General features: G+C 66.6%; 55 protein-coding genes, 1 tRNA gene, 1 other RNA gene and 2 pseudogenes (1 of these 59 only partly in view). 26 read left to right on the top strand and 33 right to left on the bottom strand.

All coding sequences use genetic code 11. The features are described 5' to 3' along the window. Positions 1 to 187, top strand: the end of a protein-coding gene (locus B4U45_RS12950; protein ID WP_075546839.1) for an NUDIX hydrolase. The gene continues 299 nt to the left of window position 1, outside the view; the window shows 187 of its 486 coding nt (coding positions 300-486); its start codon lies off the left edge, out of view; the stop codon is at positions 185 to 187. 17 nt (positions 188 to 204) lie between these two features. Next, positions 205 to 1,110, top strand: coding sequence for a haloalkane dehalogenase (locus B4U45_RS12945; RefSeq protein ID WP_075546886.1), 906 nt, complete (start codon positions 205 to 207; stop codon positions 1,108 to 1,110). A gap of 79 nt (positions 1,111 to 1,189) precedes the next feature. On the opposite strand, the gene B4U45_RS12940 is transcribed toward B4U45_RS12945, so the two are convergent. Then, positions 1,190 to 1,456, bottom strand: a complete 267-nt coding sequence (locus B4U45_RS12940) for a hypothetical protein (RefSeq protein ID WP_075546840.1) — start codon at positions 1,454 to 1,456, stop codon at positions 1,190 to 1,192. 201 nt (positions 1,457 to 1,657) lie between these two features. Between B4U45_RS12940 and B4U45_RS12935 the strand changes: the two genes are divergently transcribed. Then, entirely contained in the window at positions 1,658 to 2,902 is a 1,245-nt protein-coding gene (locus B4U45_RS12935) for a cytochrome P450 (RefSeq protein ID WP_075546841.1), read from the top strand. A gap of 321 nt (positions 2,903 to 3,223) precedes the next feature. Here the strand turns inward: B4U45_RS12935 and B4U45_RS12930 are convergent, their stop codons facing one another. The 3 genes from B4U45_RS12930 to B4U45_RS12920 all read right to left on the bottom strand — a co-directional run bounded on the left by B4U45_RS12930 (position 3,224) and on the right by B4U45_RS12920 (position 6,827). Continuing rightward, the gene (locus tag B4U45_RS12930; protein WP_240316529.1) at positions 3,224 to 3,679 is read right to left on the bottom strand and encodes a hypothetical protein; all 456 of its coding nucleotides are present in this window, start codon (positions 3,677 to 3,679) and stop codon (positions 3,224 to 3,226) included. A gap of 469 nt (positions 3,680 to 4,148) precedes the next feature. Continuing rightward, a complete protein-coding gene (locus tag B4U45_RS12925) occupies positions 4,149 to 5,720 on the bottom strand; it encodes an FAD-dependent monooxygenase (RefSeq protein ID WP_082275376.1) in 1,572 nt (523 codons plus the stop codon). Between the two features lie 12 nt (positions 5,721 to 5,732). After that, the gene (locus B4U45_RS12920) at positions 5,733 to 6,827 is read right to left on the bottom strand and encodes an ATP-dependent DNA ligase (protein WP_075546842.1); all 1,095 of its coding nucleotides are present in this window, start codon (positions 6,825 to 6,827) and stop codon (positions 5,733 to 5,735) included. A gap of 37 nt (positions 6,828 to 6,864) precedes the next feature. Here B4U45_RS12920 and ligD point away from each other — a divergent pair, with 37 nt between their 5' ends. Then, on the top strand, positions 6,865 to 7,905 hold the full coding sequence (gene ligD, locus B4U45_RS12915; protein WP_075546843.1) for a non-homologous end-joining DNA ligase: 1,041 nt from the start codon (positions 6,865 to 6,867) through the stop codon (positions 7,903 to 7,905). A 19-nt stretch (positions 7,906 to 7,924) separates the two neighbouring features. Here ligD and B4U45_RS12910 read toward each other — a convergent pair whose 3' ends face one another. Both B4U45_RS12910 and B4U45_RS12905 read right to left on the bottom strand, forming a co-directional pair. Next, the gene (locus B4U45_RS12910; protein WP_075546844.1) at positions 7,925 to 9,109 is read right to left on the bottom strand and encodes a zinc-binding dehydrogenase; all 1,185 of its coding nucleotides are present in this window, start codon (positions 9,107 to 9,109) and stop codon (positions 7,925 to 7,927) included. Between the two features lie 102 nt (positions 9,110 to 9,211). Beyond that, positions 9,212 to 11,608: a radical SAM protein gene (locus B4U45_RS12905; RefSeq protein ID WP_241780238.1), complete on the bottom strand. Its 2,397-nt coding sequence runs from the start codon at positions 11,606 to 11,608 to the stop codon at positions 9,212 to 9,214. Between the two features lie 78 nt (positions 11,609 to 11,686). On the opposite strand from B4U45_RS12905, the pseudogene B4U45_RS12900 reads away from it, so the two are divergent. After that, positions 11,687 to 11,977 (top strand): annotated as a pseudogene (locus tag B4U45_RS12900) (DUF427 domain-containing protein); the annotation flags it as partial. Beyond that, positions 11,954 to 12,346, top strand: coding sequence for a hypothetical protein (locus B4U45_RS12895; RefSeq protein ID WP_371687274.1), 393 nt, complete (start codon positions 11,954 to 11,956; stop codon positions 12,344 to 12,346). The pseudogene B4U45_RS12900 and the gene B4U45_RS12895, both read left to right, overlap by 24 nt. A gap of 476 nt (positions 12,347 to 12,822) precedes the next feature. Here B4U45_RS12895 and B4U45_RS30415 read toward each other — a convergent pair. Both B4U45_RS30415 and B4U45_RS12885 read right to left on the bottom strand, forming a co-directional pair. Continuing rightward, positions 12,823 to 13,095, bottom strand: a pseudogene (locus B4U45_RS30415) (cytochrome c biogenesis protein CcdA); the annotation flags it as partial. Continuing rightward, the gene (locus B4U45_RS12885) at positions 13,092 to 13,604 is read right to left on the bottom strand and encodes a protein disulfide oxidoreductase (protein ID WP_240316717.1); all 513 of its coding nucleotides are present in this window, start codon (positions 13,602 to 13,604) and stop codon (positions 13,092 to 13,094) included. The gene B4U45_RS12885 and the pseudogene B4U45_RS30415, both read right to left, overlap by 4 nt. A 320-nt stretch (positions 13,605 to 13,924) precedes the next feature. On the opposite strand from B4U45_RS12885, the gene B4U45_RS12880 reads away from it, so the two are divergent. Next, positions 13,925 to 14,770, top strand: coding sequence for a patatin-like phospholipase family protein (locus B4U45_RS12880; RefSeq protein WP_075546847.1), 846 nt, complete (start codon positions 13,925 to 13,927; stop codon positions 14,768 to 14,770). A gap of 69 nt (positions 14,771 to 14,839) precedes the next feature. On the opposite strand, the gene B4U45_RS12875 is transcribed toward B4U45_RS12880, so the two are convergent. After that, positions 14,840 to 15,424: a hypothetical protein gene (locus tag B4U45_RS12875; RefSeq protein WP_075546848.1), complete on the bottom strand. Its 585-nt coding sequence runs from the start codon at positions 15,422 to 15,424 to the stop codon at positions 14,840 to 14,842. A 265-nt stretch (positions 15,425 to 15,689) separates the two neighbouring features. Between B4U45_RS12875 and B4U45_RS12870 the strand changes: the two genes are divergently transcribed. Together B4U45_RS12870 and B4U45_RS12865 are read left to right on the top strand one after the other, a co-directional pair. Continuing rightward, complete coding sequence (locus B4U45_RS12870) at positions 15,690 to 17,357, top strand: multicopper oxidase family protein (RefSeq protein WP_241780240.1); 1,668 nt, start codon at positions 15,690 to 15,692, stop codon at positions 17,355 to 17,357. 86 nt (positions 17,358 to 17,443) lie between these two features. Beyond that, positions 17,444 to 18,088: a hypothetical protein gene (locus B4U45_RS12865; RefSeq protein ID WP_241780241.1), complete on the top strand. Its 645-nt coding sequence runs from the start codon at positions 17,444 to 17,446 to the stop codon at positions 18,086 to 18,088. A gap of 1 nt (position 18,089) precedes the next feature. On the opposite strand, the gene B4U45_RS12860 is transcribed toward B4U45_RS12865, so the two are convergent. From B4U45_RS12860 to B4U45_RS12840, 5 genes are all read right to left on the bottom strand, one after another. Beyond that, positions 18,090 to 18,569: an MPT63 family protein gene (locus tag B4U45_RS12860; RefSeq protein ID WP_075546851.1), complete on the bottom strand. Its 480-nt coding sequence runs from the start codon at positions 18,567 to 18,569 to the stop codon at positions 18,090 to 18,092. A gap of 164 nt (positions 18,570 to 18,733) precedes the next feature. Continuing rightward, a complete protein-coding gene (locus B4U45_RS12855; RefSeq protein ID WP_075546852.1) occupies positions 18,734 to 19,417 on the bottom strand; it encodes a haloacid dehalogenase type II in 684 nt (227 codons plus the stop codon). A gap of 231 nt (positions 19,418 to 19,648) precedes the next feature. After that, a complete protein-coding gene (locus B4U45_RS12850) occupies positions 19,649 to 20,383 on the bottom strand; it encodes a Crp/Fnr family transcriptional regulator (RefSeq protein ID WP_075546853.1) in 735 nt (244 codons plus the stop codon). Between the two features lie 71 nt (positions 20,384 to 20,454). Then, positions 20,455 to 21,033 carry a carboxymuconolactone decarboxylase family protein gene (locus B4U45_RS12845; protein ID WP_075546854.1) on the bottom strand — a complete coding sequence of 193 codons (579 nt, stop codon included), beginning with the start codon at positions 21,031 to 21,033 and terminating at the stop codon, positions 20,455 to 20,457. Continuing rightward, the gene (locus B4U45_RS12840; RefSeq protein ID WP_075546855.1) at positions 21,030 to 21,332 is read right to left on the bottom strand and encodes a carboxymuconolactone decarboxylase family protein; all 303 of its coding nucleotides are present in this window, start codon (positions 21,330 to 21,332) and stop codon (positions 21,030 to 21,032) included. The genes B4U45_RS12845 and B4U45_RS12840 overlap by 4 nt, the downstream gene beginning before the upstream one ends. A 138-nt stretch (positions 21,333 to 21,470) precedes the next feature. Between B4U45_RS12840 and B4U45_RS12835 the strand changes: the two genes are divergently transcribed. After that, a complete protein-coding gene (locus B4U45_RS12835; protein ID WP_162877232.1) occupies positions 21,471 to 21,620 on the top strand; it encodes a hypothetical protein in 150 nt (49 codons plus the stop codon). Positions 21,621 to 21,696: 76 nt separating this feature from the next. Here B4U45_RS12835 and B4U45_RS12830 read toward each other — a convergent pair whose 3' ends face one another. The 7 genes from B4U45_RS12830 to B4U45_RS12800 all read right to left on the bottom strand — a co-directional run bounded on the left by B4U45_RS12830 (position 21,697) and on the right by B4U45_RS12800 (position 29,247). Beyond that, on the bottom strand, positions 21,697 to 22,674 hold the full coding sequence (locus B4U45_RS12830; protein WP_075546856.1) for an SDR family NAD(P)-dependent oxidoreductase: 978 nt from the start codon (positions 22,672 to 22,674) through the stop codon (positions 21,697 to 21,699). 129 nt (positions 22,675 to 22,803) lie between these two features. Continuing rightward, the gene (locus B4U45_RS12825) at positions 22,804 to 23,529 is read right to left on the bottom strand and encodes a cutinase family protein (protein ID WP_075546890.1); all 726 of its coding nucleotides are present in this window, start codon (positions 23,527 to 23,529) and stop codon (positions 22,804 to 22,806) included. Between the two features lie 12 nt (positions 23,530 to 23,541). Beyond that, positions 23,542 to 23,724, bottom strand: coding sequence for a CsbD family protein (locus B4U45_RS12820; protein WP_075546857.1), 183 nt, complete (start codon positions 23,722 to 23,724; stop codon positions 23,542 to 23,544). A gap of 76 nt (positions 23,725 to 23,800) precedes the next feature. After that, positions 23,801 to 25,603 carry a PPE family protein gene (locus tag B4U45_RS12815; protein WP_083153955.1) on the bottom strand — a complete coding sequence of 601 codons (1,803 nt, stop codon included), beginning with the start codon at positions 25,601 to 25,603 and terminating at the stop codon, positions 23,801 to 23,803. A 70-nt stretch (positions 25,604 to 25,673) separates the two neighbouring features. Continuing rightward, positions 25,674 to 26,738, bottom strand: coding sequence for an NAD(P)H-dependent amine dehydrogenase family protein (locus B4U45_RS12810; protein WP_075546891.1), 1,065 nt, complete (start codon positions 26,736 to 26,738; stop codon positions 25,674 to 25,676). 47 nt (positions 26,739 to 26,785) lie between these two features. Next, complete coding sequence (locus B4U45_RS12805) at positions 26,786 to 27,919, bottom strand: hypothetical protein (RefSeq protein ID WP_075546859.1); 1,134 nt, start codon at positions 27,917 to 27,919, stop codon at positions 26,786 to 26,788. After that, positions 27,916 to 29,247, bottom strand: a complete 1,332-nt coding sequence (locus B4U45_RS12800; protein ID WP_075546860.1) for a hypothetical protein — start codon at positions 29,245 to 29,247, stop codon at positions 27,916 to 27,918. Before B4U45_RS12800 ends, B4U45_RS12805 begins: the two co-directional genes overlap by 4 nt. A 210-nt stretch (positions 29,248 to 29,457) precedes the next feature. Here B4U45_RS12800 and B4U45_RS12795 point away from each other — a divergent pair, with 210 nt between their 5' ends. Beyond that, complete coding sequence (locus B4U45_RS12795) at positions 29,458 to 29,754, top strand: hypothetical protein (RefSeq protein WP_082275379.1); 297 nt, start codon at positions 29,458 to 29,460, stop codon at positions 29,752 to 29,754. Between the two features lie 3 nt (positions 29,755 to 29,757). On the opposite strand, the gene B4U45_RS12790 is transcribed toward B4U45_RS12795, so the two are convergent. The 3 genes from B4U45_RS12790 to B4U45_RS12780 form a co-directional block, all read right to left on the bottom strand. Further along, positions 29,758 to 31,119, bottom strand: a complete 1,362-nt coding sequence (locus B4U45_RS12790; protein WP_075546862.1) for a CHAT domain-containing protein — start codon at positions 31,117 to 31,119, stop codon at positions 29,758 to 29,760. Then, positions 31,116 to 32,861 carry a hypothetical protein gene (locus B4U45_RS12785; protein ID WP_075546892.1) on the bottom strand — a complete coding sequence of 582 codons (1,746 nt, stop codon included), beginning with the start codon at positions 32,859 to 32,861 and terminating at the stop codon, positions 31,116 to 31,118. Before B4U45_RS12785 ends, B4U45_RS12790 begins: the two co-directional genes overlap by 4 nt. Before the next feature lie 62 nt (positions 32,862 to 32,923). After that, positions 32,924 to 33,397, bottom strand: a complete 474-nt coding sequence (locus B4U45_RS12780) for a lipoprotein LpqH (protein ID WP_075546863.1) — start codon at positions 33,395 to 33,397, stop codon at positions 32,924 to 32,926. A 136-nt stretch (positions 33,398 to 33,533) separates the two neighbouring features. Here B4U45_RS12780 and B4U45_RS12775 point away from each other — a divergent pair, with 136 nt between their 5' ends. Further along, positions 33,534 to 34,262 carry an enoyl-CoA hydratase/isomerase family protein gene (locus tag B4U45_RS12775; RefSeq protein ID WP_075546864.1) on the top strand — a complete coding sequence of 243 codons (729 nt, stop codon included), beginning with the start codon at positions 33,534 to 33,536 and terminating at the stop codon, positions 34,260 to 34,262. Between the two features lies 1 nt (position 34,263). Here the strand turns inward: B4U45_RS12775 and lucA are convergent, their stop codons facing one another. Both lucA and B4U45_RS12765 read right to left on the bottom strand, forming a co-directional pair. Beyond that, positions 34,264 to 35,103 carry a lipid uptake coordinator LucA gene (lucA, locus tag B4U45_RS12770; RefSeq protein ID WP_075546865.1) on the bottom strand — a complete coding sequence of 280 codons (840 nt, stop codon included), beginning with the start codon at positions 35,101 to 35,103 and terminating at the stop codon, positions 34,264 to 34,266. 90 nt (positions 35,104 to 35,193) lie between these two features. After that, a tRNA-Ser gene (locus B4U45_RS12765) sits at positions 35,194 to 35,282 on the bottom strand. 79 nt (positions 35,283 to 35,361) lie between these two features. On the opposite strand from B4U45_RS12765, the gene ffs reads away from it, so the two are divergent. The 3 genes from ffs to B4U45_RS12750 all read left to right on the top strand — a co-directional run bounded on the left by ffs (position 35,362) and on the right by B4U45_RS12750 (position 38,748). After that, positions 35,362 to 35,458, top strand: an RNA gene (gene ffs / locus B4U45_RS12760) — signal recognition particle sRNA small type. Positions 35,459 to 35,501: 43 nt separating this feature from the next. Beyond that, positions 35,502 to 36,788, top strand: coding sequence for an aspartate aminotransferase type Ic (locus tag B4U45_RS12755; protein ID WP_089025061.1), 1,287 nt, complete (start codon positions 35,502 to 35,504; stop codon positions 36,786 to 36,788). A 145-nt stretch (positions 36,789 to 36,933) separates the two neighbouring features. Continuing rightward, positions 36,934 to 38,748: a DNA polymerase III subunits gamma/tau gene (locus tag B4U45_RS12750; protein WP_075546867.1), complete on the top strand. Its 1,815-nt coding sequence runs from the start codon at positions 36,934 to 36,936 to the stop codon at positions 38,746 to 38,748. Between the two features lie 5 nt (positions 38,749 to 38,753). Here B4U45_RS12750 and B4U45_RS12745 read toward each other — a convergent pair whose 3' ends face one another. Both B4U45_RS12745 and B4U45_RS12740 read right to left on the bottom strand, forming a co-directional pair. Then, positions 38,754 to 40,067 carry a class I SAM-dependent methyltransferase gene (locus tag B4U45_RS12745; RefSeq protein ID WP_075546868.1) on the bottom strand — a complete coding sequence of 438 codons (1,314 nt, stop codon included), beginning with the start codon at positions 40,065 to 40,067 and terminating at the stop codon, positions 38,754 to 38,756. Further along, positions 40,064 to 41,440, bottom strand: coding sequence for an FAD-binding oxidoreductase (locus tag B4U45_RS12740; protein ID WP_183155062.1), 1,377 nt, complete (start codon positions 41,438 to 41,440; stop codon positions 40,064 to 40,066). Before B4U45_RS12740 ends, B4U45_RS12745 begins: the two co-directional genes overlap by 4 nt. 71 nt (positions 41,441 to 41,511) lie before the next feature. Between B4U45_RS12740 and B4U45_RS12735 the strand changes: the two genes are divergently transcribed. Further along, complete coding sequence (locus B4U45_RS12735; RefSeq protein WP_075546870.1) at positions 41,512 to 41,949, top strand: SRPBCC family protein; 438 nt, start codon at positions 41,512 to 41,514, stop codon at positions 41,947 to 41,949. Here the strand turns inward: B4U45_RS12735 and B4U45_RS12730 are convergent. Beyond that, on the bottom strand, positions 41,946 to 42,728 hold the full coding sequence (locus B4U45_RS12730; RefSeq protein WP_075546871.1) for an Rv3717 family N-acetylmuramoyl-L-alanine amidase: 783 nt from the start codon (positions 42,726 to 42,728) through the stop codon (positions 41,946 to 41,948). The two genes, B4U45_RS12735 and B4U45_RS12730, sit on opposite strands and share 4 nt — an antisense overlap. A gap of 98 nt (positions 42,729 to 42,826) precedes the next feature. Between B4U45_RS12730 and B4U45_RS12725 the strand changes: the two genes are divergently transcribed. The 3 genes from B4U45_RS12725 to B4U45_RS12715 all read left to right on the top strand — a co-directional run bounded on the left by B4U45_RS12725 (position 42,827) and on the right by B4U45_RS12715 (position 44,863). Then, positions 42,827 to 43,249 (top strand): YbaB/EbfC family nucleoid-associated protein, encoded by a 423-nt coding sequence (locus B4U45_RS12725; protein WP_075546872.1) that lies wholly within the window; start codon positions 42,827 to 42,829, stop codon positions 43,247 to 43,249. A gap of 11 nt (positions 43,250 to 43,260) precedes the next feature. Further along, positions 43,261 to 43,872, top strand: a complete 612-nt coding sequence (gene recR, locus B4U45_RS12720; RefSeq protein ID WP_075546873.1) for a recombination mediator RecR — start codon at positions 43,261 to 43,263, stop codon at positions 43,870 to 43,872. A gap of 145 nt (positions 43,873 to 44,017) precedes the next feature. Then, a complete protein-coding gene (locus tag B4U45_RS12715; RefSeq protein ID WP_075546874.1) occupies positions 44,018 to 44,863 on the top strand; it encodes a hypothetical protein in 846 nt (281 codons plus the stop codon). Between the two features lie 8 nt (positions 44,864 to 44,871). Here the strand turns inward: B4U45_RS12715 and B4U45_RS12710 are convergent, their stop codons facing one another. Continuing rightward, entirely contained in the window at positions 44,872 to 45,579 is a 708-nt protein-coding gene (locus tag B4U45_RS12710; protein ID WP_075546875.1) for a type 1 glutamine amidotransferase, read from the bottom strand. Then, positions 45,572 to 46,801, bottom strand: a complete 1,230-nt coding sequence (locus tag B4U45_RS12705) for a Mur ligase family protein (protein ID WP_075546876.1) — start codon at positions 46,799 to 46,801, stop codon at positions 45,572 to 45,574. The genes B4U45_RS12710 and B4U45_RS12705 overlap by 8 nt, the downstream gene beginning before the upstream one ends. A 135-nt stretch (positions 46,802 to 46,936) precedes the next feature. On the opposite strand from B4U45_RS12705, the gene B4U45_RS12700 reads away from it, so the two are divergent. From B4U45_RS12700 to B4U45_RS12690, 3 genes are read left to right on the top strand one after another with little or no spacing between them, the layout of a single operon-like run. Continuing rightward, entirely contained in the window at positions 46,937 to 47,926 is a 990-nt protein-coding gene (locus B4U45_RS12700; RefSeq protein ID WP_075546893.1) for a DEDDh family exonuclease, read from the top strand. Between the two features lie 40 nt (positions 47,927 to 47,966). Then, a complete protein-coding gene (locus B4U45_RS12695; protein WP_075546877.1) occupies positions 47,967 to 48,404 on the top strand; it encodes a hypothetical protein in 438 nt (145 codons plus the stop codon). Further along, the gene (locus tag B4U45_RS12690; RefSeq protein ID WP_075546878.1) at positions 48,404 to 48,970 is read left to right on the top strand and encodes a TetR/AcrR family transcriptional regulator; all 567 of its coding nucleotides are present in this window, start codon (positions 48,404 to 48,406) and stop codon (positions 48,968 to 48,970) included. Before B4U45_RS12695 ends, B4U45_RS12690 begins: the two co-directional genes overlap by 1 nt. An 87-nt stretch (positions 48,971 to 49,057) precedes the next feature. Here B4U45_RS12690 and leuA read toward each other — a convergent pair whose 3' ends face one another. Beyond that, positions 49,058 to 50,875: a 2-isopropylmalate synthase gene (gene leuA, locus B4U45_RS12685; protein ID WP_075546879.1), complete on the bottom strand. Its 1,818-nt coding sequence runs from the start codon at positions 50,873 to 50,875 to the stop codon at positions 49,058 to 49,060. 329 nt (positions 50,876 to 51,204) lie between these two features. Here leuA and B4U45_RS12680 point away from each other — a divergent pair, with 329 nt between their 5' ends. Genes B4U45_RS12680 through B4U45_RS12670 form a run of 3 tightly spaced genes read left to right on the top strand, consistent with a single transcriptional unit; the run spans position 51,205 to position 54,658 of the window. After that, positions 51,205 to 52,470 carry an aspartate kinase gene (locus tag B4U45_RS12680; RefSeq protein WP_075546880.1) on the top strand — a complete coding sequence of 422 codons (1,266 nt, stop codon included), beginning with the start codon at positions 51,205 to 51,207 and terminating at the stop codon, positions 52,468 to 52,470. After that, complete coding sequence (locus B4U45_RS12675; RefSeq protein WP_075546881.1) at positions 52,471 to 53,514, top strand: aspartate-semialdehyde dehydrogenase; 1,044 nt, start codon at positions 52,471 to 52,473, stop codon at positions 53,512 to 53,514. Position 53,515: 1 nt separating this feature from the next. Continuing rightward, positions 53,516 to 54,658 carry a DUF4185 domain-containing protein gene (locus B4U45_RS12670; protein ID WP_082275377.1) on the top strand — a complete coding sequence of 381 codons (1,143 nt, stop codon included), beginning with the start codon at positions 53,516 to 53,518 and terminating at the stop codon, positions 54,656 to 54,658. Here B4U45_RS12670 and B4U45_RS12665 read toward each other — a convergent pair. Then, a complete protein-coding gene (locus tag B4U45_RS12665) occupies positions 54,648 to 54,872 on the bottom strand; it encodes a hypothetical protein (protein ID WP_219859582.1) in 225 nt (74 codons plus the stop codon). The two genes, B4U45_RS12670 and B4U45_RS12665, sit on opposite strands and share 11 nt — an antisense overlap. Here B4U45_RS12665 and B4U45_RS12660 point away from each other — a divergent pair. Next, positions 54,862 to 55,218 carry a hypothetical protein gene (locus tag B4U45_RS12660; protein ID WP_241780242.1) on the top strand — a complete coding sequence of 119 codons (357 nt, stop codon included), beginning with the start codon at positions 54,862 to 54,864 and terminating at the stop codon, positions 55,216 to 55,218. The genes B4U45_RS12665 and B4U45_RS12660 overlap by 11 nt on opposite strands. The last annotated feature ends 137 nt before the right edge of the window (positions 55,219 to 55,355 follow it).

The raw sequence follows: 55,355 nt of genomic DNA, 5'->3' as shown, positions 1-55,355 counted from the left end.
GCGCAGCAACACTTTCGAGCTGGAGTGGCCGAAGGGGTCCGGCACGGTGCGCGCATTCCCCGAGGTCGACCGGGTCGGCTGGTTTCCGGTGGCGCAAGCGCGTACCAAGCTGCTCAAGGGGCAGCGGGAATTCCTTGACCGGCTGATGGCGCAGCCGTCCGTGGCAGGCTTAACCGAGGGTTCGTGACGGCGTATGTTCGCATGATGCAGACATTGCGCACACCCGACGAGCGGTTCCACGACCTCCCTGACTTTCCTTACGCGCCAAGGTATTGCGAGTTGCCCGACGGCGAAGGCGGGACCCTGCGGGTCGCCTGGGTGCAAGACGGGCCGGAGCGCGCCGACCCGGTGCTGATGCTGCACGGCGAGCCGTCGTGGTCCTATCTGTACCGCAAGATGATTCCGGTCCTGGCCGCCGCGGGCCATCGTGTCATCTGCCCGGACCTGGTCGGTTTCGGCCGATCCGATAAGCCGACCCGCCGCGAAGACCACAGCTATGCGGGTCATGTCGAGTGGATGCGCACGCTGGCTTTCGACGTGCTGGACTTGCGCAACGTGACTCTGGTCGGACAGGACTGGGGTGGGTTGATCGGATTGCGGCTGGCCGCCGAGCATCCCGAGCGCTTCGCGCGGCTGGTCGTGGCCAACACCGGCCTGCCCAACGGCGAGCAGCCGATGGCCGAGATCTGGTGGCGCTTCCGGGAAGCGATCCAGACCGCGCCGAAGCTGGACATCGGCTGGTTCGTGCAAGGGGGATGCCGGCGGCAGATGAGTGACGCGGTGCGTGCCGGCTATGACGCCCCTTTTCCCGACGACGCATACTGTGCCGGCCCGCGCGCCATGCCCGGTCTGGTGCCGACCTCCCCCGACGACCCGGCGGCAGCGGCGAACAAGACGGCCTGGACGAAACTGTGTGTGAGTCCGACGCCCATGCTGGTGGCGTTCAGCGACAGTGACCCGATCACCGGGCCGATGGCCGAGATCTTCAAGCGTGAGATGCGCGGAGCGCAGGGCGTCGAGCACCCGGTGGTGCACGGCGCCGGCCACTTTCTGCAAGAGGACGCCGGCGAAGAGCTGGCCGACTATATCGTGACGTTTCTGCGTCGCTGACCCAGTCCGCGTCGCCGGAAGAGGACGAACAAAACCACCGCCGCCACGATGACAGCCATCAGGAGTCCGGCGAACAGGATCACCACGATCGGATGGCGACGTTGTCGTACACGACGACCAGTTGCCGGTAAGCGTCGTCGTTGGGCGCGTTGCCGAACACGAAATCCGAAGAGATTTGCGACGTTTGGTACACGTCGACCTGAGTCTTGGTCAGATGGGACCCGTGGTTGCCGGCCAGTTCCCGCAGCACCGGGTCACGAACCTGGCCGGCGACCGTGCCCGCGAACTGGACCTGGGTGAATTGCCGGGATCTGCGGTCCGAGGCGTAGTACCTGGTTGACGACATCCGGGGCATGGGCTGCAGTGGCTCCCTCGCGCGGCGCGGCGGCTCTCGGAAAGCCCATTCCCAGGACCCAGCGGCGCTGATGCTGGATTTGTGGAGCGGTCAACGCGTCCAACTCGACGAAGGTCGCCTTGCTACGCGCCGCCATGGTCGCGGCCACCCACTTTGACCAGGGCGCACTCGACGTACGGGCACAATGTCAGCATGACGACACGGCCCATGGAGCCCACGGAATATGCCGAACCGCAGGCATTGCTGCTGCAACTGCTGGACCCGGCGATCCGTGCCAACCCGTATCCGGTGTGCGCACAGCTTCGTGAGCACGGGCCGCTGCAGCTGCCGGACGCCAACTTCGTACTTTTCTCGACCTATCACGACTGCGACGAGGTGCTGCGGCACCCGTTGTCGAGCAGCGACCGGTCCAACTCGACGATCGCCCGGCGACGGCTGCAGGATGCACCGGCCGCGGGCACCGAATTCCCGCCCGGCTTTTTGTTTCTCGATCCGCCCGATCACACCCGGCTGCGCAAGCTGGTCAGTAAGGCGTTCGCCCCGAAAGTAGTGAACGCACTGCGACCCGATGTCACCGCGCTGGTTGACGGATTGCTGGACCGGATCGCCGAAAAGGGCCGCTTCGACGTGGTCGGCGACTTCGCCTATCCGTTGCCGGTGGCGGTGATCTGCCGGCTGCTCGGGGTGCCGCTGGAAGACGAGCCACAGTTCAGCCGGGCGTCGGCCTTGCTGGCGCAGTCGCTGGACCCGTTCCTCGCCTTCACCGGCGAGGATCCGGAGGACTTTAACGACGGGCTGGCGGCTGGCAGCTGGCTGCGCGAGTATCTGCGCGGGCTGATCGCGAGGCGCCGGTCGCAGCCCGGCGACGACTTGATGTCCGGTCTTATCGCGGTAGAGGAGTCGGGAGATCAGTTGACCCAGGAGGAGATCGTGTCGACCTGCATGCTGCTGCTGGTCGCCGGACACGAGACCACGGTGAACCTGATCGGCAACGCCATCTTGGCGATGCTGCGGGACCGTCGGCACTGGGTTGCGCTGGGCGCCGACGCTGCCCGAGCGCCGGCGGTCATCGAGGAAACCATGCGCTACGACCCGCCGGTGCAGTTGATCGGCCGAATCGCGGGCGCTGACATGATGATTGGGGACGTCGGGGTGGCTCAGGGGGACACAATGATGTTGCTGCTGGCGGCGGCACATCGTGATCCCACCGAATACGACCGACCAGACAACTTCGACCCGGCACGCGGGCCGTTGCGGCACTTGGGTTTCGGCCACGGGGCGCATTACTGCTTGGGAGCCCCGCTAGCACGGTTGGAAGCCGGGGTGGCGTTGTCGGCGATCACCGCCCGATTCCCCGACGCCTGGCTGGCCGGTGAGCCACAGTACAAAACGAACGTCACGTTGCGCGGGCTGCAGGCGCTGTCCGTCGTGATCTAGTTACTTCGCCCAGCCGTTGGGCGCGCGGCGGTCGGTCTGGTGACTTGAGTCACGTGAGTCACCGGGGGTGGGGTGTCGCCTTTCGTCTGCCTCTGAGCGGCAAATTCGTTGCGTTACTGGCGTTGTCGCGGACTGGAGGGCAGATTGGGTGTCGGGTCTGCTATGTGACTGGTGAGGCAGTTTGCCCCCGTTGATGTTCGCTGTGGGTGAACATGTGAAATCGGTTGGTGGGCAGGCACTTTCTACCCGCATTCGTGTCGGAGGGCGCCGATAGGCTGAGGGAACTAGCGGCATTCGTGGACAGCGGACGTCGCCCAAACTCTAGTCGCGGTTGTCGTTCTCACCGCTTTGGCCCTCTTCGCCGGAAGGGGTCTGGGCGGCCAAAATGATCGAGATCGGTATTGGTGTGGACAGCTCGAATTTGCCTTGCTCGTCATAGTAGGCGCCGATCGTGTACTCGCCTTCTATCTCGATCGGGAAAGAGAGTTCTTGGGTAAAGCACCGGTATTTGGATGCTTTATCGTCGTCGTCCGGCCAGTGCCAACTGGCTTTGAGGGTTCCGCGCGGCACCCCGGCGGGGTCTTTGCACACGACGTGGAGTTCTGGGTCGTAGTCACCACCTGCTTTGGCATGCACCACCAGAACAACGGGAACCTTTGCCCAGAGCGGCATTTGGTCGACCTGAAACCAGGTCATCGGAATGCGCGTCGCATTGATCGCGCCGTATTCGTCCAATGTCGCGGTGCCGGCAACGAACAATGAAGATACGTGCAGCATTCCGACATCTTAAGGGCGTCGAATGGCTGAATCCGGACGTTCGAATTTGCGGGCGCGCCGCGCAGGGCTGCGCCCGGGGACGCGGTGTAGCGATAAAGGCGGATATCGCACCGCCGGAACTGCCCGCCCAGGGGGTCGGGCGATCGAGCGTAGCTACACCGCGTCTCGGGACTTGACCTCCGATCTAGTCGGCCCGACAGCCGACACGGTGCTTACGAATCGATGTCGTCGACCACGAAGACAGCCCACGCGTATGCGGCGTCCACCTCGTGGAAAAGGGCTTCATGGCTCATCAGGTATCTCCTTATCGCAATTCACCTGCCGTGCGGAAGTGCCCAGCCTTGCAACGATGCCTCATTTCAGCGGCATGCGTTGTCCCCTGATCAGGGGTTCTTTACGACGAATTCCGAGTAGCACGAACGGTGGACAACGGGGGTCCGCCATCAGGCGGGATCGGGGGTTGTCGTAATCAGGTCAAGGTGACGCCGAACCAGCGGGTGAGCAGGCGATCAAGCTCGTCGAGGTCGGCGATGTTAGGTGTTGGCGCCGCGGACGCCCAGGCTACGTAGCCATCTGGACGTACCAGCAGCGCCGTTGCCGGCACGTCCCCGACCGGGCGTCCGGCGGCGACGGTGACCCGGTCGATGTCGACTGCCGCCTGAGCCACCACGCCGTGCTCGGTGAGGTCTACCAGCAACGGCCTCCCGTCGCGGGCGAGCTCCGCGATGCGGGTGGCTCCGCGCGAGTTTTCGACCGCAAAATCCGGCACCCAGCGCCCGACGAGGGGATGCTCATCCGAACTCGCCGCATAGCGAATATCGGCGCCCGACACCAGGTTGCCGAGGTGGCGGACCACATCGGGTTGCGCCAGCAATTCGGTGAAGAGTTCCCGTAACGCGGTGACTTCGGCCCCGGGCCGAATAAGGGCCAGCTGGGCGCGGCTGTACATGATCACCCGCTCGGCGGCGGGCCGGCGCTCGGCCTCGTAGGTGTCGAGTAGCTCGGGGCCGACCCGTCCGTCGAGCACGGCGGCCAGCTTCCAGCCGAGGTTCATCGCATCCTGCAAACCCAGATTGAGACCTGGTCCCCCGAGCGGCGGCTGCACGTGCGCGGCATCGCCGACCAGCAGGACCCGGCCGGCCCGGTATCGCGACGCGATCCTCGAGTTCACGCCGCGGTAACGCCGCAAATCCGGTGGTGCGCCGGTGGATTCGGGCTGGAGCGGCACAGCCGCGCCCAGCACGCGTTTGATGCTGGCCTCCTGCTCGGCAACGGACATGGGCGCGGTGTCGCTGTCGGTGGAGTCGGGGTTTTCGCGCGGTGCGCTATCCAGCTCGATGGTGAATGCCCCCGGCCGGTCTGTCAGTTGCAGGCCCCAACCGAAGATGCCGTGGGGGGTGCGAAAGTACTGCCGGGGCGGGACGGCACCGAACCCCGGTACATTCAGCGAGCCGTTCACCGGATCCACCCAGTCAAGCGGCGGCAGCACCCCGAACGTCACATGTTCGATGACGTCGTACGACGACATCCCGGGAAAGTCGATGCCGGCCAGCTTGCGGGTGATACTCGAGCCGCCGTCGGCGCCGATCAGGTATTCGGTCGCCAGCTCATAGGCGCCGTCCGGCCCGGCGATGTTGACGGTGACGCCGTCGTCGCCCTGGTCGAAGCCGGTCAACGCGTGACCCCAGCGGAAGTCGACGCCGTATTTCTGGGCTGCGGCCAGCAGCACCTCGATGAGCCTGGGTTGTTCCACCCGAAGCGTGTACAGCTGGTGGTTCGGCACCTGCGCGAAACTGAATGCGAACCCGGCGAAGAACGAGCCGGGGGCGGGTTGCGGGGGCTCATCCGTCCCGGTGAGAGTGCTGTACAGGCCGCGGTGGTCGAAGATCCGAACCCCTTGGCCGACAATGCCCGCCGCGCGAGGTTGGCGGTTAGGGCCGGGACTGCCGTCCAGCAGCACCGGCCGGATCCCGGCCAGTCCCAGTTCGCAGGCCAGCATCAGCCCGTTGGGGCCGGCTCCGGCGATGACGACCTGGACCACGGGGTGAGACTACTAGTCCGTTCCGGTGCCCGCCGCGGTGCGCGGTCCCAAGCCGGTCACGATGTCGTTCAGTCGAAACGACACCGGCTGTTCGAGTTGGGAATAGGTGCACGAGCGTGGATCGCGGTCCGGGCGCCACCGGTTGAACTGGGCGGTGTGGCGAAACCGCGCGCCTTCCATGTGGTCGTAGCGCACTTCGACGACGCGCTCGGGGCGCAGCGGCACGAACGACAGGTCTTTGCCGGCGTTCCAGCGGGAGAATTCGTTCTTGCGCGGGGTGCGTTCGCCGGCTTCGTGGGCCGCCCAGTTCCATGGGTGGTTGTCGAAAGTCGTTACCAGCGGCTGTAATTCGGTGAAGAGCTGCCGCCGCCGCGCCATTGGGAAGGCGCCGATCACACCGACCGAGGCGAGTTGGCCGTCATCCTGGTAGAGCCCCAGCAGCAGCGAGCCGACCGCGTCACCGCCGGACTTGTGCACCCGGTACCCGGCCACCACGCAGTCGGCGGTCCGTTCGTGCTTGATCTTGAACATGACGCGCTTGTCCGGCTGATAGGTGATGGAAAGCGGTTTGGCGATGACGCCGTCGAGACCTGCGCCCTCGAACTCGGAGAACCAGCGCTGCGCGGTCGCCAGGTCGGTGGTGGCCGGGGTGACGTGGATCGACGGGCCGGAGCCGGACAGCGCATCCACCAGCGCCGCCCGGCGCTCAGTGAACGGACGCTTGGTGTAGTCGTCGTCGCCCAGGGCCAGCAGGTCGAACGCGATGAACGACGCCGGGGTGTGCTCGGCGAGCATGCGCACCCGCGAATCGGCCGGGTGGATGCGCTGTTGCAGCGCCTCGAAATCCAGGCCGTGCTCGGTGGCGATGACGATCTCGCCGTCGATGACGCAGCGCGGCGGCAACTCGGCGCGCACCGCCGCGACCAGCTCGGGGAAATAGCGGGTCATCGGCCGCTCGTTGCGGCTGCCCAGCTCGACCTCGTCGCCGTCACGAAAACAGATGGACCGGAAGCCGTCCCATTTCGGCTCGTATGAGGCGTCCGCCGGGATGGTCTTGACGGACTTGGCCAGCATCGGCGAAACGGGCGGTATCACGGGTAGGTCCATGGGTTCATTCTGGCGTGCGGCATGCTGGAATCCAGCTATGGCCGCTGCTGCAGAAGAACTCGACGTCGACGGCATCCGGGTGCGGGTGACCAACCCGGACCGGGTGTACTTCCCGCAGCTCGGCTCCGGCGGCACCAAACGCCGGCTGGTCGAGTACTACCGCGCCGTTGGCCGGGGCCCGATGCTGGCCGCGTTGCGCGACCGGCCCACGCATCTGCAGCGCTTTCCCGACGGCATCGACGGCGAGGAGATCTATCAGAAGCGGGTGCCCCAGCACCGTCCCGACTACCTGCAGACCTGCCGGGTGACGTTCCCGTCGGGACGCACCGCCGACGCATTGCAGGTGACCCACCCGGCGGCGATCGTCTGGGCGGCGCAGATGGGCACCGTGACACTGCACCCGTGGCAGGTGCGCTGTCCTGACACCGAGCACCCCGACGAATTGCGCATCGATCTGGATCCGCAGCCCGGTACCGGTTTTGTGCAGGCGCGGGATGTCGCCGTCGACGTGTTGCGGCCGTTGCTCGACGAACTCGGGTTGGTCGGCTACCCGAAGACATCGGGCGGGCGCGGGGTGCACGTGTTTTTCCGGATCGCCACCGACTGGGACTTCATCGCCGTGCGTCGGGCGGGCATCGCGCTGGCCCGCGAGGTGGAGCGTCGCGCGCCCGACGCGGTGACCACGTCCTGGTGGAAGGAAGAACGCGGCGAGCGGATCTTCATCGACTTCAACCAGAATGCCCGCGACCGCACCATGGCGTCGGCGTATTCGGTGCGCCGTACCCCGATTGCCACCGTGTCGACACCGTTGACCTGGGATGAGCTGGCCGGCGCGGACCCCGACGACTACACCATGGCCACGGTGCCCGACCTAGTGCGGCGTCGTGACGATCCCTGGGCCGGCATGGATGATGTGGCGCAGTCGATTGCGCCGTTGCTGGACATGGTTGCCGCGGACGAAGAGCGCGGCCTCGGAGACATGCCGTACCCGCCGAATTACCCGAAGATGCCCGGGGAACCGAAACGGGTGCAGCCGAGCCGGGATACCGATCTGAAGAGGGATGCCCGCAACGGGTAGCGCCGAACTCATACCGCGGTCAGCGCACCGGTTGTGGGCTCGCGGCGTCGCTCTTCGGGTCGATCAGGATCTTCGCGTGTGCCTCGGGGTCGCCGAGCGCGTCGAACGCGGCCTCGACACCGGGCAGCCCGACGGTCCCGGTGATCAGCGGCGCGGCGTTGACCTTGCCGTCGGCGAGCATGTGCAGCGTGTCGCGGAATTCGAGCGGGGTGTAGCCGAGCACGAACCGCAGGTCGATCTCCTTGTTGATCGCCATCGCCGGGCGGATCTGGTCTGCGCCCATGCAGACCCCGACCACCACAACGCGGGAAAACAGTGGGGCGCTCGCGATGATGCCGTCGATAATGCCTGGGACACCGACACATTCGAAGACGACCGGGTGCTTGGGCGTTGCCGCGCCAGCCGCTTCGGCCACGCGCCACAGATGCCACCAGGGCAGCCGCAGCCGGTGTAGCTTTTCGACGGTGCCGACCGCGAGGTCGAACGCGTCGAGGATGCTTTTCAGGTAGCCCTTTCCCGGTCCATGGGCGGCGGCCGCCTCGTAGGGGGAGTCCTGCGCCGCATCGACGACGACGTCGGCGCCGCAGGCGGTGGCCAGCGCGCGCCGGCCCGCGGAGAAGTCGCTGGCGATCACGGTGCGCACGCCGTGTGCCTTCAGCATGCAGATCACCGCGAGGCCGATAGGGCCGCAGCCGATCACGATTGCGACGTCGCGTTTGCCCACGTCGCCGCGCCGCACGGCGTGCCAGCCGACGGCCATCGGCTCGGTCAGCGCAGCGATCTCCGGCGACAGGCCGTTAGGGACGGGAAACGTCAGCGACTGCTCGACGAGCAGCTGCTCGGCGTAGGCGCCCGGCGCCATTGTCGACAGTCCGATCCCGTGCACCTCGTTGCCGCGTCGCAGCAGCGGCATGGCCACAACCGGGGTGCCGGGCCGGGGAGCTTTGCGGGTGCCGGGGCCGTAGTCGACCACGTCGCCGCAGAATTCGTGTCCGAACACCACGTGCTGATCGGATCGCATGAAGGCGTGGTAGCCCGATTCGTCCATCATGTCGGCGAGTTCGTCACAGTGGTAACGGGCGTGCAGGTCCGATCCGCAGATGCCACACTTGCGGACATCGATCAGCAACTGCCCTTTGGCCGGTTGCGGGGTGCGCTGTTCGACTACCTCGAGCTTCGCGTTGGTGCAGGTTACCGCTCTCATCCTGAGACAGCCTGTTCGGTCGGATTGATGTTGTTGCCGGGGCAAACGTAAGCCTGGACGAACCCGGCTGTCACCCCCCCAGGGCGTCATCACCCGCACCGATCACGGCTTCTCCGCGATCATCAGGGTGTAGCCGAGGCGTCCGGCCTGGACTTCGGATCGCGCCAGCGCGGTGAACGCGCGGACGGTGTCGAGCTGGATACCGTTGTCTGCCAAGGTATCTGGCACGGCGATAGCCAAGGCGGTGATCCGCGAGTCGATGCGGTCGATCATGTCCAGCAAGCTCCGGTCGTGCGACTCGACGTGGCGGATGCGTAGCCCCGCCTGCTGCAGGATGCCGGTGTAGTCGGTGACCGACCGGGCGTCGGCGATGCAAGCCACCCAGGCGCGCAGTGAGGTCAGCTCCGGCGGTAGGCCGGCATCGGTGACGGTGACATCGGTGATGCCGACCAAGCCTCCCGGACGCAGGATCCGGGCGAACTGGCGGGCTGCCGCAGCCTTGTCCGGAAAGGTGCACAGTGCGCATTCGCACACCAGGGCGTCAAAAGCGTTGTCGGCCAGGGGAAGTGCCTCGGCGTCGCCGTGATGGAGGTGCACCCGATGCTGCAGCCCGGCTTGCGCGACGGCCGCCCGGGCGCGCGTCACATTGATGTCGCTGAGCTCCACCCCGTCGACCTCGACATGGTATTCACTGGCGAGCAGTCGTGCGGTGGCGCCCCGCCCGGCGGCGACATCGGCAACCCGCCGCCCTGGCCGTAGCCCCAGCCGGTTTGCCAGCCTGCGGGTCAGTGCCGCGCCGCCCGGATGATAGGAGTCGCCGAGCAGCAGGGTGACGATGTCGCCGGAATAAGCTTCGGCGCAGCAGGCTTTGATCTGCTGCGGTGACAGCGTGATCGGCGTCGCACGGTGGCCGGCCTGCTTGGAACCGTGTGGGGAATCGGTCACCAGACCGGCGAGCGGGGCGGCGTTGGGCACGATATCGGGAACCGGCACGCCGGTGAGCTGTTCGCGGACTTGCTCGCGGTAGCCCACCGAGTTGTAGGCGCAGAACGGGATCAGTCGCCCGTCCGGAGTGAGTTGCTGCACACAGCATTTCATCAGTTGCTTGACGTTCAGGGTGTAGGGGTCCTGGAAGTCCTGGATCACGATGGCGAAGACCCGATCGGTCAGGTTGGCCAGCGCCTCGGGCAGGTTGATCCCGCAGGCGCTGGCGCAGTCGAGCGCGGCTGCCGCCCGCTGCAACTGTTCGATCGTGGTGTCGGTGCCCATCACCGCCGACGCCGACCACAGCTTCTCCAGCGCTTCGCGAATCGCCAGGTCGGGGATCACCCGGTTGGACACGTAGTCGAGATAGTCCTGCACGTCAAGCAGTCGCGGAATTGGCAGCACATGCTCACCGTCGGTGAGCAGATAGGTGATCGATCGACAGGTGGGAAAACAACACGGAACCGGGAAGAAATCGTCGGCCTGGAACCAGGCGGGCAGCTGGGCGGCGATGCCGTGGACGATATCGGAGTTGGTCAGCCTGGTCAGGGGATCGAACTGCAGGTGCCGGCCGGCGTGGGTGACCGGCTGGAACACCACCGATTGCACCGCTGGCTGCGCCATACCGTGACGGATGACGGCGCCGAGTTCGTGGTCGTTGACCCCGCGCTCGACGGCGGCCACCAAGGTCACGGTCAGGCCCGCCGCCGCGCAGTTGTCCAGCGCGCGGGCCTTGATGTCCCGCAGATCACGGCCGCGGATCTGGCGATAGGTGGCTTCCTCGAGGCCGTCGAACTGCAGGTAGATGTGCACTGGGCGCCCCGGCCGGTTGCGCTGCGCAAGGTTGGCGACGAACTGCCGATCCGATGCCAGCCGAATGCCGTTGGTGTTGATGATGACGGTCTTGATCGGACGGGTCTGGGCGGCGTCGACGAACTCCAGGATCTGCTTGTGGATCGTCGGCTCGCCGCCGGAGAGCATCACGACTTCGGGTTCGCCTTCGGCGGCGACGAGTGCGTCGAGCATCGTCTCGCACTGCGCCAAGGTGAGCGCGTAGCCGTCGGGCTGGTGACCGGAGTCGGCGAAACAGATCGGGCAGTCCAGGTTGCAGTGGGTGTTGACTTCGATCAACCCCAGGCAGGCATGCTGCTTATGATCCGGGCAAAGCCCGCAGTCGGTGGGACAGCCGTCGCGGATCTCGGTCTGAAATTGCAGCGGAATGGTGCCGGGTTTGTTGAATCGCATCGAGTCCAAGTACATCTGGGCATCCCCGTACACCAGGGCCTCGAACTCGCCATGGTCGCGGCAGCGCTTGCGCAGATATACCTTGCCGCCGCGGACGTTGACCTGTGCGTCGATCACGACCTTGCACACCGGGCAGATGCTCCTGGTGTACTCGAGGAATACCTCGTCGCGATCCCGTTTCATCGTCGTCACTGGTGCCCCGTTTCCCATCGGCCCGGTAAACCGGGGTAGCTCATCACGGCGGGTAGCGTGCCCGCGCGCAACTGTCATCAGGACTACAGTTCAGCTGCGCGGCGCACCGCAATAGCGTGCTATAGCGGCAAGGATGATTGCAGGAGGTTGACCAGAATGATTCGTGCTGTCTGGAACGGCGCGGTGCTTGCCGAGGCGCCGCGAACCGTCCGGGTGGAGGGCAACGACTACTTTCCGCCGGAGTCGCTGCGGCGCGAGCACCTGGTCGACAGCTCGACGAAGTCGATATGCCCGTGGAAGGGCCTGGCGCACTATTACACCGTATCGGTCAACGGTGATGTGAATCCGGACGCCGCGTGGTACTACCCACGTCCGAGCCCGCTGGCGCGTCGGATCAAGAACCACGTCGCGTTCTGGAACGGTGTGCGCGTGGAAGGCGAGCCGGAAGAAGCTCCTCCGCAAAGCCCATCGTTTAAGGATGGCCGGCTGCCGATCTGGCGCATCGGCATCACCGGCGGTTTGGTCGGCATCCTGTGCTGTGTGGGACCCACCGTCCTTGCGATGTTCGGAATCATCAGCGGTGCAACGGCATTGGTGTGGGCCAACAATCTGTACGGCAACTACGCGTGGTGGTTCCGGCTGAGTGGCCTGGGCGTCCTCGCGCTGCTGGTATGGATTGCGTTGCGGCGGCGCAATCAGTGCAGTCTCGGCGGCATCCGCCGGTTACGGTGGCGGCTGGCGACCACGCTGGGCATCGCGGTTGGCACCTACGCGGTGTTGTACGCGGTGACGACCTGGCTGGAAAGGTTCGCCTAGACCACGGCGTTGAACGCGGTGACTTACCCGGACATGGCGGCGCGCGGGCGCCCCACCAGCAGCACACCCGAGATGACAGTCGAAAAGCTCACTCAGAAAGCCGGTCTCGAGGTCCCGGGCGATGACGAAAGTCGGCGCAATCGGCTATCGGGGCTAGCTCCGCTGAGCGGTCTCGCCCCCGGACTCGGAATGCGGACATTCAGATCCACCTCCATGGAACGAATCCAACCCGCCAATCCGGCTGACGGCGGTGCACCTGTCAACCGCTTGACGATGCAGTGCTACGGCGAAACATGCTGCGACAGGCTAACATTCGCAATCCGAGGGCGCCAGTCAGGAGTGCGGCGAGAATAGCCAGCAGCGGCCATACCCCGAGCGAGTCCACGCGTTGGACCAGCCACGTTTGCACCGCACCGGCGGCTTCAATGACGGGATCCTCCGTGCCGGCGTCGGTGAAATACAGCCGGATCTCATAGTAAGATCACGGTGGCAAACGGAACATACTGCTGCGCCGAGGCGATCAGTGGCGCAATCAGCAGACCGAAGAGGCCGAACACCGTGAGGAATCCGGCTGACATGACAAGCGTGGCCGCTCCAGCACGGGCCAGCGCCGCTGGCCGCGACGTGATCTGGCTGCCGCCGGCGATGACCAAGCCCAGATAGCCTGGCAGGAACGCAAATCCACACGGGTTCAGCGCGGCCACCAGCCCGGCGGTCAGCGCCAGGACCAGCGGGGTCGTGTCGATCACAGGTCAGCCAGCATGCTAACCCGCTTGGTCAACTCGGGTTCGGTCAAGGGACCTTCGACGACGTCGATAGTGCCGTTTGCGCTGACGAACGCGAAAGCCGGTTGCGCCGTCACGCCGAACTTCGCCCAGACCGCCGCGTCGGTATCGGCCAGCTGCGGCATCGAGGTGAGCTGGTATCTGTCGACGAAGTCTCGCATCGCCGGTACCTGGTCTTGCGCGGCTACCCCTACGAAGGTCACCGTGGGATACGCGGCGCCGACTTTGCCGACCGTTGCGGCTTCCCGTTGGCAGACGGGACACCACGGCGCCCAAAACCACAGCACTGCAGGCTTGCCCGACAGGCCTTCGCCCGAAAATATGCGGCCATCAAGGGTCTTGGCGGTGAACTGCAACTGCGCCGGCACGGGCAGATGGGCGCCGGCCGATCCGGACGTCGCGACCGACGCTACCGCCGGCGCCGCAGCCGGCAGCGTGGTAGCACCGCGGGCGCACCCGGCGATCAAGGCGATGAGGGCTGCAAGAGCGACAAGGGGGGCTAGCAAGGCCAAATGGGTTGTGCCATCGCCGATTCCGGCGTCAGTAGGCCGGCGGAATGGCCCGCGCGAGGTTTGGCCGGTGGTCATGTTCAGGTGGCGAACCGGAATGGTCGCGCCGATGGACAGTCTTCTGCTCGTCACGTCCATAGTCCAGCCCAACGGCTCGACGGAAAACACAGGTTGGTCAGCGTGCTGACAATTGTCCATGTTCACGCCGGTTGCGGAACGGTCCGGACCGGGTATCAGCGTGGGATCAGATAGATGCGGTGCCGGTACGTGCTAATAGGTGAACTATGACAACCGCGTTTGTGCTCTCCGGGGGCGGCAGCCTCGGGTCTATCCAGGTGGGGATGCTCCTCGGTTTGGCCGAAAGCGGCATTAGGCCGGACCTGATCGTCGGCACCTCCGTCGGCGCCGTCAACGGCGGTTGGCTGGCGTCGCGTGCTGATGTCGAGGGCATTCGCATGCTGGCCGACCTGTGGCGGTCGATATCGAGAGAAGACGTGTTCCCCACCCGCCCGATCGTGGGGCTGTTGGGTTTTCTCGGTCTGCGTTCCAACCTGGTGCCGAGCCACGGTATGCGGCGGCTTCTCAAGGGCCATCTGCAGTTTTCCCGGCTGCAGGATGCACCGATACCGCTGCATGTGGTGGCCACCGACGTGCTGTCGGGCCACGACGTCCTGCTTTCCTCGGGTGACGCGGTCGACGCGATCACTGCCAGCGCCGCCATTCCCGCCGTCTTTCCCCCAGTGAACATCGACGGACGGGATCTGATGGACGGCGGTGTCGTCAACAACACTCCGCTGTCGCACGCGGTGGCGCTCGGCGCCGATCTGGTCTGGGTGCTGCCGACCGGCTACCCATGCGCGCTGCCCGAAGCACCAAGGGGGGCGCTGGCGATGGCGATATACGCCTTGACCCTTGCCATCAACCAACGCCTGGCCGTGGATGTCGCCACCTATGAGAAATCCGTCGACCTGCGCGTCGTCCCACCGCTGTGTCCACTCGGTGTTACGCCAATCGACTTCTCGCATACCACCCGGCTCATCGAACGATCGCATAACAGCACCCGCGAGTGGCTGGCGACGCGTCGCCCCGTCGTTGGTCAGGCGGCGTTGCTCGCGCCGCATCGGCATTGAACCATCGCGAGCGCCGAAGAATCGCCCTGGTTCAGCGGAAGCGTCTGGTGGCGGCAAGACCGCTCGATACTAAAGCGCCGGTTCGTAGGGGCGACGCGGCCACGTCGGGCTGTGCTCAGGGTCGGAGTCCCGCGTCACGTCGGTACGGGCCTCGTCGCGAGCGTTGGAAGGAAAGGAAGTGTCGACACACCACCAGGCGTCGCAGAGTTTGGCCCACCACTGCGGTACGGGTAGCGGGGAGGCGCCGCAGGCCACCACCCCGTAGGTATCCGGGTCGCCGGGAGCTCCGGGCGACGACGTCACGTATTGATCCACCATTGCGGCGACATTGTTGTCCACGTCGATCTCGCAGTGCACGTTTCCGGCATACGGTGACGGAATGCTCACTTGCATACCAGCTTTCGCCGGATCGGCCAGCATGGTGTTGGTGGTGAATTCGCGGCCTGTCGCGCTCAACGGGGAGGTAGCCGTATAGCTGTCGTTGACCATGTAGATCGCTCGAGCGCTGGAAATGGGCGCGTCCACCTTCACGATGTAGGTGACGTTGTGCGGGTTGTGCGGGTCGGCCAGTGCAGTCGCGGGAGTCAGCAGCCAGCCGAGGGCAGCGCCCGTCACGGCGGCGATTACCGCCCAGCTGCGCGTGGTGGGACTCATGACGGCAGACAATACGCTCCGCCTGCTTTGCCGGCCAGGTTTTTCTGGCCATTGCCGCAGCCTTTGCGGCGAGGTCCGGGCCAGTATTCGGGTGCGCGAGTTCTTTCAACCGAATAGTCATCTGGATAACACTTCTGCTAATCGGCCTCCGGCCCGGATAACCCCGGATAACCTCACCCCGGATAACGATGTAAAAGATCGGCTTCTCCAGGCCGCCTGTGTGGGTTACGCTCTGCGCTGACTTCCACGACGACAAGGATCCGCAATGGAATCTGCATCCCTCGGGCGTCGCCTGCGGCGAAATCCCCTGGACCGCAGGACATTTCTGGCCCTGATGGCTGTCACGGCCGGCGCGGGTGTGATCAGGAGCGCCGGTCCGGCGCGGGCCGGTGGCGAAGAGCTGCTAGACCTCCCTCAGGTGTCCAGCGAGAACGGCGTCTTGGACTATTCGCTGGAGGTGGTGACCAATCCGGTAGAGCTGGGCGGTCGTCAGTTGACCCTGGAGACATACAACGGCCAGTTTCCGGGACCGATCTTGCGGATACGGCAGGGCGACAACCTACGAATTTTGCTGAAGAACCGCATCGTTCCGGTAGGCATTCCCACAAATAATGTTTTCATGGTGCCCTATTGCGCCTCCAAGTCGAACGACCCGCGTTTCGACACCCGGCGAGCTTGCGTCCACGACTTCTGGAATAGGTGGGAGCGAAGGGCAACCATGTTCCAGGAGTTGGTCGACACGAACTTGCACACCCATGGGCTGCAGGTGTCTCCGGAGGACCCCGGGGACAACGTGGGACTTCAGCTGGGCCCGCTGCAAGACCACCAGTACAGCTACAACATCGCGGCCAACCAGCCGACCGGGTTGCATTGGTATCACCCGCATTTCCACACGGCGACGGCCCATCAGCTGTGGAACGGGCTGTCCGGTCCGATCATCGTCGAGGGCGACATCGACGCGATACCCGAGATTGCCGAAATGCGAGAGCGAACCATCGTCGTCAACGAGATGTGGATCGCCGACGACAGTGCCGAGGTGCCGTTCGCCGTGGTGGTTCCCATGGCGGGTCACGCACCCTTCGAATCCATTCCCGCGGTGCCGTCGTCCATGTACTACCCCCTCAACGGCCAACTGCTGCCCGACATCAGTATCAAACCGGGGGAGGCGCAGCGCTGGCGGTTTCTCAACGCGTGCCCGCATCGGTCGATCTGGCTACATGTCGAGGGTCACACGCTGCACCAAATCGCCACGGACGGAACGCCTTACCACACACCGCGGCCCCGGCCGAACATCATGCTGGCCGCCGGCAACCGGGCCGAGTTCATCATCAAGGGGCGTGAGCCGGGCCGCTACCGGATCTACGCGGCAGCCTACGACCAGGGCCACCCCGGCGGTCCGCGCCCCTCGATGCCGTTGGGCACATTGGTGGTGACCGGGAACAAGGTCAACAGCCGGATGCCCACCACCCTGGTGGATCCGCCACAGATGCCGAACCTGCCCATCGCCCGCCGTCGCACCATGGTGTTCTCCGGAGACATCACCGGCCGGACCGGCATGGGAGTGCAGTTCCTCATCGACGGAAAGGAATTCGATCACCAACGGATTGACACCGAGGTCGAGGCTGGCACCATCGAAGAGTGGACGATGATCAATGAGGATGTCTTTCAGCATCCAATTCATATCCATGTCAACCCGTTTCAGGTCGTCGACATCCACGGTATCCCACCCGGGGACACCAGCTGGCAGACGGAGCCGGACGTGTGGTGGGACACCTTCCGGCTACCCCCGTTCGGCCGGTACACCCTACGTATGTATTTCCGCCCCGACGTGACCGGCATGACCGTTTATCACTGCCACATTCTGCCGCACGAAGACAGGGGAATGATGGGCCTTCTCATGATCGATCCGCCCGGACAGCATGCGATGGAGTGATGATGCGCCGCCCACTTGTCATCGCTTTTGTGCTATCGACATTGTCGGCCGTCGGCCTGGCAACAGCCGATCCGTCAATGCAGCCGATGGAGAGCGAAGGTCGCTACACCTTCAACCAACAGCATCGCGACAATCTCAGTTGGTGGAACCGCACCTGGGTGCCGCAGCTCATCCCCAAAGGCGCCCTGCTCGAAGTGCAACTGCCGAGCGATCCGATCCACTGGATTCCCTACGGCGAACCGGACTGTCAGCCGAGCCCGGGCTGGGACTGGGCCGAAATCAGCGGTTCGTGGTACCCGGACGGCCCCCCGCGGCACCAGCGGGTTGCCGTGCAACTTGAAGGTCAGCGCACCGTTCCCAACGAGAACCGCTACCGGGAGTCGGCAAACCCGTACGAACTGCCCGGCGTGTACATCCCGTTCGACAAACGGGTGGACGGCAGCAGGACCATCACGATCTTCGACTACCGACTCCTGCCCGGAAACCCCGACGACTACTGGGCCGGAAGGGGTTTGGCAACAATCTGCCTGCGTCCCGACCCGATCCCCGAGGACGTCAGAGTGCTGGGCTTCCCGCCCGACACGCCGCCCACCTACGTGCTGACGCTTGTCGTCGGCGTGCGGCAGGCCTCCTACGGCGGCGGCCTGCCACCGACCCCGCTACCCCTACCGCCGATGGTCACCCTCGAGCCGGGCGGGCCGGCCGAGCCCGCTGCCGAGGCGCCTGGCTAGCTTATGGCCCCCAAATCATGAGGTCTTCCATCCCGTTGTTCATCGTCACCGTGGTGGGCGAGGCGCCGGTGACGTCGAAGTGGATTTTTCCGGTCGATTGTGCGCCTTCGGGAATGGTGGCTCCACTGATGTTGGACGGCGAAGAGACAAACCACAGAACCCGGTAAGCCGCTTGTTCGGGAGCGACGGCGTTGAACTGCGAAATGGCGGGAGTGACGCTGCCCCGAATGGCCTTGACGGTCGCTGTCGCTTCCCAAAGCTTCCCGGCCACCTGGTAGCCCGGCGTCTCATCGCTGCTGGGCTGCAGGTTGCTGACCTTCCAGCTGAGGACAACCTGACCGACGCTGTCGGTCATCGTCAGTTCGGTGCCAAGTTTGCCGACCATCGGATAGGCGGCCGACGCAGTCGGTGCACTGGTGACCCCGGCGGTTGCCACGACCAGGGTTGCGACTGCCGCCTGAATCAAGGTGGTGATTTTCATGGTGCTCTCCTCGGTGGTTGGAGCGACAACGGTATATATATAAATCACCCTTTTCGCATATGACCACTGTTTTCAAGAATTGTTATCCGCCGCTGCCAGCGCCTCGGTATCACGGGATTTGATCGAGATTTGGCCGGCGCGGGATGCCCACCGCTCGGCCGCAACTAAGCGTGAGCGCTCAGCGCGAGCAGCTTGGTGGCGACATCGACGAGGTCGGTTCCGACGACGTCGGCCGGAGCGAAGACCTCGGCGTAGTGCCCGTCGGTACGGCCGGCCCATCCGGTCGTCCAGCCGGCGCGCTTGGCGCCGTGGCAGTCGAAGGCGTGTACTGCGACCAGCGCGAGTTCCTCGGGCCGGTGCCCGATCACGCCCGCCGCATGCGTATAGACCGGCGACGCGGGTTTCCAGCTGCGAACCTCGGCCACGCTGATCACCTGATCGACATAGCGCCCCAGGCTGGAGCGGTTGAGAAAGTCCATGGTGGCCTCGGCGGTGCCGTTGCTCAGACAGGCTAGTGAGATCCCGGAATCGGCAAGGGTTCGCATGGCGGGTTCGGCGTCGGGGTGGGCGGGCAACGCGCCGAAGCCTGCCATGACGTGGCCCACCGCGTCCTCGTCGAGCTCGTCTCGCGCCAGCGTACGCAGTGCCGCGGCGGCGACCACCGGAAACGGCTGGTAGTCGCCGGCCAAGCTCAGCGCGATCCCGTCGCGCAGTAGCCGATCAAACCAGCGCTCGGCCAGCTCGGCCGCCAGCCCGATGTCGGCGAATCGGGATCGCAATGGCGCCAACGAGATCAGAGTTTCGACGACGTCGAATACCACCGCCTTCGGCCGGTGCGGTAAGGCCATGCCTCACTTACCCCCGGGGTAACCGCCGCAAGGCATGGCGTTCGGCACGCGCTCGGGCTCGGCGTGCGATTCGATGCCGACAGGAACGGTTGCTTTGGCCATGCCGGTTGCTCCTTCGTGATGGCTAGCCGATGGATACCCAATTCGGACGCGGCTATCCCAATATGACCAGCGAAATACTCGACGATGGCGCCGGGCGCCCCCCGGCTACCTCAGGCCCGGATTCGAAAGTTATTGCGCGCGAGCGCGCAACCCGGCCTCGTCGAGGATCTCGATGACCGCATATCCGACCCGGATCAGCTGATCGCGTTCAAAGTCCTTGATCACCTTGTTAATTGACGGACGCTGGACACCGAGCATGGCCGCAATAGTGCGTTGCGCCAGTTCGACGTGGTTCTCGACGGCCTCGTCGAGCAGCAGCTGCGCCAGTTGAGCCGCCAGCGGCCGGCCAAGCAGTCCGATCAACCGCGACTGACTGGCCGACACTCGTTGCGCCACGCTCGACAGCCAACGCCGCGAAATCGCCGGGTGGGTTGCGAGCAGCCGATCGAATGCCTGCCGATCCAGAAACAGGCAGCTCGAATCGGTCAGCGCTCTTGCGGTGTAGGGCGGCGGCATGTCGAGCAGCAGCGGGATGTCGCCGTCGACATCACCCGGGCGAAGCACGTCGACCACCACGCGCCGCCGCCCGGAGCCGACCGCGAGTTCGAGCCGTCCCTGCCGCACAATGCACACCCCGCTGGCGGCGCGGTCGGCCAGGAACACGACCGTTCCCGGGGCAAAGTCTCTGGATTGGAGGCTTTCCGCGAGAGCTGACACATCGTTGGGGTGCAGCGGGGCCGATGCTCCGCGACCCACGCACCGTGCCACCCAGGCTGCGTGTCGGACCTGCGCCTCCGAGGCCTGCTGGCCGCCGCCCAGCGACTGCACGAGATGCCGGAGCGGACTTGCCGGGTGGTCTGACATCGCGCCTCCTTCATGCACCGCCGATCATGTCACGAAGCGGGCGCCGATATCCGGTTCGGCTCGATGCCCGCTCAGCGATAGCCCAGCCGGAGCAGAACTCGAGCATTGAAGGCGCCCTCGGCGGTCGTCGGCAGCCTGAAGTCGAGACCGTCGGCCACCCGATTGATCGTGTTGAACAACGCGCAGACCTCGATCGCGTCCCGGACCGCTTCCGCGCTGACGCCGGTGTCGAGCACCGCGCGCACATCGGGCGGTCCGATTTCATCGGGTGTGCGGGTTAGCTTTTCCAGCAGGCCCAGCGTCGCCCGTACCCGGTCGTCGACCGGGGCGGTACGCCAATCGCTCACTGCCGCAACGGTGATCGTGGGGTCGAGGACAGCCGAAGCGACCGCCTCATGGGTGGTGGCGCAGAATTGGCAACGGTTTTGCTCCGAAACGAAGGCGGCGAAGAGTTCTCGCTCACCGACCGTCCACGGCGATGGTCCCCGCATCACCGCCTGAGCCAGCGAGAAGAACGGCTTGCCGAAGAAGCGTGGACGGTAGTGCCGCATCTTGATGATGTCGGGTATGTCGCGGCGGGTCGCGGCCCGCAACGCCGCGAACACCAGGCGAGTGCCGAATCGACCACGTGCGACGCTGTGCAGTCTCATCGCAACGCCTCGTCGAGGGCGGCCATACCCGCGCGCCGGCGGCTGTCACCCGCACCGAGCGCGGCGGCGATGGTCACCTCGAATATCTGGTCTTCGGAATAGCCGGCTCCGCGCAGCCGCTCCATGTCGCTGTCCTGCACCCGGTAGGCATGCCGGCGCAGCTTGTCCACATATGCCTGCAACGGCTCGGGCAGGTTATCGCCGCGGTAGGCGGCGCGTCGCAGGGCCGGATCCGTATCGGCCGGGGCATCGAGAACAGCGTGGTGAAGCCTCTCCCGCAAGCGTGGGTATCGGCCCATTGTCGGCACCGCGCACCCCCTTGTTGGTGGGCCGGTGTGGCCCGGTACGGCAAGGTGCGTCTGACCTTAGCGATCCCGGTACGGTGCCGTTCAGCGCGGGGCATGCCGGCAACTGGCCGGCCTGTCACCATGGAGTACGTGACCACCGCGATTGTGGTGACGGTGCTGGTGCTGGTGGGCATCGGCATCGTGATCAACGAACTTCTCCGGCTACGCACGTGGTTGAAGAATTCGCCTATCCCGCCCTCCGAGGGGGACGAAACACAGCACCCCGACGCGCTGCCGTGATTTCTCGTCGAGATTGCCGCCACGGTCGTGCACCGACGGAAAACCACAGCCCTAACGGCAATCTCGACGCAACCGGCTACGCCCGCAGGGCTGCGACCGTATCGGCCAAGGTGCTGAGCGGATCCCGATAGGTGATGCCGAGTTCGGACTCGCTGGGCGAGTCGTCCGACTCCGGCATCTGGGTGTAGTACTGCATCCCGGCGGCGGTGAACGGATTGTCGAACGGCAGGTACGGACCGGCCAAGTCCAACAGCGTCCCCGCGACGCGCAGCACGGTGTCGGGAACCGGGACGCTCACCATCGGTGTCTCGGCCACCTGACCGAGCATGGTGGCCAGCTCGGTCACCGGAATCCGGTGCCCGCCCACCATGTAGCGGCGCGGTCCACGGCCCGGTTCCAGCAGCGCGGCATGCACGGCGGCCACGTCGCGGACGTCGATCACCAACCACGCCGCCCGGCGCCCGGGGATCGTGTGCATCTGCAGCGCCGCTTTGACTCCCTCGCCGGCCTCACCGAACTGGTCCCCGACGGGCGGGCCGAGAACCATGCCGGGATAGGTGATGTTCACCGGTGCGCCGGCGTCCTGCAGGCCGCGCGCATAGATTTCGACCTGCGCCTTCGACGTTCCGTAACCGTCCGTTCCGCCGACAACCGGCAGGTCGGCCGTCAGGGTTTCCAAGTCGGGATGGAAAAGCGCGGTGAAACTGGATACGTGCACGATGGGGTCCAGCCCCAGTTGGACGGCTTGGCCGAGGACGTTGCGCGCGCCTTCCATGTTGGTGCTCAGCATCTGTTGTGTCTGGCGCGGATCGGTGGCAACCAGTGCGGCACTGTGCACGACGGCGTCACATCCGGTCAACGCCGCACGTACCGCGTCGCGGTCCTTGATGTCGGCGGGAACGAAGTCCGATGTGTCGACACCCAGTTGGGCGACGGTCCTCTCCAGCTTTGCCGGATTTCGGACCAGGAAGCGCACCGAATGCCCCGCATCCGCGATGGCCTTGGCGGTCCAGCCGCCGACGAACCCCGTACCTCCGGTTACCAGAACATGCATGGAGCGATTGTGCACGGCGGGCCGACCGGCACGCGGCCGGGGCGGGACTCACGAAGCTAGCGCCGACTGTGCATCCGACGACGCAACGCCGACGAAGCGTCGCGTGGTTCACGCTCGGCGGGGGTGGTCCTAGAGGTGGCGCGCCGCGAAATCCGCGCCCTGGCTTGTCATGCCGTTCATCGCATACGAGACGTGGGCTACGGGATCGTTGCCGGCACCGCAAACGCCGTCGCCGTTCGCGCACAACTCGATCGTCTTGGGCTGATACAGCGGCCCTATGGCGATCGGCGGTGCGCCGTACCGGTTCAGGAATTGACCCGACGGTGTTCCGAAAAGGGTAACCGCCGCAACGTGATTGGCGATCTCGGCCGGCATCGGCGCGGGCACTGCGGCCGCCGGAACATCGGGCGGCACGGCGGCGGAGGTGACGTAACCGGCCACGGCCGCCCCCTGAGAGTAGCCGCCGAGTATCTGCCGAGTCGCCGGGCAGCTGGCCGCCATGGATTCGATATGCGTGCTGGCGTCGCGAACCCCGTCGATAACCGTGAGCGGGAAATCACTGCTGGAAAAGTCACTGCTGGCCGGATAGTTGATCGCATAGACCCCAAGTGACCTGGCACCGATCTGCGAGCGCAGCGCCTCCACAAAAGAGGCTCCGATATTGCCGATCCCCGGCGGTTCGCCGGTGCCGCGGGCGAACAACACCTCGACGTCGGGGCATGGCTCGGCGGATGCCGACGGAACCTGGGCGGCAGGTGCCGCGGTCAACGCGGCAACCGTGCCCACTGCGACCGCGGCGCCGGTTGTCAACCGGCGTAGCCGTGCCAACTGCGCCGTCAGCCAGCGCTGGCCCATCGTGGTCATCCCCTACTTCCGGAAGGCATCCTTGACCTTCTCACCGGCAGCCTTCAGGTTGGCCTTCGCCTGGTCGGCCCGGCCTCGGTTCGTGGTATCCGGATTTCCGGTGGCCCTGCCGATCGCTTCCTTGGCCCGGCCGCCCAGGTCCTCGATTTTGTTTTTCAGCTTGCCCTTGTTGTTCTTGGCACTCATTATCCCTGGATACCCGGCATCGGGCGAGGGTGAAACCTCCGCCATGATTCGGCGCAGCGAGTGGGCATCGGGCCCCTCAGCGGAAGAAACCCGACTGCCCGGACTCGCTGTTGAAGCCGCCCGAGCTGTTGCCACCGGTGTTATGCAGGCCCGAGTTGCTGCCGGTGGCACCGGAATTGAAAAAGCCCGAGTTCAATCCGCCGCTGCCCGAATTGAAGAAGCCGGCCACACCGAAGCCTGCGCCCGTGTTGAAGAAGCCGGTAGCGCGGCCGCCGCCGCCCTGGTTCCAGAAGCCGGAGTCCAAGCCGAGACCGCTGATATTGCCTATGCCCGAGCTGTTTTCGCCGCCGTTGAAAAACCCTGAGCTGCCGGAAACCGAATTGCCGAAGCCCGAGTTGGGCCCGGGCTGGTCGGCCGAACTGCCCAACCCGGTGTTCAGCTCGCCCGCGTTGAACAGGCCGGTGTTGATACCGCCCGAGTTCGCCAGGCCGGTGTTCAACGGGCCCGAATTGAAGTAGCCGGTATTGATGAAACCCGAGTTGAAGCCGCCGGTGTTGTGGTTGCCGGAGTTGAAGCTGCCGACGTTGAACGAGCCCCCGTTCGCGAAACCGGTGTTGTGATAGCCGCCGTTTCCGAAGCCGGTGTTGACGCCGCCAAAGGCGCCGGAGCCCGAGTTCCCGACGCCGGTATTGGTGTCGCCGGAGTTCCAGATGCCCGTGTCGACCTGGCCCGAGTTCGCGACGCCGAAGCTGTTGAGCCCGGAATTAGCGATGCCGACGTTGCCGCTGCCGGAGTTGAAGAACCCGATGTTGCCGGTGCCCGAATTGCCGAAGCCGATGTTGCCGCTGCCCGAATTCAGCCAGCCGGCGAGATTGACGCCTCGCTGGTTGTCGCCGGTGAGCCCGATACCGATGTTTGCGTTGCCGGTGTTGCCGAAGCCGATGTTGTTGTTGCCGCTGTTGCCCAGGCCCCAGTTGCGATCACCGACATTGCCGTATCCCACGTTGACGTTACCGTTGTTTCCGGATCCGACGTTGTTGTTACCGCTGTTGCCGTTGCCGAAGTTTCCGCTGCCCAGGTTCCCAGTGCCGACGTTTCCATTGCCCGCCGAACTTCCCGGGCCCGAGTTGCCGAAGCCCACGTTATTGCTGCCGTTGTTCCCACTGCCTACGTTGAAGTTGGCCTGCACCGCGTCCAAGAAGTTCCCGTTGCCGCTGCCGAGGTTGAAGTCGCCGAAGTTTCCGCTGCCGAGGTTGGTGTTGCCGAAGTTTCCGCTGCCCAGGTTGGTGTTGCCGATGTTTCCGCTGCCCAGGTTGGCATTGCCGGTGTTGCCACCGCCCAGGTTGAGCGAGCCGATGTTGCCGAAACCGAAGTTGATCGGTGGCAACTGCGCGACCACCGCCGACGCCAGCGCGTGATAGCCGGACATCGCGGCCGCATCCTGAGCCCACATCTGCTCGTAGCAGGCTTCGGTGGCCGCGATCGCCGGGGTGTTCTGCCCGAACAGATTCGACCACACCAGCGACACCAGCCGACCGCGATTGGCCGCGATCGTCATCGGATGCACGGATGCCGCCCGCGCGGCCTCGTAGCCGGCGGCCGCCACCCGGGCCTGCCCCGCCGCCTGCGCAGCCAGGGCCGCGGCCGTGGCGAGCCGGGCGGTGTACGGAGTGGCCACCGCGGCCATTGCGGCAGCCGCCGGCCCCTGCCAGGATTGACCGGCCAACGTCGTGGTCACGGAGCCGAACGAGCTTGCAGCGGCGGCTAATTCGTCGGCAAGCCGATCCCAGGCCACCGCCGCGGTCAGCATCGGCGCCGTCCCCGCTCCGGCGAAGATCCGCGCCGAATTGACTTCCGGTGGCAGCACCGAAAAGTTCATCGCCCGTGACCCCTTTCCGCCAGAACTCTACGATCGTGTTCGGCGCCGGGGAGCGGGTTTGCGCTATTCGCTATGCGCTGCGCCGCGGCATCGTCCCGCGGGGAAGGGTCAGCGGGAGGTCGTTATAGGTCGCGATGCCGGGCGCCGCGGCGACGACGGCCGGGATCGCGTTGACCACCGGCATCGCCGTCATGATGTGGCCGAGCACCATGAAGTCGGCGATCGTCTCGGCCTGAAAGTACGGCGGCGGCAAGAAGCCGATCCGGGTGGTGACCGTCGGTTGCCCGTCGACCTGGATGACCCAGCCGTCCTGGTCGATCTTCCAGTCCGGTTCGAGCGTCTGCCCCTTGCGCCAGCGGACGTTGAGCTCGACGACGATGGCGCCGTCGCGCACGCCCTGCCAGCTCGCGTGCACACCCGCGACGCAACCTGCCGGTATGGTCCACGACCCGAGATCAAGGTCCGCCGTGGTCTGGGCGTAGTCGGCCACACAGCGCACGTCATCGAGCTCGATCCCTAGCGCGTCGGCGACCAACCGGACCGCTTCGCCGAAAACGGCCGTCCCGTGCGCGGTCATCGCCTGCAGGTCCGGGTGGTCGATCGGCTGGCCGAAGCCGACCGGTTTTTCCGTCGCCGGGGAGTCGTAGAACGTGGTGTCGGCGGCCTCGTTGACGGTGACCTTGTCGATCCGGTCGCAGACCATCGCGGACACGATGGCCAATAGCTCGGCGAAGCCGGGGCTGACGCCGGAGCCGAAGATCGTCGAGCCGCCCCGCCGGCACGCGTCCAGGATCCGGTCGCGGTCGGCACCCAGGTTGTGCCCGGTGATGAAGGCCGCGGTGGTCACCACGTTGGCGCCGGTCGACAGGATGCGAACCAGTTCGTCGACGTTCTTCCACATCGGGTTGTAGACCACGCAGTCCGGCTCGAGGTCCAGCAGCGCGTCGACATCGTTGGTGGCGGCCACGCCCAGCGGTGCGATGCCGCACAATTCGCCGGCATCGCGGCCGACCTTTTCCGGCGACCATGCATAACATCCCACCAGTTCGAGGGCTGGGTTGGCGGCGATCGCCTGCAGTGCGCTCTTGCCGACGTTTCCGGTGGTCCATTGCACGACCCGATAGGTTTTTGGCACTCGCTCAGCATAGGGATGCCGGTTGCGCGGCGACAGCGAATCCCGGCTCAATACGCGGACTCGCCGGCCAGGATTTCGGCGAGGAACGCGTCGGCCGGCGGTCGGTCCAACCGCTCCCGCACCCAGCGGCGGACCCGATCGCGGGTGTGCCGCGATTCGTCGACATCGGCGCCGATCACCACCGATGTCCGCGGCCAATCGTGGTTCCAGGCCGCGGCCTGCGCCATCGCGTGCCGGTGTGCGTCGGCGAGCGCGAGGGTGGCCCGGCCGCCGGCGTCCAGGGCTCCGGCGCCGCTGACCTCCCCGGAGTTCACCCGTACCGGGATGTCGGTGGGCGCATCCGGCCCGACGACGGCTGCGCGTATCACCGCGACAACGCCCGGGCCCGCCGGCTCGACACTCCAGTCGACGGTGTCCTCGGCCGCATCGAAGATTCCCGGCGGCACCGCACCCCAGTTGATCGACGCCACGCCCCGGCCGATCGATGCCGCGCCCCGCGGAGCCCCGTCGGTGCCGGCGGCCAGCGCGTAGTCGTCCCGGCGGCCGCTCGGCAACGTCGCGACAACCGACGAATCATCAACTGCCGCGGACAGTTCCGCCCAGGCCATGTCGTCAAGGCCCGCCTCGTCGGCCAGCCGGGCGCCGGACCGCACCAGCTCGAGGACACGTCGATCGTCTGTCCGCAGGTGGGAAAGCAGCGCGGCGGCATGCGGTGCCAGCAGCCCGGCCACATCCGAATCCAGGGTGTCGTCGGTGAAGAAGCCCTGCACGCCGGCCGTCAGCACCGCCACCTCGACGTCGAGCAGAGCCCGGTCGAGTCCGGCGATGCCGTCGCGCTGACTGGCGGGCCACCAGCGTCGCAGCCAGTGGCCCAACGCCAGCCTGCGCAGCGGGGCCGTCGACCCCGACACCACGTCGACGCCGGCGAGCTCGAGGTCACCGGCAGGATGCGCGGCCAGCGCCGATGTCAGCGCCACATGGCCGGTCTCGCCGACCACCCGCCACAGCCAGTCCGCGCGCGACACGTCGGTGAAGGCGATGTGGGTCGCGGCGTCGTCGGGCGGGTCGTCGATGGTCCACGACAACACCGCGCCACTGACTTCCAGCACCGCGGTCAGCGGTGTCGTCGCGGGATGAGCCGGGCCTGTCGTCCACAAACCGGATTCGGCGACCAATCTCATCCCGCCACCTGCAATTCCAGCATCGACTTGATCCGCTGCCGGTGGTCGAGGCTGACCGACCGGGCAACGCCCTCCAGCAGCGATCGCACGTCGTCGACGTCCTCGCAGGGCTCCTGCCAGACGTCACGTCCGTGCAGCCGAGCCCACAGTCGGCTCAGGTAGGGCTGCGGGTAGGCGGCAAGGTCGTCGACAACCTGTTGCTGCCGGGGATGGATCGGCCCGCCTTCGGCGAGATAGCGCCGGGCGTGCAGGACGTACGCCTCCTTACGCAACCTGGACTGGATCTGCGCGGCCAGCGGGTACCGATTGGTCGTCGACCGGTCCAGGGGCGCTAGTTCGACCGCGACCTCGATGCCGGCCACCAGCGTTGCCTGCTTGTCCTCGGCCAGCAGACCCCACGGGGCACAGGCCCGGTCCACCTCCTCGGCGCACAACAGCGGCACATCGGGTAGTGCGTCGCGATCCAGGGCACGCCGTAGCGTGGCACGCACCCGATCGACCACCGTCCGGTCGAGCGGGCGGTCGCTGTCGGAGCCGCCGACGACCTGTGGGCACCGTTGCGGCGCAGCGGAACTGAGCCCCAGTGTCACTATCGACCACGGCAGCTGGGCATCGTCGACGCGGGCCAGCGCTCCCAGGTTGTACGGGGTGGCATCGGCGATAAGCGCGCACCAGGCGCGCTGGCGGGCGGCGGCTGCGCGGTGACCGGTGGCGGCATCCAGCACGGTTCCCAACCCGGCCAGAAACGACTCGACCACGGTGTCCAGAGCCATTTCCGGGGCGCGTATGTCCCGCCAGCTGCGGTCGAGTTGCGCGGTCAGGCCGGCGACCACCGTGGCGCTCGACACGTATTCGTTGAGCACTTCGACGGCGGTGCGGTCCCGACCCTGATGCACCTCGTGCAGCACCGCGGCCGCGGTCTCACGATCATCCGGCGCGGGTGGACCTTTCGTCACAGCCAACTCGAAACACACCGGGAAGTAGAGCTCTTGGGCGTTTCCGCTGCGAATTCGCAGCCGCCGCCGTTCTCGCTTAAGCACGTCGAACCACGCAGCCGCACAACGCAATTCGTGCCCGCAGCCGATGATCAGGTCGCTCATTGCCGCGGCCGTGCCGGGGTCGACGACCGGGGCCGAATACTGGGGATTGGATCGCAACCGCAGCACCAGCGGATCGATGATCCGTTTGACGGTGCGGCTCAGCGGGCCGCCGTCATCACTGCTGAGCACCTCGACACCGGGACCGATTGCGCGCCACGCCCGGTCGATCACCGCCCGGCGGGGGTGACCCACCGCTACGGCCATCGCCACCCGCGGATCCGCGCTCATCTCGACAGGATAGGGGTATGGGCGGCCATAGTGATAACCCGAAAGTTGGGTTCGGTAGCCGGTCGCATACCAGAGCCTGGTGGCATGAACACGTCGAAGCTGCCGGCCGTCATCGCCGAGATCGGGCTGATCGCAACCACCCTGCTGTACCTGATGTTTCACTGGTCGTGGCTCGCCCTCACCGGTGTTGCCCTGGCCGCGGCGACGGTGATGCTCGTTGGCCGACTCGCCCGCGGCTCCCGCCCGGCAGCAGCAGACAGCCGCACCGTCGGGGTGGGCACCGTGCGCGCGGTCGGCCCGGGGGAGCGCCAGATCTGGATCGAGGTGGCCAGCGTGCACGGCGACAGGTTCATCGGCCGACTGGTGCGTGACGACGACGATTCTGACGAAGCGGCGTTGCGTCCCGGCCTGGTCGTCCTGGTGGCATTCGATCCCGCTGACCGCGAGGCGCTTTCACTGCCCGATGACGTGTTGGCCGTCCGCGCTCGCGGCCTGAGCTTCGCATGACCGTCAGCGAGCGCCGTCGACCGCGAAAGTGACCACGGCCGCCCAATACAGCGGGCTGGCGGTGACGTCTCCGTCCCGCCAGCGCCGCATCTGGTCGCGCTGCCAGCGGTTGACGGCACATCCGGCGTCGACGTTGTCGTGGGCCCGGTCCACGGCGGCGACCGCGTCGGCCATCGGATCGACCAGATCGTCACCGGCGGTTGCGAATTGGCGATAGGCGGCGGTAGTGGGCAGCGACCATAGGGTGGCCGTCACCAGCTGCGCCCCACCGAGAATCATCGCCGCCACCAGGCCGGTAGCCTCGTCGAACCGATAGTCACCGCCGGACGCGCAGGCCAGTAGTGCCACCCGCGGCGGTATCGGCAACCGCAGGGCCATCAGATCCGACGCGGTCAGTGGCCGGTGCTCGCCGACCGCGTCGGCATCGCCGGCGATCTCCGCCCGACAGGCCAGGTGCAGCGCGGCCCGGTCGGCCCGGCCGAGATCACTGTCGGCCGAACTCGCGTGCCCGACATATACGAGTCGGCTCGGGTTTTGAGCCAGTAAGCCGGCCAGCCACCAGCGGTCGGCATCGCTGCGGCGAAACAATTCGACTGCCGCCTCGACGGCCGGCAACACCGCGCGGCGTTGCATCAGCTCGGCAAAGTGCCGCGCCAGCACAGTGTGCTCCGATGGGCGGCCGAGCACCGATCCCAGCGCGGAGTCGGGCCGCTGCCCGGGTACGCGGGGATCCAGGACCAGCACCGGCGGACCGTCTTGCCGGGCGTCCCAGCCGGCCGGTGCCCGCGGCGCATTGACGATGTTCTGCGGCACCGCCAGCAGCACGTCGACCAACTCCATCAGCCGGTAGCCGTCGGTGTGGGCCGTGATATCGGCCAGCTGCCACGGGATGCGGGCGGCCGCCCGGCCGCTGGCGGTGATGGCCTCCTGCCGGGCCCGCACCAGCTCTTCCTTGCTGGGTCCGGATTTCGGCACCGCCAGCAGACCCCAAGGCACCCGTGCCAGACGGGCGCTGGGCGCGACGAACAGCACTGGGCGCGGCGACGACACGCACTCCGTCAGTAGCTGCCATCCCGATGCACCGATCAGCAGCACACCGAGGATGTAGGCGAGCGTCAGTTCGGCATCCGGCGTCGCGAACGGACCGGTGGCCAGTGACCGTTCGATGGCATCGCGGCGGCTCTCCGAGCCGTGCGGCTCCGGCAGCGCGTCGGCGAGTTCGTCGAGGGCCGCCAGCAGAATCGGCTCTTCCACCACCCAGGCAACGGTTTTCGACGGCTGGCCAACGATCCGCAAGCTGGCGTAGGTGGCGATTCCGACGTCGGCGTATCGCAGGACCAGAGTCAGCCGGCCCGAATCGCTCATGGCCAGGTCGACCAGGCGGGCTCGGTGGCGGTGACAGCGCGCCCGTATCGCTGAAACGCCAGTGCCCGATAGTGACTCATGATGGGCTCGGCGTCCGGCTCCATCCGCAGCGGCGGCAACGGCCCAAGCCGGGTCAGCGAGTTACCGGTTTGCGCCGGTGGACCCGCTGCCGCGAGGGCCGCGAGGGCCGGCTCCGGCTCGGTGTCGGCCAATGCCGTTGCCGTGGTGGTCGACGCCCACTCGCCCATTGCCGGCCGTTCCGGCACGCCGCTGAAAGTTCCTCTGGCACTGTGGTATTCGACCAGCTCGCTGACCAGGCCGGTGTTCTCCCATTCCCAGGCGACGGCGAAGGCGCCGGCCAGCATCGGCGCCGAGACGTTGGCGGCCCACCGTGCTCTCGCGTCTGCGTCGGCGATCGAATAGCGCACCGAGTCGACGGCGAGCGCCGCGGGCACCTTGAGCTCGGCGGCCTGCTCGAGCTTGGTCAGCGCGCGCCGGTATCGCGCGGTGCCGACCTCGCCGCGCAGGATGCCGAGCCCCTCGGCTTGCCGCGCCTCGGTTTCCTGCAACGTCTCCTCCGGGTCGCCGGAACTGTCAAAACCCAAGTCGGCCAGCGCGTCTGCCCGCCACACGGTGCCCAGGTGGCTATCCAGCTGAGCGTATTGCAGCCAACTGCTGCGCGGTGACGAGTCGAGCAACTCGCGCGCTTGCGCAATCATCTCGACCGCTTCGGCGAAGCGACTGCAGAAGATCGGGATCCAGCTGCGTTGCAGCAGAATACGATGCAGAGGCAGTGGCTTGCCCAGTTCACGCCAATGCCGTTCGGCGTGTTCCCAGCATTCGTCGGCGGCTTCCAGTGCGCCGCTTGCCAACCGGACAAGTCCCAGATACAGCCAGCACCGGGCGACATCGTGCGCCCGCGCGTACCGGGCGATGACCGGATGAGCCTGCGACACCAACTGCTCGGTCATCACGTGGTCGCCGACCAGCCAGCGGGCCGCCGCGCGCTCCAACTGCGTTCTGGCCGAAGCGAATTCCCAGCCGTTGGCGGCCGCGCGGGCTCCGGCCCGGAGTAACCAGGGCTCGGCTTCCGGCAGTCGCCCGGTCTCGACGCAGAATCTGCCGTATCCGGTGGCCGCGCAAACCCAGAGGTAGTCGTCATAATCCTCGCCGGTAGGCCGGTTGACGGCGTCGAGTACCTGCTCCCACAGGTGCAGCGATCGGGGATGCAGGTCATCGTCGCAGAGCGCAACAGCGCACCGGAGGCGGGCATGGGTGAGCAGGCAGGCGCCCTCGCCGGCAAGGTCGGGAAAGGCGTCACCGGAGTCGCTGACCAACGCAGCCAACTCCGCCAGCGCCGTCTGGGCGCCGGGGTGATCGCCGCGCGCCGCTGCCAGGCCGGTGTGCAGCAACTGAGCGCGCCGCGAGTAGCGGCAGACCATCCACGCGATGTCCGCGTCGGACATCCGCACCTGAACGGCGGCCTCGGGCATCGCGCCGGCCAGAATCCCGGAATAGCTCGCCACACAGTCGCGGATCCGCCGAATGCATTCCTCCACACCGTCATTGGCGCCGCGAGCCAGGTAGATCTCACCGAGCTGCGCGAAAACCTCCAGCATGAGGTCGTCTCGGTCGGCCTGCTCGATACGCGGCATCAGCGACAGCAGCAGTTGCCGCGCACCCTCCTCGTCGGCGGCGAACGCCAGGCGCCGGGCGCGTTCGAGCTCGTCGGAGATCGACACGGCTGCATCATAAGTCCGGCCGGCGGACATGGAGGCATGTCCGCAGGCCGGGATCTGCCGCGCTAGCCGCACGTCACCTTGATGTTGAAGTCCTTGGTGATCATTCCGGCCATCGGGTTCTTTAAGTCGGCTCCCTGCGCCTGGCCGGTGATGGTGTAGGTCTTGCCGTCCACCGCGACCTTGGCCGAGCCCACCTTGGCGCCCATGTTGTCCGCGACGGACAGGGCGTTGCCGTCGACGACCAGCGCCAGCGACTCGACCCGCGGTGTCGCCTCGTCGGTCATCACCACCGCCAGCGCCTGTTGCTGACCACCGGTGGAGCCGCTGCCGATGTTGATCTTGCCGCCCTGCTTGACGCAGGTCACCGAGGACGGGTTCAGTCCGGGAAGATCGGTGCCGCCGACCTGGACCTGAGTGCCGCCACCGCCGGTGGAGACGCTCGATGCCGGGCTGGCCGTGTGACCGCCGCTGGAGCAGCCCACCAGTACCGCAGCGCCGCCGATGGTTCCAATCGCCACCGCGATAACACGCTTCATCGGATTTCCTTCCGTTGTGCGCCGCCCCGATGGCGGCGTCATGGCAGCAAGTACAAATCCGCTCGGTCGCTACCGATCCCAAGTATTCGAGCGACCCGCAAGCGCCGCTGTTCGGTCGTGGTGATGGAGTGTCAGTGTGATCGACATCCAGACTCGGGAAACGGCGCAAGTGGTGACGCTCTCATCGGGGCGGGTGAACGCCCTCGACGTCGAGCTGCTCGGTGAGCTGACCGACGTTCTGCACCAGCTGCAGGGCCCGCTGGTGATCACCGGCGCCGGGCGGGTGTTCTGCGCCGGTGTGGACCTCAATCGCGTGCTGGACGGCGGTGCGGCCTATACCGATCGGCTGATCCCGGCGCTGTCCGGCGCGTTCGAGGCGATGTTCAGCTATCCCGGGCCGACGGTGGCCGCAATCAACGGTGCGGCCATCGCGGGCGGGTGTGTGCTGGCCTGCGCCTGCGATCGGCGATTGATCAGCCCCGATGCCCAGATCGGCGCATCAGAGGTACGGGTCGGAGTGCCCTTCCCGGTCGCCGCGCTGGAGGTGATGCGCTATGCGTGCGGCGACCGCGCCGAGGAGGTGCTGCTGGGCGGCGGCACGTTCCGCGGGACCGAGGCCGTCGCGCGGGGACTTGCGCACACCGTCGTCGACGAGGACCTCCTCGAGGCGGCCGTCGCGGAGGCAGCGAGCCTTGGTGACATTCCGGCCGAGGCATACCGGCACACCAAGATCCAGCTGCGGGCACCCACGGTGGTACGAATGCGCGAATCCGGCGACATCGACGACGGCGTCCGCCGGCGCTGGGGTGCCGAGCAGACCCGGCAGGGGATCGCCGACTACCTGGAGCGTCTTCGCCGGCGCTGAGCTAATCCTCGACCGTGACCCCGCCGCGGGTGCGGGTGCGCCGGCGACGGTGGGACGTCTTGCCGGTCGGGCGGCGGTTGCGTATCGCACTCCGCGGCTCCTCGGCCGCTTCGGGCTCCTCGGCCGCTTCGGGCTCCTCGGCCGCTTCGGGCTCCTCGGCGGCTTCGGTCTCGGCTGCTACCTCGGCCGTCACTTCCGGCTCGGCCTCAGCCGTAGATTCCGGGGTCTCCGGCTCGGCCGGCGCCTCTTCGGTTGCCTGGGTTTCGGCTTCGGTCGTTTCAGCGGCCGGGGCCTCTTCTTCCTCGGCTTCTTTGGTCTGGGCCTCTTCGGTCTCAGCCTCGTCGGAGTCGCCTGGCTTCTTGCGGCGACTGCGCCGCTCCTTGGTCGCTTTCGGCTTGAGCGGTTTGGGTGGCGGCGGCGGCAATTCCGCGACAAACGACAGGTAGAACGCGAAGAACCCGAGCAACCCGATGGCGGCGGCGGCCCCATAAATCGCGAACAACCACTGTCCCGCGGAGTCCAGACTGAGCCAGATCTCGCTGATCGCGGTGCCGATGATCAACGCGCCCGCCAGCACATGCGCCACGATCGACCAGGTTCTTATCGACAGCGCGAGCTGCGGGGTGCCGAGTTCTGGCTTGCGGGTGCGCAACAGGGTGAACACCACCGGCAGAGCGGCCAGGCCGATCAGCGCGCCGGCCACGATCCGCAGCGTCGTTCCCAACGCGTGCGAGGTCTCGCCCATCAGCTCGTACCAGCGGGGCAATACGAAATAGAAGTAGAGGAGGCCGGCGGCGATCGAAAACGACGCGTGCCAAACGACGGCCCACTTGCGGCGCATATGCCTCCTCATACTGGTTGGCACTGGTCAGCTTAACGTTGCCCCACAAGCTGGCCGGCCCACACCGTGTGTGTCCGCGCTGCGGACTTATGGCGGAGGATGCGGGATTTGAACCCGCGAGGGCTATTAACCCAACCCGCGTTCCAGGCGAGCGCCATAGGCCACTAGGCGAATCCTCCGCCGATATGGTAGCCGCTGGACGGGGCCAGGTGTCTTGCGGCCGTCGTCGAGCGCGTCAGCCGGGGTACTAGACTTGATCGTTGGACCCCGCGCGGCGTCTATCCTGTGAACTCCCCCAGGGCCGGAAGGCAGCAAGGGTCAACGGGCTCTGTCGGGTGCGCGGGGTCCCCTCTGGTCAGGGGAGGCGTAACCGCGTTCAACGGCGAAAGGGCCGCATGGTGTCGTTCGATTCCCTCAGCCGTGACGAGCTGGCAGCGCTGCATGACCGCCATCGGCAGGACTACGCGGAGCTGCAGGCCAAGAAGCTGGCGCTGGATCTGACTCGCGGCAAACCGTCCGCGGCGCAACTCGACCTGTCCAACCAGCTGCTGAGCCTGCCCGGAGACGACTATCGCGACCCGGAAGGGGTCGACACCCGCAACTACGGCGGCCTGCATGGTCTGCCGGCGCTGCGAGCCATCTTCGCCGAGCTGCTCGGAATCCCGGTCCAGAACCTGATCGCGGGAAACAACTCCAGCCTGGAGCTGATGCATGACGTGGTCGCGTTCTCGATGCTCTACGGCGGGGTCGATTCGCCCCGGCCGTGGAAGGACGAACCGAGCGTCAAGTTCCTGTGTCCCGTCCCCGGGTATGACCGGCACTTCGCGATTACCGAGACGATGGGCATCGAGATGATCCCCGTCCCGATCCTCGACGACGGCCCCGACGTCGACCTGATCGAAGAGTTGGTCGCCGCCGATGCCGCGATCAAGGGCATGTGGACGGTGCCGGTGTTCGGCAACCCCACCGGTGTCACCTATTCCTGGGAATCCGTTCGCCGGCTGGCCCTGATGCGGACAGCCGCGCCCGATTTCCGCTTGTTCTGGGACAACGCCTACGCGGTGCACACCCTGACCCATGACTTCATTCGTCAGGTCGACGTGCTAGGACTGGCCGTCAAGGCCGGCAACCCGCACCGCCCCTACGTCTTCGCGTCCACGTCGAAGATCACCTTCGCCGGAGCGGGCGTCAGCTTCTTCGGCGGGTCGCTGGGCAACATCGCGTGGTATCTGCAGCACGCCGGGAAGAAATCGATCGGCCCGGACAAGGTCAACCAGCTACGGCATCTGCGGTTCTTCGGCGACGCCGACGGCGTGCGCCTGCACATGCTGCGCCACCAGCAGATCCTGGCGCCCAAGTTTGAGTTGGCGCTGGAGATCCTGGATCAGCGGCTCCAGGATTCCAAGATCGCCTCCTGGACGGAGCCCAAGGGCGGCTATTTCATCAGCCTCGACGTGCTGCCGGGAACGGCCCGACGCACGGTGGCATTGGCCAAGGACGCCGGAATCGCGGTCACCGAGGCGGGTGCGTCGTTCCCGTATCGAAAGGATCCCGACGATAAGAACATCCGGATCGCGCCCACGTTCCCGTCGCTTCCCGACCTGCGCGACGCCGTCGACGGGCTGGCGACGTGTGCGTTGTTGGCGGCCACTGAGTCGCTGCTGGATCCTGGTCATCACAGCTAGATCGACTGTGCGCTCAGGGCTTTCGCTGTGCGTCCAAGGCGGCAGAAATCGCGGAAATCCCGCCCGGTGTGCACCCTCGACGCCGTGAGAGCACACTGGATGCCCAGCCGGGCGCTAGTCACCCAAGCTGAGTAGCCTGCTGACCGTGGCTCTCTACCGCAAGTATCGACCGGCAACCTTCGCCGAGGTGGTGGGGCAGGAGCACGTCACCGAGCCGCTGTCGGTCGCCCTGGAAGCCGGCCGGATCAACCACGCGTACCTGTTTTCAGGGCCGCGCGGCTGCGGGAAGACGTCGTCGGCGCGCATCCTGGCGCGCTCCTTGAACTGTGCCCTTGGCCCGACGGCCACGCCGTGCGGCGTCTGTGATTCCTGCGTGGCGCTGGCGCCCAACGCGCCCGGTAGCATCGACGTGGTCGAACTCGACGCCGCCAGTCACGGCGGCGTGGACGACACCCGCGAGCTGCGGGATCGCGCGTTCTACGCGCCGGCTCAATCGCGGTACCGGGTGTTCATCGTCGACGAGGCGCACATGGTGACCACCGCCGGTTTCAACGCGCTGCTCAAGATCGTCGAAGAGCCGCCCGAGCACCTGATCTTCATCTTCGCGACCACCGAACCGGAAAAGGTGCTGCCCACGATTCGGTCACGCACTCACCACTACCCGTTCCGGCTGCTGCCGCCGCGCACCATGAGAGGGCTCATCGGGCGAATCTGCGAGCAGGAGGGCGTCGTCGTCGACGACGCGGTGTACCCGTTGGTGATCCGTGCCGGCGGCGGGTCTCCGCGCGACACGCTGTCGGTGCTGGACCAGTTGGTGGCCGGCTCCGACCACGGCGACGACGGCATCCGGGTGACCTACCAGCGGGCACTGGGGCTGCTGGGGGCCACCGATGTGGCCCTGATCGACGACGCGGTCGACGCACTGGCCGCGGGCGATGCGGCGGCGTTGTTCGGGGCGGTCGAATCGGTGATCGACGCCGGGCACGACCCTCGCCGTTTCGCCACCGATCTGCTGGAACGATTCCGGGATCTGCTTGTCCTGCAAGCGGTTCCGGATGCCGTGTCTCGTGGCGTGGTGGATGCGCCGGAGGACGTGCTGGACCGGATGCGGGATCAGGCGGCGCACATCGGGCCGGCGACCCTGACCCGGTATGCCGAGGTGGTTCAGGCCGGCCTGGGCGAGATGCGCGGCGCGACTGCGCCGCGCTTGCTCCTGGAAGTGATTTGCGCGCGGCTGCTCCTGCCGTCGGCCAGTGACGCCGAATCGGCGTTGCTGCAACGTGTCGAGCGGATCGAAACCCGATTGGCCATGTCGATCCCGGCCGCTGCAGCGACACCGGACACTGCGGCGCCGAGTCGTCCGACACCGCCCGCGCGGCCGGCGGATGCCGCGGCGCGGAGTCGTCCGACACCGCCCGCGCGACCGCCGGACACCGCGGCCCCGCCCCGTCCCACACCGCCGCAGCCGGCTCCCGAATCGACTCCCGAACCGGAGAAGGCGTCCAGCGAACTCAACGCGGCCGCCGTTCGTACCATGTGGCCGACGGTGCGCGACAAGGTGCGCCAGCGCAGCCGCACCACCGAGGTGATGCTGGCGGGGGCCACCGTTCGCGCCCTGGAGGGCAACACCCTGGTGCTGACCCACGATTCGGCGCCGCTGGCGCGGCGCTTGTCCGAACAGCGCAATGCAGACGTCATCGCCGAGGCGCTCAAAGACGCATTGGGGGTCGCCTGGCGGGTGCGCTGCGAGGTGGGCGGACCCGAGCCCGTCGCAGCCTCGGCGCCCGCGAGAGCGGAAGAGGTTGTGCCAGAAACCGATTCCGCTCCGCCCAGGGAAGACGAAGAGGAAAGCATGCTCGCCGAAGCCGGCCGCAACAACCCCTCCGAGCCGCGCCGCGACCCCGAAGAGGTGGCACTCGAGCTGCTGCGTAACGAACTGGGCGCCCGGCCCATCGACTAGGAAATCTAAGGCGTCCACCAGGGCCGCAGCGGCAGGTCATCCTCGCCCCACGGGTCCACATTGGCGGCCAGCGCGTGATGCAACTGAATGTTGTTGTGTTCGAACGCCACTCGCGATGCAGCCATGTACAGACCCCACACTTTGGCGGTGGGCAGCCCGACCTCGGCGACGGCCTCCTCCCAGTGGTCGACGAGGTTGCGGCACCAGTCACGCAGCGTCATCGCGTAGTGATGCCGGAAGTTCTCCTCGTGCAGCACCTCGAAACCGGCGTTTTGGATGTCGGTGATGATGCGTCCCGAGCCCGCCAGCTCTCCGTCGGGGAAGACGTAGCGGTCGGTGAACCCGCCCGCGAATGGGGCCGACTTGTTGTCGTGGCGGGTGATGCAGTGGTTGAGCAGCAGGCCGCCGGTGCACAACTTCGACTTGAGGAAGCCGAAGTAGGCGGGATAGTTCCGGACGCCGATGTGCTCGGTCAGTCCGATCGACGAGACGGCGTCGAATCCCGTCTCGGCCACGTCGCGATAGTCGCAGTGCCGCACTTCGGCAAGGTCGGTCAAGCCGTCGTCTTCGATCGCCTGTTGCGCCCACTTGGCCTGCTCGGCCGACAGCGTGGCACCCAACACATGGACCCCTCGTCGCGCTGCGTAACGCACCATGCCGCCCCAGCCGCAACCGACGTCGAGCAGCCGGTCGCCGGGTTGTAGCCGCAGCTTCTCGAAGATCAGCCGGTATTTGTTCTCCTGGGCCTCTTCCAGCGTCGCGTCGGCGTGCGGGTAGACCGCGCAGGTGTAGGTCATCGACGGGCCGAGCACCCATTCGTAGAAGGTGTTGGAGACGTCGTAGTGGTGGCGGATGGCTTCGGCGTCACGGGACTTGCTGTGCAGCAGACCCTCGGCCAGCCGGCGCCACCGGGGCGGCGCCTCCTGCGGCGGCGGCGCGACCGGCAGCAGGTTTTCGACACCGATCGAGCGCACGACGTTGGCCAGCACCCGCGGCGACGGGCGTTTGAAGTGCACCCGGTCGGTCAGGGCCTTGAGCAGCTGATACGGGTCGCCGGGATGGACGCCGCGGGTCTGCAGGTCACCCGATACGTAGGCGCGGGCCAGACCCAGTTCACCCGGGGCCGTCGCCAGGTAGGTGATGCCGCGCGGAGACGTGAGTTCCAGACCCAGCGCCGCGTCGGCACGCCCGGCAGTGCTGCCGTCATAGGCTGCGAACTTCAGCGGCTGCTGTCCAGGAGCGGTGAAGATCGCCAGGATTTCGGCCATGGTCAGCTTGCCCCCGGCTATGGGACGGCTGGCCTCCTTGATCGTTGTCATCGTCGTTGCACCGCCTTTGCGTAGAGGTCGAGTAGACGCGAGTCCGGGTCGTAGATCTTTTTCACGGTGTTGTAAGACTCCCCGCCGTAGAGCTGGTCAAACTCCTCGCGGGTGTAGTAGCTGTCGGAGTAGAGCGACTTGTGGCCGTCGAGTTCGCTCACCTTCGCCTCGATCGCCCGGTTCGTCACGCCCTCGGCGGCGCCTACCGGCACCGACGACCAGAACCCGATATTGACGTAGGTGCGATCCGGCTGGATCGGGTACAGCGGCCACCCGCTGGGGTTGCGCAGCCGCAGTGGGCACACCCAGATGGGTGTGATCGGCACATTGCCTAAGAACCATTCCAGGAATTCGCCGGTGCGCCCGATGGGCACCTCGACGTCCTGCACGACCCGTTCGCGCGCCGGACGTCCGTTGCGTTTCTCGATCCGGTCGGCGATTCCGAAGCGCTGATCGACCGCCATCAGCTTCCAATAGACGCTGCTGCACCGGTAGCGGCGCGGCCACCAGCGCCGCAGCCGCGGGTTCTGCGCGCCGAAGGCGCGTGAACACCAGAACCAGTCGGTGTCCCAGCGCCAGAAGTAGTCGTGGATGGTCAACCGGTCTTCTTTGACTCCGGTCCCATGCCGGATGGACCGGTAGTAGATGTCTTTTCCGGTGTAGTCGCTGACTGGGCCCGGAGTCGTCGTTCGCACGCCCACGCACAGGTAGCTCTCGTCGGCGCCGAAGACGACTCCGTCGAGGTAATCCACCGGGAGCCCGTCGAGTCCTTGGGTGTCGACAATGCGTTCCATCGCCGCGATCATCTCGGCCAATGAGTGGAATCGAATGTGCCGCAACGCCACAAAGGGTTTCACGGGCTCCAGCTCGATTCGCAGCCGGGTCGAATAGCCCAGTGTTCCATAGGAATTGGGAAATGCGCGGTACAGGTCGGCGTGCTGGTCGGGAGACGTGGTGAGCAATTCGCCGGCGCCGGTGAGAATGTCCATTTCCAGCACCGACTCGTGCGGCAGGCCATTGCGAAACGATGCCGACTCGATGCCCAGGCCGGTGACCGCCCCGCCGAGGGTGATGGTCTTCAGTTGCGGAACTATCAGCGGCGACAGGCCGTAACGCAACGTCGCCGCGACCAGGTCCGCATACGTGCACATGCCGGCTACGTCGGCGGTGCGGGCATCGGGATCCACACCGATGACGCCGGTCAGTCCGGAGGTATCCAGGCCGGGGGTATCGCGTTTGGTGCGGGCGCGGAACAGGTTTGAGGTGGGCTTGGCTAACCGGACGGTCGCGGTTGCAGGGATGGATCGATAGCTCGCCAGCAACCGCTGGACGCCCGAGGTGTAGGTGGACAGCGCAGATTCACGGGCGGGCATCACATATATCGTAGTCACCGACCACAGCCCCTGCATCCGCGCGCGGGCTCGATACGGAGGAGTTGCGCCTGATGGCACAGGTGAGCGCAGCCAGCACGATCTTGATCAATGCCGAGCCCGCGGCCGCATTTGACGCGGTGGCCGATTATCGCCATGTCCGCCCGAAAATCCTCTCTCCGCAGTACAGCGAGTATCAGGTGCTCGAGGGTGGGCAGGGGCAGGGCACGGTCGCCAAGTGGCGGCTGCAGGCCACCAAATCACGCGTGCGCAATGTGCAAGTCAACGTCGACGTCGCGGGCCACACGGTGATCGAAAAGGACGCGAACTCGTCCATGATCACCAATTGGACGGTGGCTCCCGCGGGTCCCGGCTGCAGCGTCACGGTCAAGACCAGCTGGAACGGCGCCGGCGGCGTCAAGGGTTTCTTCGAAAAGACGTTTGCGCCGTTGGGCTTGAAGCGAATTCAGGGCGAAGTGCTGGCCAACCTGAAGAAGCAGCTGGAAGGCTAACGCGCCTGGCCCTGGGCGGCCAGGAAACCTGCGATGCCGCGCACCAGCGCGTTGGCGTACTTCTGCCGGCCCTCGGCTGATTCGATCAGCGCCGAGTCCGCGGGGTTCTTCATGTTGCCCAGCTCGACCAGGATCGACGGATACTGCGCCAGGTTCAGGCCCGCCAGATCGGAACGTCCGTACAGTCCGTCCTGGCCGATGTAGTTGGCCGGTGGAATACCCGAGGCCTGCAGCTGGTCCCGCATCACCTTGGCGAACTGCACCGAGGGTCCGGCCTGGGTCGCGTTCAGTGGCGGCGCGGAGTAGTTGACGTGGAAGCCGCGGCCGGTGGCCGGCCCGCCGTCGGCGTGCAGGCTGACGACCGCGTTGGGGCGCAGGGCGTTGGCCATGTTGGCCCGTTCGTCGACGCATGGCCCCAGGGCGTTGTCGTTGCCGCGCGACATGGCGGTGCGCACCCCCAGCGCGTTGAGCGCGGCCCGGAGCCGCAGCGCGGTGTCCCAGGTGAAAGTGTGTTCCGGATAGCCGCTGTTGGTCGACGTTCCGCTGGCTTGGCAGTCCTTGGTGCCGCCGCGACCGGTGGGTACCTGGCGCCCGATCGACGAGTCGTTGGCCCCGTTGTGGCCGGGATCGATGAATACCACCATGCCGGCGATGCTGGCGGGGGTGGCGGCGGCTGTGGGGACAATCGGTATCAGCGGTGCCGCGGCGGCGACGAGCACGCCGGCAACCCTTTGGAGTAGGAAGGCGATCCCGACACGCAGGCTTACTGGTACGTCCACTGCGCAAAGCTAACGTGGCGCGGTCTAGGCTAGGTGTTTCGAATCGCCCGACAACCGCAGGCGAAACCAACTCGAGACCAAGATGCGAGGGGACTGTCATGCAACCTGGAGGCGATATGTCGGCACTGCTGGCCCAGGCGCAGCAGATGCAGCAGAAGCTATTGGAAGCCCAGCACCAACTGGCCAACTCTGAGGTGCACGGCCAAGCCGGTGGTGGCTTGGTCCAGGTTCGCGTCAAAGGCAGTGGCGAGGTGATCGGTGTGACGATCGATCCCAAGGTCGTCGACCGCAACGACATCGAGACCCTGCAGGACCTGATCGTCGGTGCGATGCGCGACGCATCACAGCAAGTGACGAAGATGGCGCAGGAACGGCTGGGGGCATTGGCCGGGGCGATGCGTCCGCCCGGTGCGCCCGGTGCACCCGGGCCGGGTATGCCTGGTGGGCCGGGGATGCCGGGAGCGCCCGGGATGCCGGGTATGCCTGGTGGGCCGGGGATGCCGGGAGCGCCGGGGGTCTGACCGGCACCGACATGTTCGAGGGACCTGTCCAGGATCTGATCGACGAGCTGGGAAAGTTGCCGGGTATCGGACCCAAGAGTGCGCAGCGCATTGCGTTTCACCTGCTGTCGGTCGAGCCAGCGGATATCGACCGCCTGACCGCCGTACTGGGTCGGGTGCGCGACGGCGTGCGGTTCTGCGCCGTGTGCGGCAACGTCTCCGATGGCGAACGTTGCCGCATCTGCGCGGATCCGCGCCGCGACGGTTCCCTGGTATGCGTCGTCGAGGAGCCCAAGGACATCCAAGCCGTCGAGCGCACCCGCGAATTCCGCGGCCGCTACCACGTCTTAGGTGGTGCGCTTGATCCGCTGTCCGGGATCGGCCCTGAGCAGTTGCGGATCCGCGAGCTGCTGAGCCGCATCGGTGAGCGGGTCGACGACGTCGACATCACCGAGGTGATCATCGCCACCGACCCCAATACCGAGGGTGAGGCCACCGCCACCTACCTGGTGCGGATGCTGCGCGACATCCCCGGCCTGACCGTCACCCGGATCGCATCGGGCCTGCCGATGGGCGGCGACCTGGAGTTCGCCGACGAGCTGACCCTCGGCCGCGCGTTGACCGGCCGCCGGGTGCTCGCGTGATGTCGCCGTGATGTCGCCGTGATTTCGCCATTGATTTCGCCGTTGATTTCGCCGAGCCTGTAATTTTGCAGGCCGCTACTCGCACTTTCCCTGCAGATTTACAGGGTCGGCGAGTTGTCGGCTCTCGCTGCCAACATTTCGAGCCATGACGGCGGTTTTCCTCGGGAGCGAAGCGGTCACGTCCAGAAAAATGACCCGGCACGAGCTGCAACGGTGGTATCGGCCGGTGTACCCAGGTGTCTACGCCCCGCAGCGGCACAACCTGTCACTGCGCGACCGGACCATCGGGGCATGGTTATGGTCGGGACGCCGAGCGGTCATCTCCGGTGTAGCCGCGTCCGCACTACACGGCGCGCAATGGATCGACGATGACGTCGCCATCGAGTTGGTCTGGTCGAACACCAGGCCGCCGCGGGGGCTCGTCGCTCGCGACGAAGTCCTGGCCGATGACGAGATCACCCGGGTAGCGGGCCTGCCGGTGACCACGTTGGCGCGGACGGCCTATGACCTCGGTAGGCATCTGCCGCGCGGGCAGGCGGTGGCGCGCCTCGACGCGCTCATGCGAGCGACGCCGTTCTCAACCGAAGATGTGCTCCTGTTGGCCACGCGCTATCCAGGTGCGCGTGGTGTCCGGCGACTGCGGGCGGCGGTGCCCCTCGTCGACGCGGGGGCGGCGTCCCCCAGGGAGACCTGGCTGCGGCTCTTGCTGATCGATGCCGGATTTCCCACGCCCAGCACGCAGATACCGGTGCAGAAGGATTGGCGGCTGATCGCAATGCTGGATATGGGCTGGGAGAAATACCAGGTGGCGGCCGAATATGACGGTGACCAACACCGCACCGACCGCCGGCGGTATGCGCACGACCAACGGCGACTGCGTACGCTCGCGCAGCTGGGTTGGCTGGTCATCCGGGTGATCGCCGAAGACAGGTCCGAAGAGGTAATCGCCCGGGTGCGCCACGCACTGCTGGCCAGAGGCTGGCGGCCCTAGCCTTAGCCTTAGCGAGCAGCCAACCGCTCGCGGCGCAGCAGGTCCACCTCGGGGAGCTCCAGCGGTCGTAGCGAACCTACCACCTTGCTGAGCAACAGGTCGGCGAGCTCGGGGTTGCGGGCCAGACACGGCCCGTGCATATAGGTCGCGATCACGCTGCCCTGAACCACGCCGTCGAAGCCGTCACCGGCCCGGTTGCCGGCACCCCTGACCACCGCCCCCAACGGCGACGCCGCGGGGCCCAGGACGGTGCCGCCGCGGTGGTTTTCGAAGCCGGTCAACGGCTGCCTCAAACCGGTCAGCAATGGCGTGCTGACCAGTTCGCCGATGGTGCGGGCCGGTTGCGGCGTGGTTGTGACATCGAGCAGGCCCACGCTGTCGACCCGCTCTCCCGAGGATGTCTCATACCACTGGCCCAGCACCTGGACGGCCGCACAGATCGCCAGCACGGGCGCGCCCCGGGCCGCCGCGCGCTGCAGGCCGGGGTATTGCAGCAGGTGCTTGGTGGCCAGCCGCTGCGCGTAGTCCTCCGCGCCGCCCAACGTGTAGAGGTCCAACGATTCCGGAACCGGGTCGGCCAGCGTGATCTCGACGATCTCGGCGGGGATGTCGCGCAGCAGCAGTCGTTGGCGCAGCACCACGGCGTTGCCGCCGTCGCCGTAGGTGCCCATCACGTCGGGTAGTACCAGCCCGATCCGCATTTTGGATTCAGCCATGTCGCGCCAGTGCCCGTTGCAGCTGCAGGAACGCGGTGTAGTTGGCGACGACCTCGACCCGCCCGGGCGGGCAGGACGCGATGGCCGCCATAGTGTCGTGCACCAATGTATGCTCGACACCCGCGTATCCCAGACGCACCGCCAGGTCGGTGCCGCGTTCGCCGGCGGCGACGACTGGGGTCTCTTCGAAATGCTCGAAACGGACGTCCCACAGCCACGACAGGTCCTCGCCGTCGGGCACCTGCCCATTGACCGCGATGACCACCCCGGCCGCGTGCTTGTCCACCATCGACAGCGCTTCCTGCCAGCCGGCCGGGTTCTTGGCCAGCAGGATGCGGGCTTCGTGCGCACCGATCCGCACGGTCCGGTAGCGGCCGGCGACCTCGTCGACACTCGACACGGCCGCGACCGCCTTCGAAGGGTCGGCGCCCAGCGCGACGGCGGCGGCGACGGCCTGGGCGGCATTGCCGCGATTCACCGCGCCCGGAAGCGTCAACCGCATCGGCAGCGCGAGCCCGCCAGGCCCGTACAGGGTGTCGTCGTCGAAGAACCACTGCGGGCTGGGCCGCTTGAAATCGGCGCCGGTGGAATACCAGTGGCAGTGCTCGCGGACGATGACCTCGCCGCTGCGAGGACAGCTCACCGAATCGTTGGACCAGGAACCTCCCGCGGCCACCCACACGACGTTTGGGCTGTCGTAGGCCGCCGAGGTCATCAGCACGTCGTCGCAGTTGGCGACGACGACGGCCTGCCGGTGCCGCGCCAGCCCGGCGCGCAGCGTGCGTTCGATCACGGTGATCTCGCCGACGCGATCCAGCTGATCCCGCGACAAGTTCAGCAGGACGATGACGGTGGGCTCCACGGCGTCGGACACGTGCGGCACGTGCATTTCGTCGACTTCCAGGGCAGCCAGCTTGGCATGGCGATCCGCGGCCAGTGCGGCCACCAGGCCGGCGTCCATGTTGGCGCCCTCGGCGTTGGTGGCTACTGCGCCCAACGTGCCCAAAGCTGCGGCCGTCATTCGGGTGGTCGTCGACTTGCCGTTGGTCCCGGTGACGACCACGGTGCGACGGCCCACGGCGAGTTGGCGCAGCACCGAGCGGTCCAGGGTCATCGCGACCAGACCGCCGATCATCGCGCCGGCTCCGCGCCCGGTGACCCGCGATGCCCAGCGCGCGCTCGCTCCGGCGGCGAGGGCAAGGCGGGCCCGGGTGGTGATCACCCGGGTGAGTTTAAGGGCGATCGCAAGCTCGGCGCTTGTGGCGCCGGGCGTGGCGGGTCGCCCTCGTGTGGTTTCATGCCCGACACGATGCGCAGCGACGCCGCTGATGTCGGTCGCGCATGCGATTCTCATTCTGTGAGCCACACCTGGGGACGGCCGGCCAGCCACCCACACGGGGGTTGGGCCGTCATCGACGTCGAGACCTCGGGCTTTCGCCCTGGTCAGGCCCGGATCATCAGCATCGCCGCGCTAGGCCTCGACGCCGCCGGGCGGGTGGAGCAGTCCGTGGTCAGCCTGCTCAATCCGGGAGTGGACCCGGGCCCCACCCATGTCCACGGTCTGACCGCGGCCATGCTCGAAGACCAGCCGCAATTCGCCGACATTGTCGGTGACGTGGTCGAAGTGCTGCGCGGGCGCACCCTGGTGGCGCACAACGTCGCGTTCGACTACGCGTTCCTGGCCGCCGAAGCCGAACTCGCGGACGCCGAACTTCCCGTCGACACCGTCATGTGCACGGTCGAGCTGGCCCGCCGGCTCGAGCTTGGCATGGACAACCTGCGGCTGGAGACGCTCGCGGCGCACTGGGGTATCACTCAGGAGCGCCCCCACGACGCGTTCGACGACGCGCTGGTGTTGACCGGAGTGCTGACGCCCGCTCTCGCCCGCGCTCGGGAACTGGATGTCTGGCTGCCGATACGGCCGGTGACCCGGCGTCATTGGCCCAACGGGCGGGTGACTCATGACGAGCTGCGCCCGCTGAAGGTGATGGCATCGCGGATGCTCTGCCCGTATCTCAACCCGGGCCGCTACGTCACCGGCCGGCCCTTGGTGCAGGGCATGCGGGTGGCGTTGGCCGCAGAGGTGGGGCGCACCCACGAGGAGCTGGTCGAGCGGATCTTGTACGCCGGACTGGCTTACAGCGACGACGTGGACCGCGAGACCTCGCTTGTGGTCTGCAACGAGACCGCTCCCGATCAGGGCAAGGGATATCACGCAATGCAATTGGGGGTACCGGTGTTATCCGACGTGCAGTTCATGGACCGCGTGGAGTCCGTCACCGGCGGCACGAGCATGGAGCAATTCACCGATCCCGGACTGATCGACAATCAGCTCGCCCTCTTCTGAACCTTGCTTGCACTACAACCGTAGTGGTAACGTCTTACCCATGGCAACCACTACGGATGTAGTAGGCCGAACCGTGTACCGCCGGCACGGCTATTTCTTCCGGGAAGCCGCGATCCTGACGATTTCGCTCGGCGTCGTCCTGCACCTGTACCGGGTGGTCTTCGGAGACGAATTGACCCTGCGCTACATGGTGACGGTAACGACGGACCGAATCCTGCTGGTGCCGATGACGTATGCGGCCATCACCGGCATTCTGGTGTGGCACCGGGTCCGGTTCACCGGCAAACGGCATCGGCTGTTCTTCACCGCATCGTTGGTCTACATCGCCGGCAGCGTGCCGCTGCACCTCTACATGTCCTATGTGGTCAGGGACGTGTCGATGGTGACGTGGTTTCCGATGTCGTTCAGCTACCTGCTGCTGATCGCGGTCTATCCGGCGTTCCTGACCATGTTCTGGCGGCTGCGCTACACCCACTGATGCCGCCGAATCCGCAACGCCGCGCGCAGATCCTCGACGTCGCCATCGGCATACTCGCCGAGGAGGGAATCGGCGAGCTGACGCATCGCCAGGTCGACGAGCGGGCGGGCCTGCCCGCGGGCACCACCTCGAACTACTTCCGGACACGCCAGGCACTTCTCGAAGCGACCGCGGCGCGCACCGTCGACCTGCATTGGCAACGCGTGGCGGCGCTGCAAACCGCGGTCGGTTCGCTGGCCCGTGACGGCGTCAAAGCGCTCCTGACGCGCATGCTGGCCGACCCCGACGAGCGGGCGCGACGCTACACGCTGGCGCGGTTCGAGCTGTTCATGGAGGGGACGCGCCGGCCCGAGCTGCAGCCGTTCCTGAAAGATCTTCAGGCCGCCGCGGTGAAGTCCGCCACGCTGATCCTCGAGGCGGCGGGCTTCACCCCGACGCCTGAGCAGATGGACGAGTTGAGTCGGCTGCTGAACGGTTACCTGTTCAGCAACCTCACGATACCGGGCGGAGCACCGAATCCGGCCGGAGTCGTCGACCGGCTGTTACGTGCGTTATTCGAGCAGTAGTGAGCCGCAGCGAATACTCGGAGCGGCCGACGGCATGCACACCTGATAGTGGTCCTACGGCGGCGGCGCCGGTGGGCCGGCGTCAGCTCATCGCCGATTGCTGGCCCGGTTGACCGCCGACACCACCGCCCGCAGCGACGCGGTGGTGATCGACGGCGCGATGCCCACGCCCCATACGACCTTGCCCGCCACCGACGCCTCGACATATGCCGCTGCCTGAGCGTCGCCGCCGGCGCTCATCGCGTGCTCGGAATAGTCCAGGATGGCCACGTCGAAGCCAACCGGATGGAGTGCGTCGACAAACGCCGCCAGGGGGCCGTTGCCGCTGCCGCTGATCTCGGTCTCCACGCCGTCGATTTTGACGGTCGCGACGATGCTGGTGGTGCCGCCGTCGTCGTCAGCGGCATCGACATGTTGCTTGATGCGCTCCAGCGGCCGCACCGGGGCGAGGTATTCCTCGGCGAATACGTCCCACATCTCCTTCGGTGAGACCTCACCGCCGTCGCCCGCCGCGCCCTCTGCGATCTGTTGGATTACGCGAGAGAACTCGATCTGCAGCCGCCGCGGCAGGACCAGGCCGTGATCGGCCTTCATGATGTAGGCCACCCCGCCCTTACCGGACTGCGAATTGACCCGAATCACCGCCTCGTAGGTGCGGCCGACATCGCGCGGGTCGATCGGCAGATACGGCACCTGCCACAGCATGTCTTCAACATCGGTGTCGGCCTCATCTGCGGCGATCTTCATTCTGTCCAGGCCCTTGTTGATGGCGTCCTGGTGGCTGCCGGAGAACGCGGTGTAGACCAGGTCGCCGCCGTAGGGGTGCCGCTCGGGCACCGGCAGCTGGTTGCAGTACTCCACCGTGCGCCGGATCTCATCGATGTTGGAGAAGTCGATCTGCGGGTCCACCCCGCGGGAGAACAGATTGAGCCCCAGGGTTACCAGGCATACGTTGCCGGTGCGCTCCCCGTTGCCGAACAGGCAGCCCTCGATCCGGTCAGCCCCGGCCTGATAGCCCAATTCGGCTGCGGCGACGGCGGTTCCGCGGTCGTTGTGCGGATGCAGGCTCAGAATCACGGAGTCGCGACGCGCCAGGTTGCGGCTCATCCACTCGATCGAGTCGGCGTAGACATTGGGCGTGGCCATCTCGACGGTGGCAGGCAAATTGAAGATGATCGGGTTGTCCGGCGTCGGTTGGATGACCTCGCCGACGGCGTCACAGACCTCTTTGGCGTATTCCAGCTCGGTGCCGGTGTAGGACTCCGGCGAATACTCGAAACGCCATTGCGTGCCGGGATATTTGGCGGCCTCCTCGAGGCATGTGCGGGCGCCGTCGATCGCGATGGCCTGCACCGCGGCCCGGTCGGCCTTGAACACCACCCGGCGCTGCAGGATCGACGTCGAGTTGTAGAAGTGCACGATGGCCTTTGCGGCACCTTGGCACGCTTCGAAGGTGCGCTCGATGAGCTCCGGACGGCACTGGGTCAGCACCTGGATGGTGACGTCGTCGGGAATGGCGCCCTGCTCGATGATCTCGCGGACGAAGTCGAAGTCGGTCTGGCTGGCCGACGGGAACCCGACCTCGATCTCCTTGTAGCCCATGCGAACCAGCAGGTCGAACATGCGGCGCTTGCGGGCCGGGCTCATCGGGTCGATCAGCGCCTGATTGCCGTCGCGCAGGTCCACCGCGCACCACAAAGGGGCGTGGGTGATGACGCGGTCGGGCCAGGTGCGGTCGGCGAGGCGGATGGGCTCGACTTCTTCGGCGAAGGGGCGGTAGCGGTGGACCGGCATCGACGAGCCTCGCTGGGGATTCCAGCCGGGTTGGCCGGGTCGCGGTGGGCCGGAAGGTTTGACGACGGTTCGCGCCGATCGATACGCGTCGGGTGTATCAGGATTTGTCACGGTAGTTGCTCCGGGGTGTCAGAAGGAACCTCAGACCGGCGCAATCGCGAACGTCCCGCGACGGGAAGCCGGTCTGGATCAGACCCCGTCGCGGCGTCCGAGGAGGAGCACCCGCTGCACGTTGTGCACTCTACCGCTATCGGCCCGATCACCAAAACCACTGATATCGAGTGTGAGCTGACGGCTTTGGGCGTGCGCTGAGGGCGTCCAAATCGCGGAAGTTCCGCCCGGAGCGCTCACTCGATGCCGTCAGCTCACCCTCGATGCTCGTCCACGTATTCTGTTGTGGACTTGAATCCAGGACCAGAATCCCAGACAGGAAAAGATCAGTGGCGCTCGTCGTGCAGAAGTACGGCGGATCCTCGGTGGCCGACGCCGACCGGATTCGCCGGGTCGCCGAACGCATCGTCGAGACCAGGAAGCAGGGCAACGACGTGGTCGTCGTCGTCTCGGCGATGGGCGACACCACCGACGATCTTCTGGACCTGGCTCAGCAGGTGTGCCCGGTGCCGCCGCCGCGTGAGCTCGACATGCTGCTGACCGCCGGCGAACGCATTTCCAACGCGCTGGTTGCCATGGCGATCGAATCGCTGGGCGCCCAGGCCCGGTCGTTCACCGGTTCGCAAGCCGGGGTGATCACCACCGGCACCCACGGCAACGCCAAGATCATCGACGTCACGCCGGGACGGGTCCGGGCCGCACTCGACGAAGGCCGCATCGTATTGGTCGCCGGATTCCAGGGCGTCAGCCAGGACACCCGCGACGTCACCACGTTGGGCCGCGGCGGCTCGGACACCACCGCGGTCGCCCTGGCGGCGGCGCTGGGCGCCGACGTCTGCGAGATCTACACCGACGTCGACGGCATTTTCACCGCCGACCCGCGGATCGTGCACAACGCGCGCAAGCTAGACACCGTCACATTCGAGGAGATGCTCGAGATGGCGGCCTGCGGCGCCAAGGTATTGATGCTGCGCTGTGTGGAATACGCCCGCCGCTACAACATTCCGGTGCATGTCCGCTCGTCGTATTCGGACAGGCCGGGCACCGTCGTCGTCGGATCGATCAAGGACGTACCTATGGAAGACCCCATCCTGACCGGAGTCGCGCACGACCGCAGCGAAGCCAAGGTGACCATCGTCGGGCTGCCCGACATCCCGGGCTATGCGGCCAAGGTGTTCCGCGCCATCGCCGACGCCGAGGTGAACATCGACATGGTGCTGCAGAACGTCTCCAAGATCGAGGACGGCAAGACCGACATCACCTTCACCTGCTCGCGCGACGTCGGGCCGACCGCGGTGGCCAAGCTGGACTCGCTCAAAGACGAGATCGGCTTCTCCCAGGTGCTCTACGACGACCACATCGGCAAGCTGTCGCTGATCGGGGCGGGCATGCGCAGCCATCCCGGGGTGACCGCGACGTTCTGTGAGGCGCTGGCCGCCGTCGGGGTGAACATCGATCTGATCTCGACGTCGGAGATCCGGATCTCGGTGCTGTGCCGCGACACCGAGCTGGACAAGGCGGTGGTCGCGCTGCACGAGGCGTTCGGACTCGGCGGCGACGAGCAGGCCACGGTCTATGCGGGGACGGGACGTTAGATGGTTGCGATAGGAGTTGTGGGTGCCACCGGTCAGGTGGGCCAGGTGATGCGCACGTTGCTCGACGAGCGCGACTTCCCGGCCAGCTCGGTGCGGTTCTTCGCCTCGGCCCGCTCCCAGGGCCGCAAGCTGGCCTTCCGCGGTCAGGAGATCGAGGTCGAAGACGCCGAAACGGCGGATCCGAGCGGCCTGGACATCGCCCTGTTCTCCGCGGGGGCGGCGATGTCGCGGGTGCAGGCGCCGCGGTTCGCCGCCGCGGGCGTGACGGTGATCGACAATTCGTCGGCGTGGCGCAAAGACCCCGATGTGCCGTTGGTGGTGTCGGAGGTCAACTTCGCGCGCGACGTGCGCGGGGCGGGGCCCCTCAAGAAGGGCATTATCGCCAATCCCAACTGCACCACCATGGCCGCGATGCCGGCGCTCAAGGTGCTGCACGACGAAGCCCAGCTGGTTCGCGTGGTGGCCTCCACCTATCAAGCGGTCTCCGGTAGTGGCCTGGCCGGGGTGGCCGAGTTGGCTGCCCAGGCGCGTGCGGTCATCGACGACGCCGAGGCGTTGGTGCACGACGGCGGTGCGCTGGATTTCCCGCCGCCGCAAAAGTACGTCGCGCCGATCGCATTCAACGTGGTGCCGCTGGCCGGGTCGTTGGTGGACGACGGCTCGGGGGAGACCGACGAGGACCAGAAGCTGCGGTTCGAGAGCCGCAAGATCCTGGGCATTTCCGACCTGGCGGTCAGCGGTACCTGCGTGCGGGTGCCGGTGTTCACCGGGCACTGCTTGTCCATCAATGCCGAGTTCGCCCGGCCGCTTTCGCCTGAGCGGGCTCGTGAGCTGCTTGACGGCGCGCCCGGTGTGAAGGTGGTCGACGTGCCGACGCCGCTGGCCGCGGCCGGGGTGGACGAGTCACTGGTCGGGCGCATCCGGCACGATCCCGGGGTAGCGGACGGGCGCGGTCTGGCGCTGTTCGTCACGGGCGACAACCTGCGCAAGGGGGCGGCGCTGAATACCATCCAGATCGCCGAGTTGCTGGCCGCCGACTTGTGACATGCGGGTGAGCTCCGCCTGGGTCGCGCGGTGCTCGCTGGTAGCGTCTTTACTTGTCCCGCAGTGCTTTTGGGTCGCGCACGCCGATCCACCGGCGCCGCTGCCGCAGCCGATCCTGCAGCCGCTGGAACCCGGTCAGGTGCTGCGGATCGGTCCGACTGCCGGCACCGGAACCCCCACCGGTGACTACGGTATCGGGGCCACGGACCTGTGCGACTTCGTCGAATTCCCCAGCCAATTGCTGCAGGTTTGCGGCGACAGCTTCGCCGGCCAGGGTGTCGGGTTCGGCGGCTGGTACTCGCCGGTTGCGTTGCACGTCGACACCGCGTCGGTCGACGACCCCGCCGGGGTGCGCTACACCGGCGTCACCGGTGTAAGCAAGCCGCTGCTCGCCGACCCGACGCCACCCGGGGATTCGCAGCTGCCCGCCGGGGTGGTGCAGATCAACCGGCGCAACTATCTGATGGTGACCACGACCAAGGACCTGGTGCCGCAGAGCACGCGGCTGGTGGTGGCCGAAGCGGCGCGCGGCGGCTGGCAGACAGTTCCGGGGTCTCGGCGCGACGCCTCCTACCAGCGCTGGGGACAGACGCAGATCAGCGGGTACTACGACCCGATCCCTACCCCGGAATCGCCCAGCGGGTGGGTGTACATCGTGGCCAACAGCTTCACCCGCTGGCTACCTGTGGTGCTGTACCGGGCCACCCCGGAGGCGTTCACCGACCGGTCCCGCTGGCAGGGCTGGGCCGCCGGGGCCGGCGGCGGCTGGAACAAGCCACCGACCCCGCTATGGCTTGACCAGGTCGGCGAGATGAGCATTAAGCAGATCGAGGGCAAAACGGTGCTTTCGTATTTCAACGCCAGCAACGGCGACATGGAGGTCAGAGTGGCCGACGACCCGACGTCCCTCGGTACCGCGCCAGTGACCACCGTGGTGCAACACGAGGAGGAGTGGCCCGAGCCGGCCGAAAGCCTGCCGCCGCCCTACGACAATCGGCTGGCGCAGCCGTATGGCGGCTACATCTCGCCCGGGTCCACGCTCGATGAGTTGCGGATATTCGTCAGCCAGTGGAACAACGCCGACCCGCGTGCCCGTGCGCCGTACCGGGTGATCCAGTTCGCGGTCAATCCGTTCAAGCCGTGATCATCTGGATGCCGCCCGCGCCGCCCGTGCCGCCGGTGCCGCCGGTGCCGCCGGTGCCGCCGGTGCCGCCGGTGCCGCCGGTGCCGCCAGTGCCGCCGGTGCCGCCGCCCAGAGGTCGCCCTGCCCGCCGGGCGATTGGCCAGAATGGCTCATAGCTACTACATAAGTTGTGCATAGCCGCCACCACTGTTTGCCCCGGCATCATGCGTGTCATGAACGAAACACCTGAAATACCGACAGCGCCGACGTCGACCGCCGTGGCACCACCCCCACCGCCGGCGCTGCCACCAGCGCCCCATCAGACCCCCAAGGTCTTCAAAGCCGCGGCGTGGGTGGCCATCGCCGCCGGAATCGTGTTCATCGTCGCGGTGATCTTCTTCACCGGCTTCCGGCTCGGGATGCAAAGCGGTCACGGCGGCTACGGCCACCACCGCCATCACAAGCCCCACGCGATGATGCACCGAATGGGAGGTCCCAATGGTGGCGTCCCAGCGGTGAGTCCCGGCGGTCCCGCGCAGGTGCCGTCCTCGGTTGCACCCGCCACCACACCCGGTCGTTAGAAACTTCGACACCAGGCCCGGTGCTCACTCGAGCACCGGGCCTCATGAGTTTGTGATCAATCCGGTGTCGTATCGCCGTAACCCTTTGCGGTTGTCGCGGCGCTGAGCAATATTCGAGTGATGAGCGAAACACCGGA

This window comes from Mycobacterium persicum (assembly GCF_002086915.1).
Classification (GTDB): domain Bacteria; phylum Actinomycetota; class Actinomycetes; order Mycobacteriales; family Mycobacteriaceae; genus Mycobacterium; species Mycobacterium persicum.
Note: the sequence above shows the minus strand (reverse complement) of the source record. Positions and strands in the feature narration are given on the sequence as shown.

Bases quoted from the DNA above. Each gene is read 5' to 3' on its own strand.
- B4U45_RS12670 (WP_082275377.1), top strand. From the start codon at position 53,516: ATGCGGGTGAGCTCCGCCTGGGTCGCGCGGTGCTCGCTGGTAGCGTCT.
- B4U45_RS12930 (WP_240316529.1), bottom strand. From the start codon at position 3,679: ATGCTGCACGTATCTTCATTGTTCGTTGCCGGCACCGCGACATTGGAC.
- lucA (WP_075546865.1), bottom strand. From the start codon at position 35,103: ATGCGCCGCAAGTGGGCCGTCGTTTGGCACGCGTCGTTTTCGATCGCC.
- B4U45_RS12790 (WP_075546862.1), bottom strand. From the start codon at position 31,119: ATGAGCGATTCGGGCCGGCTGACTCTGGTCCTGCGATACGCCGACGTC.
- B4U45_RS12740 (WP_183155062.1), bottom strand. From the start codon at position 41,440: ATGCCCGCCCGTGAATCTGCGCTGTCCACCTACACCTCGGGCGTCCAG.
- B4U45_RS12710 (WP_075546875.1), bottom strand. From the start codon at position 45,579: ATGGCTGAATCCAAAATGCGGATCGGGCTGGTACTACCCGACGTGATG.
- B4U45_RS12830 (WP_075546856.1), bottom strand. From the start codon at position 22,674: ATGCATGTTCTGGTAACCGGAGGTACGGGGTTCGTCGGCGGCTGGACC.
- B4U45_RS12660 (WP_241780242.1), top strand. From the start codon at position 54,862: ATGCGTGTCATGAACGAAACACCTGAAATACCGACAGCGCCGACGTCG.
- B4U45_RS12695 (WP_075546877.1), top strand. From the start codon at position 47,967: ATGGCAACCACTACGGATGTAGTAGGCCGAACCGTGTACCGCCGGCAC.
- B4U45_RS12865 (WP_241780241.1), top strand. From the start codon at position 17,444: ATGGAGAGCGAAGGTCGCTACACCTTCAACCAACAGCATCGCGACAAT.
- ligD (WP_075546843.1), top strand. From the start codon at position 6,865: ATGGCCGCTGCTGCAGAAGAACTCGACGTCGACGGCATCCGGGTGCGG.
- B4U45_RS12935 (WP_075546841.1), top strand. From the start codon at position 1,658: ATGACGACACGGCCCATGGAGCCCACGGAATATGCCGAACCGCAGGCA.
- B4U45_RS12805 (WP_075546859.1), bottom strand. From the start codon at position 27,919: ATGAGATTGGTCGCCGAATCCGGTTTGTGGACGACAGGCCCGGCTCAT.
- B4U45_RS12940 (WP_075546840.1), bottom strand. From the start codon at position 1,456: ATGTCGTCAACCAGGTACTACGCCTCGGACCGCAGATCCCGGCAATTC.
- B4U45_RS12665 (WP_219859582.1), bottom strand. From the start codon at position 54,872: ATGACACGCATGATGCCGGGGCAAACAGTGGTGGCGGCTATGCACAAC.
- B4U45_RS12850 (WP_075546853.1), bottom strand. From the start codon at position 20,383: ATGTCAGACCACCCGGCAAGTCCGCTCCGGCATCTCGTGCAGTCGCTG.
- B4U45_RS12855 (WP_075546852.1), bottom strand. From the start codon at position 19,417: ATGGCCTTACCGCACCGGCCGAAGGCGGTGGTATTCGACGTCGTCGAA.
- recR (WP_075546873.1), top strand. From the start codon at position 43,261: ATGTTCGAGGGACCTGTCCAGGATCTGATCGACGAGCTGGGAAAGTTG.
- B4U45_RS12690 (WP_075546878.1), top strand. From the start codon at position 48,404: ATGCCGCCGAATCCGCAACGCCGCGCGCAGATCCTCGACGTCGCCATC.
- B4U45_RS12870 (WP_241780240.1), top strand. From the start codon at position 15,690: ATGGAATCTGCATCCCTCGGGCGTCGCCTGCGGCGAAATCCCCTGGAC.
- B4U45_RS12815 (WP_083153955.1), bottom strand. From the start codon at position 25,603: ATGAACTTTTCGGTGCTGCCACCGGAAGTCAATTCGGCGCGGATCTTC.
- B4U45_RS12735 (WP_075546870.1), top strand. From the start codon at position 41,512: ATGGCACAGGTGAGCGCAGCCAGCACGATCTTGATCAATGCCGAGCCC.
- B4U45_RS12725 (WP_075546872.1), top strand. From the start codon at position 42,827: ATGCAACCTGGAGGCGATATGTCGGCACTGCTGGCCCAGGCGCAGCAG.
- B4U45_RS12795 (WP_082275379.1), top strand. From the start codon at position 29,458: ATGCTCGTTGGCCGACTCGCCCGCGGCTCCCGCCCGGCAGCAGCAGAC.
- B4U45_RS12675 (WP_075546881.1), top strand. From the start codon at position 52,471: ATGGTTGCGATAGGAGTTGTGGGTGCCACCGGTCAGGTGGGCCAGGTG.
- B4U45_RS12920 (WP_075546842.1), bottom strand. From the start codon at position 6,827: ATGGACCTACCCGTGATACCGCCCGTTTCGCCGATGCTGGCCAAGTCC.
- B4U45_RS12905 (WP_241780238.1), bottom strand. From the start codon at position 11,608: ATGACAGTTGCGCGCGGGCACGCTACCCGCCGTGATGAGCTACCCCGG.
- B4U45_RS12840 (WP_075546855.1), bottom strand. From the start codon at position 21,332: ATGGGCCGATACCCACGCTTGCGGGAGAGGCTTCACCACGCTGTTCTC.
- B4U45_RS12945 (WP_075546886.1), top strand. From the start codon at position 205: ATGCAGACATTGCGCACACCCGACGAGCGGTTCCACGACCTCCCTGAC.
- B4U45_RS12745 (WP_075546868.1), bottom strand. From the start codon at position 40,067: ATGACAACGATCAAGGAGGCCAGCCGTCCCATAGCCGGGGGCAAGCTG.
- B4U45_RS12820 (WP_075546857.1), bottom strand. From the start codon at position 23,724: ATGAGTGCCAAGAACAACAAGGGCAAGCTGAAAAACAAAATCGAGGAC.
- B4U45_RS12845 (WP_075546854.1), bottom strand. From the start codon at position 21,033: ATGAGACTGCACAGCGTCGCACGTGGTCGATTCGGCACTCGCCTGGTG.
- B4U45_RS12825 (WP_075546890.1), bottom strand. From the start codon at position 23,529: ATGGGCCAGCGCTGGCTGACGGCGCAGTTGGCACGGCTACGCCGGTTG.
- B4U45_RS12875 (WP_075546848.1), bottom strand. From the start codon at position 15,424: ATGAGTCCCACCACGCGCAGCTGGGCGGTAATCGCCGCCGTGACGGGC.
- B4U45_RS12780 (WP_075546863.1), bottom strand. From the start codon at position 33,397: ATGAAGCGTGTTATCGCGGTGGCGATTGGAACCATCGGCGGCGCTGCG.
- B4U45_RS12910 (WP_075546844.1), bottom strand. From the start codon at position 9,109: ATGAGAGCGGTAACCTGCACCAACGCGAAGCTCGAGGTAGTCGAACAG.
- B4U45_RS12880 (WP_075546847.1), top strand. From the start codon at position 13,925: ATGACAACCGCGTTTGTGCTCTCCGGGGGCGGCAGCCTCGGGTCTATC.
- B4U45_RS12715 (WP_075546874.1), top strand. From the start codon at position 44,018: ATGACGGCGGTTTTCCTCGGGAGCGAAGCGGTCACGTCCAGAAAAATG.
- B4U45_RS12860 (WP_075546851.1), bottom strand. From the start codon at position 18,569: ATGAAAATCACCACCTTGATTCAGGCGGCAGTCGCAACCCTGGTCGTG.
- B4U45_RS12800 (WP_075546860.1), bottom strand. From the start codon at position 29,247: ATGAGCGCGGATCCGCGGGTGGCGATGGCCGTAGCGGTGGGTCACCCC.